This window comes from Sphingomonas sp. dw_22 (assembly GCF_018449795.1).
In the GTDB taxonomy this organism is placed as follows: Bacteria; Pseudomonadota; Alphaproteobacteria; order Sphingomonadales; family Sphingomonadaceae; genus Sphingomonas.
This window is the reverse complement of the sequence record NZ_JAAVVE010000040.1, coordinates 1-41,575: the sequence shown is the minus strand read 5'-3', so window position 1 is coordinate 41,575 and position 41,575 is coordinate 1. Positions and strand designations below refer to the sequence as shown.

Here is a 41,575-nt window from a genome sequence, read left to right as displayed (position 1 = left end):
GGTACGCGTCCCCCGTGCAACACTATTATAGCCCCACCCCCATCGCCCGCGACCTTTGGTCCCCCCCGCAGTTCAGCCGGGGGGGGGGCCACCCCTCAGAGGGCGACCGGGGTGGGGTGGCCGCGGACCACCGCCCTCTCCGTCCGCCGCCCCTCCACCAGCCTGCGGCTGGTCCCCCTCCCCGAGACAAGCTCGGGGAGGACTTAAGGGATGGCCGACCGGAAACTCTTCGCGGGGCATGCCGTGCGCCGGTTGCGGCGGCAGATGGGCTTGACCCAGGCGGCGATGGCCGAGGCGCTGGGGGTTAGCCCAAGCTATCTCAACCTGGTCGAGCGCAACCAGCGGCCGCTCTCGGCCTCGCTGATGCTGCGGCTGGCCGAGACCTATGACTTCGATCCGCGCACGCTGGCGGCGAGCGAGCCGGGCGGCGGGGCGGAGGCCATCAGGCGGCGGCTGGCCGATCCGCTCTTCGCCGATCTGGAGATCGACCGGCACCAGATGGAAGAATGGCTGGCGGGCGCGCCGGGCGGGGCGGAGGCGTTCGCGCGCGCCTATGACCGGCTGGGTGCGGGGGCGGGCGGCGAGGACGGGGCACCCGATCCGGGCAGCCGGGTGCGCCGCGAGATCGAGCGCTGGCGCAACCATTTCGCCGATCTCGACGCGGCGGCCGAGGCGCTGGCCGACGAGCTGCGCATGGCGGGCGACCCCTATGGCGCGATGGCCGAGCGGCTGCGGGTGAAGCACCAGCTGTCGGTGCGCATCCTGCCCGCCGAGGTGATGCCCGATCGCGTGCAGCGGCTCGACCTGCACGCGCGGCAATTGCAGCTTTCGGAGATGCTGCCGGCATCGGCGCGCAGCTTCGCGCTGGCCGGGCAACTGGCCTGGGAGGCGCGGGGCGAGATCGACGGACTGGTGCGCGGGAGCGGGCTCGACCGGACGGGGGAACGGCTCTTCCGGCGGCATCTGGTGGGTTATTTCGCGGCGGCGGTGACGATGCCCTATGCCCGCTTCCTGCGCGCGTGCGAGGCGAGCGGCTATGATGTCGAGCTGCTCCAGCGGCGCTTCGGGGCGAGCTTCGCGCAGGTGGCGCACCGGCTGACGACCTTGCAGCGGGTCGGCGCGCGGGGGCTGCCCTTCTTCCTGGTGCGGGCGGACCGGGCGGGGCAGGTCTCGATCCGCTATGCCGGGGCGAGCGGATCGCCGCTGGCGGAGAGCGCCTCGCTGTGTCCGTTGTGGAACATGTTCGACGCCTTTGCGCGGGCCGACGAGACGGTGACGCAGCTGATCGAGCTGGAGGATGGATCGCGCTGGTTCACGCTGGCGCGCTGCACGCATCCGCATGCCGGGGCGGTGGGCGGGGTGCGACCTCGGTTTGCGATGGCGCTGGGCCTGCCTGCGCAGGATGCGGCGGCGCTGGCGGCGGCGCGCGGCGTGGACCTTGGCGGGAGTGCCGTGCCGGTCGGGCTGGGGTGCCGGGCATGCACGCGGATGGACTGCCCGCAGCGATCGGCGGCGCCGGCGGGGCGCGGGCTGGTGATCGGGGAGCGCGAGCGCGGGGTTACGGCGTTCGGGTTTGCGGGGGATTAGGTCGTATCGGTATTCTGTTGCTTCTTCTCTCCGCCCTGGGGGGTGAGCGGCTGCGCAGCAGCCGCGCGGAGCTGCGCTCCGGCTCGCGACTGGGCCCCGGCCTTTGCCGGGGAGGGGGCTTCAGCATGCGGCGGCGGCTTCCCTCTCCAAAGGACTTTTGCCGGAAACCGATTCGGCATAGCGATCCGGCAAGGGGGAAGAATCATGTCGGATAGTGTCGAGAGCAAAGCGCCGGGCATGGCGCCGGTCGCCGATCGCATTCACGTCATCGACAGCCTGCGCGCGGCGGCGCTGTGCGGCGTGATCCTGTTCAACATCGTGGCGATGGTCGCGGGCTTTCTCAGCCAGGAGCTGCTGGCCAAGGCGAGCCCTGTCGATCTCGGCTTCGCGGCCGTCGACGTCCTGCTGATCCAGGGCAAGGCGCGGTCGTGCTTCGCGCTGCTGTTCGGCGTCGGCTTCGGCATCCTGATGGAGCGCGCCGCATCGCGGGGGCAGGATTTCACGGCCTTCTACCTCCGGCGGATGGCCGTGCTGCTGGCGATCGGCCTGTGCAACCTCAGCTTCCTGTTCTTCGGCGACATCCTGATCCTCTATGCGATCATGGGCATGGTGATGCTGCTGTTCCGCGGCTGGAGCAGCCGGGCGCTGCTGATCGGCGGGCTGGCGCTTATCGTCGCGCCGCCGGTGCTGCAGGGAATCCTGGAGGCGATTGCCGGCGGCCCCTTGCCGAACCTCGCCGGGCTCAGCCCGGCGCAGGCCAATGCGCTGATGCCGGCCAGCATCCACGCCTATCAGGGGAGCGACTATGCCGCCTATGTCGCGGCGAACTGGCGCTATTATCTCGACATGTATTGGGCCCATACGGCCGACGCGCTCGTCTATAATGCCAGCGTGCTGGGGCTGTTCCTGCTCGGGCTGTGGACCGCGCGCAATGGCGTGCTGGCGGATGTCGAGCGCTGGCGGCCCTTCCTTCGCAAGGTCGCATGGTGGTGCCTTCCGATCGGCTTGCTGCTGAGCGTCGTGCAGGGCAGCCGGCACCTGGGCATTCCCGCGCACGGCGTGATGCACGGCGTCGTCACCGCCTCCTATGCCGCGCTGGCGTTCGCCGCGTTCGGCTATATCGCGCTGCTCTGCCTGTTCCTGACCCGCGGCGGCCGCCCTTTGCAGAAAGCGCTGGCGCCGATGGGGCGGATGGCGCTGACGGGCTACCTGACCTCGAACGCGATCGGCTCGTTCGTCTTCTACGGCTGGGGCCTGGGGCGGATGTCCGGCTGGAGCGTCACCGGCATCTGCCTGTTCGGGCTCGCGATCTTCGCCGGGCTCTGCGCGTTCAGCGCGGTGTGGCTGCGGTTCTTCCGCTTCGGGCCGGCCGAGTGGGTGTGGCGGTCGCTCACTTATGGGCGGCTGCAACCGCTCCGGAAGGTGCCGGCGGCGGCCTGAGGGGCCGCCGCCGCGCCTTCATTGCTGCGCCTTGGCCGCGGGCGGCAAGGCGAGCTGCGCCAGGGCGAACAGCGCGGGCACCAGCATCGTGAAGACGGCGATGAGGGTGAGCGGCACCGCCCGGTGCGGCGAGACATAGTCCAGCGCGAAGAGCGTGTAGATCACCACGGGCAGGGCGGCGAACAGGCTGCCGAAGCGATAGGGCGCGCTCTCCCGCCTGCTCAGGGCGCGATCAGCGATGTCGAAGACGAGATAGATGACGAAGGTGTTGAGCACCCAGCCGACATAATTCTGCAGCGGCACGCCGAAATAAGGGCCGCCATCGTGCCATACCCAGGCGCCGCCCCGGATCATCGGGGGGTCCATCACCATGTCCCAGCCCGTCATCGTGAGCGCCGAGAGCAGCGCCAGCGCCACCATGCCGGCGGGCCCGCGCAGGTTGCGGCCGCGCAGCACCGCCTGCGCCACGACCCAGGACGGATAGATCATCATGAACCAGCCGAGCGGGATCAGGATCGGGACGTTGCCCAGCTTGATGCCCAGATCGTCGCTATAATGGTAGCGGCCGAACAGCAGGCCGGTCCGCACGCCGGCCTCCTCGACGAGATAGGAGATGACGACCGTCAGCCCGAAGAACAGCGCCACGCGCCGGCCGCCCAGCGCCACGCAGCCATGGAGCAGCGAGAACAGCGTGAACACGGGTACGAAGCCGGAATTGCCCGGCGAAGGCAGGTCGAGCCAGGGGCTGACGATGCCGGCGAAGAGGAAATAGGCCAGTAGAGCAAAGAACGCCCAGGCCGCCGTCTTGACGATCGATTGCATATGCTCCCCCCGAAGCCGGTCGATTCGGCAGGACAATAAGCAGGAACGGGCCGGCTTGCGAGCGGCAATGCGCCTGGTCAGGAGGGCTTGCCGTCACTGCCTCCCAGAAGCGCTTCAGCGACAGGGATCCCTGAATCCGCTGGTGGGGTCGCGCTCCGGCGCCGTTGCCCGCAGCCGGCGCAGGCGGCGGGCCAGCAGGAAGATCAGCGCCAGCACGGCCAGGCCGAGCAGCATCTGGGCGGCGTTGAGGAAGGTCTGCATCGTCGGGGTCCATCGGATCAGCGCGACAGGATCGAGTGGAGCGGCGCGGTGGCGAGCTCGATGCGGGCGGCGGGGAAGGCGTGGCGCTCGCAATGCGCGAAGTGCAGCGCGGCCTGGCGATTGACGAACAGGCCCTCGATCAGGCCGTGATTCTCCTGGACGACCCAGCGGCCGTCGCGATCGCGACCGACCAGGAGGACGTGATCGATACTGTCGGCACCTGCCGGACAGGGTTGCATCGTGCTGCTCCATTGCCGGCATGATGTCCCCCGGCGCGGGAAGCGGCGCGAGCGCGCCGCCGCCCCCGGATATGGGCGCGTGGCGCATAAAGCTTCCACGGGAAGGTCGGGCCGGGGCGTAAGCGCGGCGTAAAAATCCGCTGTTTCCGGCGCTCTACGTAGCAACCACAATATCGCCGATCCGCGTCCGGAGCGCATTCGAGCGGCGCCAGAGCCGCGCACCTTCCCCAAGCCGGCTCGCCCCTTTTCAGGAGGACGACGAGATGAGTTTCGCGACCACCAATCCCTATACCGGCGAAGTGCTGAAGACCTTTCCCACCGCGACCGACGACGCGGTGCTGGCCGCGATCGGCCGCGCCGATGCGGCGTTCCAGGGCTGGCGGAAGACCGAGTTCGCGACCCGCGCCGCGGTGATGCAGGCGGCGGCCGATATCCTGCGCCGCGACTCGGATTCCTATGCCGAGGTGCTGACGCTGGAGATGGGCAAGCTGATCGGCGAGGCGAAGGCCGAAGTGGAGCTCTCCGCCGCGATCTTCGAATATTATGCGGCCAATGCCGAGCGGCTGCTGATGCCCGAAAAGCTGCCCGTCGCCGATCCCGCCGAGGGCGACGCGGTGCTGGTCTGCGATCCGCTGGGCGTGCTGCTCGCGATCGAGCCGTGGAACTTCCCCTATTACCAGATCGCCCGGATCATCGCGCCGCAGCTTTCGGCCGGCAACACGATGCTGCTCAAGCACGCCTCCAACGTGCCGCAGAGCGCGGCGCGCTTCGAAGCGCTGATGCTGGAGGCGGGGCTGCCCGAGGGCGCGTTCATCAACCTCTATGCCAGCCATGACCAGATCCCGCTGATCCTGAACGATCCGCGCGTCCATGGTGTGGCGCTGACCGGATCGGAGGCGGCGGGCGCCGAAGTGGCGGCGATCGCGGGCAAGGCGCTCAAGAAATCGACGATGGAGTTGGGCGGCGCGGATGCGTTCGTCGTGCTCGCCGATGCCGATCTGGAGAAGACGGTCAAATGGGCGGTGTTCGGCCGGCACTGGAACGGCGGGCAGGTCTGCGTCTCCTCCAAGCGGATGATCGTGGCGGGCGAGATCTATGACTCGTTCCTCGAAAGCTATGCCAGGGGCGTGGCCGAGCTGCGCATGGGCGATCCCTTCGATCCCGAGACGACGCTGGCGCCGCTTTCCTCGCAAAAGGCGGCCGACGACCTGAAGGTGATGATCCAGAAGGCCGTCGAGCATGGCGCGACCGCGACGCCGGTGGGACCGGATGCGCCCAACCAGGGCGCGTTCGTCCAGCCGGTGATCCTGACCGATGTCGGCGAGGACAATCCGGCGCGCTACTGGGAGTTCTTCGGGCCGGTATCGATGCTGTTCCGCGCGAAGGACGAGGCCGATGCGATCCGCATCGCCAATGATTCGCCGTTCGGGCTGGGCGGATCGGTGTTCACTTCCGATCCGAAGCATGGCGCGGAAGTGGCGCGGAACATCTCCACCGGCATGGTGTTCGTCAATCACCCGACGATGGTGAAGGCGGACCTGCCCTTCGGCGGGGTGCGGCGATCCGGCTATGGGCGCGAGCTGCTCGATCTTGGGATCAAGGAATTCGTCAACCACAAGTTGATCGACGTGGTCGATATCGACGCGGCGTTCTGAGGAGGAAGCATCATGCAGAAGACCATGAAGGCCGCCGTCGTCCGCGAATTCGGCAAGCCGCTCGTCATCGAGGAAGTGCAGGTGCCCGAAGTCGGCCCCGGCACGATCCTGGTGAAGATCGCCGCGACCGGCGTGTGCCACACCGATCTCCACGCCGCCGAGGGCGACTGGCCGGTCAAGCCCAAGCCGCCCTTCATCCCGGGGCATGAGGGCGTCGGCCATGTCGTCGCGGTGGGCCAGGGGGTGACCCATGTGAAGGAGGGCGACCGCGTCGGCGTGCCGTGGCTCTACACCGCGTGCGGGCATTGCGTGCATTGCCTGGGCGGGTGGGAGACGCTGTGCGAGCTCCAGCAGAACACCGGCTATTCGGTGAACGGCAGCTTCGCCGAATATGTGCTCGCCGATCCCAATTATGTCGGGCACCTGCCGGACAATCTCGGCTTCGTCGAGGTGGCGCCGGTGCTGTGCGCGGGGGTGACGGTCTATAAGGGGCTGAAGGTCACCGACACCAAGCCGGGCGACTGGGTGGCGATCTCGGGCATCGGCGGGCTGGGGCACATGGCCGTGCAATATGCCAAGGCGATGGGGCTGAACGTGGTCGCGGTCGATATCGACGATGCCAAGCTGGAGCTGGCCCGGAAGTTGGGTGCATCGCTCACCGTCAATGCGCTGAACGCCGATCCCGCCGCCTTCATCAAGAAGGAGATCGGCGGGGCGCAGGGCGTGCTGGTCACTGCCGTCTCGCCCAAGGCGTTCCAGCAGGCGATGGGCATGGTTCGGCGCGGCGGCACCGTGTCGCTGAACGGGCTGCCGCCGGGGGATTTCCCGCTGTCGATCTTCGATACGGTGCTGAACGGCGTGACGGTGCGCGGGTCGATCGTGGGGACGCGGCTCGATCTTCAGGAAGCGCTGGACTTCGCCGCGCATGGGCAGGTCCATGCGACGGTGGCGACCGACAGCCTCGACAATATCAACGCGGTGTTCGCCAAGATGCACAAGGGCGAGATCGAAGGGCGGATCGTGCTCGATTTCGAGAACGCCTGAACGGACGACTCTCAGTTTGTTAAATCCCTTCCCCGGCGAAGGCCGGGGAAGATAAAGGGGTGGGCGCCTCTGGTCAGGCGCCCGCGTCGGTCAGCAATGCGAGCTGTTCGGGGCTCAGTTTCACGTCCCATGCGCCCACCAGTTCGTCGAGCTGCTCGACGCTGGTCGCGCTGGCGATGGGGGCGGTGACGCCGGGCTGGGCGGCGAGCCAGGCCAGCGCGATCTGCGCGAGGGTGGCGCCGGTCTCCGCCGCGACCTGGTCCATCGCCGCCAGCACGGCCTTGCCCTTGCCTTCGAGGAACGCCGCCATGCGGCCGCCGCGGACGCTCTTTCCGTAATCTGCCTCGGTTCGATACTTGCCGGTGAGGAAGCCCGAGGCGAGGCCGTAATAGGGGATCACGCCGACATTGTGGGTGATGCAGAGATCCTGCAGCTCGCCCTCGAACTTGTGGCGGCTCACCAGATTATATTCGGGCTGGAGCACGCGGATATGCGGCAGGCCGGTGTCCGCGGCGATGTCGAGCGCGGATTTCAGGCGGGCGGCGTGGAAGTTCGAGGCGCCCAGCGCGCGGATCTTGCCGGCCTTGATGAGCGTGGCGAAGGCCGCGAGATACTCCTCCTGCGGCACCGACTCGTCGTCCTGGTGCGCGAAATAGAGGTCGATCGTGTCGACGCCGAGCCGGGCCAGCGAGGCTTCGGCGGCGGCGGCGATGCGGGTGGGGGCGAGCTTCTCGCCGCCCTCGCCGGGGAGCATGCCGACCTTGGTGGCGATCAGCACCTTGTCGCGCTTGCCGGACTGCTCGAGCCATTCGCCGATGATCGTCTCCGATTCGCCGCCCTTGTTGCCCGGAACCCAGGCCGAATAGGCATCGGCGGTGTCGATCATCACGCCGCCGGCCTCGGCGAAGCGATCGAGGATGCGGAAGCTTTCGCCCTTGTCGATTGTCCAGCCGAAGACGTTGCCGCCCAGCACGAGCGGCGGCGTGGCGAGGCCGGAGGCGCCGAGTTCGCGGGATTCGGTCATTGCGGGCTCTCCGTTGTGTTGGCGGTGATGGTGTTGATGTCGGTCGCGCGCGCGGCTTCGTCCAGCCGCTGCGCCTCGGCGGGCGTCAGGCCGTGCGGATCGGCGGCGTCGTCATCGGCCCGGCCGCAGGCGGCGAGCGCGAGCGGCAGGAGGAGCGCGCTGCGCATCGGCATGGTCAGTCCGTGATCTCGTTGCCGTCGGCTTCGCTCGCATTGCCGGCATAGGCGTTCTCGGCATCGTCGAAGGCGGCGGCCTGGGCGGCGTTCACGTCGCTGACCGCTTCGCCCATCGTGTTGCTGTCGCCAGCCATCGCCTCGTTCGCCTCGGCGGCTTCGTTCTTCGCCTTCTGCCCGCAGGCGGCGAGGCCGGTGAGGGCGAGGGCGGCGACGGGGAGGAGCAGGGCCTTGCGCATGGGTTTCCTTTCGGGGATTTGGCTTGGGCCATGGGTTAGCGCGGCGGCGGGGCGTGGCGCAACCGGCGCCGAGAGCATAACCCGTCACCCCGGTCGAAGTGCCGGGGTGACGAACGAGGGAGTCGGCAACGTGCGTTGACCTGATATAAAGATATCTTTATATCTATATCTCGACCATGAAATCGGCTCTCATCATCTTCCGCGCCCTGGCGGATTCGACGCGGCTGCGCATCCTTGCGCTGCTCCGCTCGATGGAGCTGAGCGTCGGCGAGCTGGCGCAGGTGCTGGGGCAGAGCCAGCCGCGGGTGAGCCGGCATGTGAAGATATTGTGCGATGCGGGCCTTGCCGAGCGGCGCAAGGAAGGTAGCTGGGTGTTCGTCGCGCTGGGCGGGCCGGGGATCGTGGCGCCGGTATTCGCGGCGCTCGATCGCTGGACCGAGGCCGATCACTGGGCGGTGGCCGATGAGGCGCGGCTGGCGGCGGTGCGCGCCGACCGGGCGAGCGCGGCGGCCGAATGGTTCGAGGCGAATGCCGGGCAATGGGATGCGATCCGGTCGCTCCATGTCGCCGACAGCGAAGTCGAGGCGGCGATGGCCGAGGCGTTGGGGGAGGGGCCGCTCGGCTGCCTGATCGATATCGGCACGGGCACCGGGCGGATGCTCGAGCTGTTCGCGCCCCAGGCCGAGCATGCGCTGGGCATCGATCGCTCGTCGGAGATGCTGCGGCTGGCGCGCGCCAAGCTCACCGAGCGGGGGCTGGCCAATGCCGAGCTGCGCCAGGCCGATCTTTATGCGCTGCCGCTCCAGGACGGCGGAGCGGACGCCGCTATATTGCACCATGTGCTCCATTTCGCGCAGCAGCCGGGCGCGGCGATCCGCGAGGCGGGGCGGGTGCTCTCGGCCGGCGGGCGGCTGCTGATCGTCGATTTCGCGCCGCACGAGCGCGAGGAGCTGCGCGCCCGCGATGCGCACACCCGGCTGGGCTTTTCCGACGAGCAGATGCTCGGCTGGTTCGAAGGCGCGGGACTCGCGCCGGTGAAGATCGAGACGCTCGAGGGCGGCGAACTGACGGTGAAATTGTGGCTGGGTCGCAAGACCGGCGCGCTTGTGGAGAAAGTGAAGGCGGCATGAGTATCGTGGATCCCCTGGGCGCGCCTTTGTTCGCCGATGTCGCCGGCGATGTGGACGTGAGCTTCGAATTCTTCCCGCCCAAGACCGAGAAGATGGAGGAGACGCTGTGGGAGTCGATCCAGACGCTCTCGCCGCTGGGGCCGCGCTTCGTGAGCGTGACCTATGGCGCGGGCGGGACGACGCGCGAGCGCACCCATGCCACGGTGGCGCGGATCGCGCGCGAGACTTCCATACCCGCCGCCGCGCACCTGACCTGCGTGGAGGCGACGCGCGAGGAGATCGACCAGGTCGCCGAGGAATATTGGGCGGCGGGGGTGCGGCATATCGTCGCGCTGCGCGGGGATCCGCCGCGGGCGGGGGAGAAGTTCCGGTCGCATCCCGGCGGGTATGAGAATGCCGCGGCGCTGGTGGCGGGGCTGAAGAAGCTCCACCCGTTCGAGATCTCGGTCGCGGCCTATCCCGAATGCCATCCGGATTCGCCGGATGCCGTTGCCGATCTCGACAATCTCAAGCGCAAGATCGATGCCGGGGCGACGCGGGCGATCACGCAGTTCTTCTTCACGCCGGAGACCTTCTTCCGCTTCCGCGACGATGCGGCGGCGGCGGGGATCACCGCGGAAATCGTGCCGGGGATCATGCCGGTGATGAACTATGCCAGCGTCGTGCGGATGTCAGCGATGTGCGGGACCGAGGTTCCGGCGTGGATGGGGCGGCTGTTCGAGGGGCTGGACGAGCATCCGGCGGCGCGCCAGCTGGTGGCGGCGACGCTGGCGGCCGAGCTTGCCCGGAAGCTCTATGCGGGCGGGGTGCGGCAGTTCCACTTCTACACGCTGAACCGGGCCGAGCTTAGCTATGCGATCTGCCATCTGCTGGGGCTTAGGCCAAAGGTGGGGGCGGAATTGGTGGTGGCTTGAGGCCAACTAAGGGTGGGGAGTCACGGGCGTCGGTCTCGGTGAGACACGGCCCCACCCCTTCCCCCTCCCCTGAAGGGGAGGGGCTTATTTAGGAAGTTGACGATGACTGCACGCGAGAAACTGCTGGCCGAGGCCGCCAAGCGCATCCTGATTACCGACGGCGCCTTCGGCACCGAGATCCAGAACTGGAAGCTGAACGAGGCGGCCTATGCCGGCGATCTCGGGCTGGGGCATGACCAGAAGGGCAATAACGACATCCTCGCGCTGACCATGCCCGAGGTGCCGGCCTCGATCCACCGGGCCTATTTCGAGGCGGGGGCGGACATCGCCGAGACCAATACCTTCTCGGCCAACCGGATCAGCCAGGCCGATTACGGGGCCGAGCATCTGGTGCGCGAGATCAATGTCGAGAGCGCGAAGCTGGCGCGTTCGATCGCCGATGAGTTCGAGGCGAAGGACGGGCGGCCGCGCTTCGTGGCGGGGGCGCTGGGGCCGACCAACAAGACCTTGTCGCTCTCGCCCGACGTCAACGATCCCGGCTATCGCGAGATCGACTTCGATTACCTCAAGGACGTGTATCGCGAGCAGATCGACGCGCTGGTCGAGGGCGGGGTGGACTTCATCCTGATCGAGACGGTGTTCGACACGCTCAATGCCAAGGCGGGGATCATGGCGGCGATCGAGGCGGCGAACGACCTGGGCCGCGACCTGCCGATCATGCTGTCGATGACGCTGACCGATCTTTCGGGGCGGAATCTGTCGGGGCATACGGTCGAGGCGTTCTGGCATGCGGTGCGGCATGCGAAGCCGGTGACGATCGGGCTCAACTGCTCGTTCGGGGCGGAGCAGCTTCGGCCGCATGTGAAGACGCTGAGCGCGCTCGCCGATACGCTCATCATGGTCTATCCGAACGCGGGGCTGCCCAACGAGCTGGGCGCCTATGACGAAATGCCGGCGACGACCGCCGGGCTGGTCAAGGAATGGGCCGATCAGGGGCAGGTCAATGTGCTCGGCGGCTGCTGCGGCTCGACCCCGGCGCATATCGCGGCGATCGCGCAGGCAGTGACGGGGCTGGAGCCGCGCAGGATCGCGGTGCCGGAAGTGCGGACGCGGCTGGCGGGGCTGGAGCCGTTCACGATGGCGGCTTGACGCACGAATAGCCCTCTCCCCCTCGGGGAGAGGGTTGGGAGAGGGGCAGAGCGGCGCCCTCTCCTTCAGGCCCCTCTCCCCGGCCCTCTCCCCGATGGGAGAGGGAGAAGAAGAAAAGAAACATGACCACCACCCCCTCCTCCACCAATTTCGTCAATATCGGCGAGCGGACCAACGTCACCGGTTCGGCGGCGTTCAAGAAGCTCATCATGGCGGGCGACTATACCCGCGCCGTCGAGGTCGCGCGGCAGCAGGTCGAGAACGGCGCGCAGGTGGTCGACGTCAACATGGACGAAGGGCTGCTCGACGCGGTCGAGGCGATGACGACCTTCCTCAAGCTAATCGCCGCCGAGCCCGATATCGCCCGCGTGCCGGTGATGATCGATTCGTCCAAGTGGAGCGTGATCGAGGCGGGGCTGAAATGCGTCTCGGGCAAGCCGATCGTCAATTCGATCAGCATGAAGGAAGGCGTCGACCAGTTCCTGGAGCATGCGCGCAAGTGCATGGCTTACGGCGCCGCGGTGGTGGTGATGGCGTTCGACGAGACCGGCCAGGCCGACACCAAGGCCCGCAAGATCGAGATCTGCGAGCGCGCCTATAAACTGCTGACGGGGATCGGCTTTCCGCCCGAGGACATCATCTTCGATCCGAACGTGTTCGCGGTGGCGACGGGGATCGAGGAGCATAACAACTATGCCGTCGACTTCATCGAGGCGACGCGCGAGATCAAGGCGCGCTGCCCGCATGTCCATATCTCGGGCGGGCTGTCGAACCTGAGCTTCTCGTTCCGGGGCAACGAGGTCGTCCGCAAGGCGATGCACTCGGTGTTCCTGTATTATGCGATCCCCGCGGGCATGGACATGGCGATCGTCAATGCCGGCCAGCTCGACATCTATGACCAGATCGAGCCCGAGCTGCGCACCGCCTGCGAGGACGTGATCCTCAACCGCGATCCCGAGGCGGGCGACCGGCTGGTGGCGCTGGCCGAGAAGTTCCGCGGCACCGACGCGGTGGCCGAGAAGCAGGCGGCCGAATGGCGCGGCTGGCCGGTCGCCAAGCGGCTGGAGCATGCGCTGGTCAAGGGCATCGACGCGCATGTCGTCGAGGATACCGAGGAATGCCGCCTCGCCTTCCCGCGCCCGATCGAAGTGATCGAAGGGCCGCTGATGGACGGGATGAACGTGGTCGGCGACCTGTTCGGTTCGGGCAAGATGTTCCTGCCGCAGGTGGTGAAATCGGCGCGGGTGATGAAGAAGGCCGTCGCGCACCTGCTCCCCTATATCGAAGCCGCCAAGGAAGAGGGCGCCAAGGGCAAGGGCAAGATCATCATGGCGACCGTGAAGGGCGACGTGCATGACATCGGCAAGAACATCGTCGGCGTGGTGCTCCAGTGCAACGGCTTCGACGTGGTCGATCTGGGGGTGATGGTGCCCTGGTCGAAGATCCTCGAGGCCGCGAACGAGAACGATGCCGACATGATCGGGCTGTCGGGCCTCATCACCCCGAGCCTGGACGAGATGGTGACGGTGGCCGAGGAGATGCAGCGCTCGGGCATGACGATGCCGCTGCTGATCGGCGGGGCGACGACTTCGCGGGTGCATACCGCGCTGCGGATCGAGCCGGCGTACAAGGGGCCGGTGGTGCATGTGCTCGACGCCAGCCGCGCGGTGGGCGTGGCGACGACGCTGGTGAGCGAGACGATCCGCGACGATTATGTCGCGAAGATCGCCGAGGAATATGAGCAGGTCCGCGTCGCGCGCGCCGGGCGCGGGCAGAGCGAGCTGCTGCCGCTCGAAAAGGCGCGTGACAATGCGTTCGAGGCCGACATGAGCCTGAAGCCGGGCAAGCCGCGCCTGCCGGGGGTGCATGAGTTCCTCGACTGGGATCTGAAGGATCTGCGGACCTATATCGACTGGACGCCCTTCTTCCGCGCCTGGGAACTGGCGGGCAATTATCCCGCGATCCTGGAGGATGCGGTGGTGGGCGAGAGCGCGCGATCGCTGTTCGCCGATGCGCAGAAGATGCTCGACAGGCTGATCGAGGAGAAATGGCTGACCGCGCGCGGCGTGGTGGGGCTGTGGCCGTGCCGGCGCGAGGGCGACGACATCATCGTCCATGTCGAGGACGAGGAGCATGTCCGCCTGCCGATGCTCCGCCAGCAGATCGCCAAGCGGGAAGGCCGGGCGAACATGTGCTTGGCCGACTTCATCGATCATGACGGCGACTGGATCGGCGGCTTCGCGGTTTCGATCCATGGCATCGAGCCGCACCTGGCGCGCTTCAAGGCGGCGATCGACGATTATTCGGATATCCTGCTCAAGGCGCTGGCGGACCGGCTGGCGGAGGCGATGGCGGAGCGGCTGCACCAATATACCCGCACGGCGCTATGGGGCTATGCCGAGGGCGAGCAGCTCGACAATGTCGCGCTCATCAAGGAGCAATATCGCGGCATCCGCCCGGCACCGGGCTATCCGGCCTGCCCCGAGCACAGCCTGAAGCCGATCCTGTTCAAGATGCTCGACGCGCATCACCGCACGGGGATCTCGCTGACCGAGAGCTTCGCGATGCTGCCGACGGCGGCGGTGTCGGGCTTTTATTTCGGGCACCCGCAGGCGGAGTATTTCGGCGTGGCGCGGATCGGGCAGGACCAGGTCGAGGATTACGCCCAGCGACGTGGGATCAGCCTGGAACTGGCCAAGCGCTATCTGCGGCCGAATCTGGACTGAGGGCGCGGGCGCCGCGCCCTGCCGGGCATCGGACGCTCCGCCGAATGGGTGCCCCGTGCCGGCCGGGCACGTTGCTGACGGCGGTCGCGGTGCTCGCTTGATCCGCCTGACCAGACGGCTTCACAAGGCTTCAAGCTCGCGCTGAAAAGCCGCCAGCTCCTGCCGCATATTCTCTATTTGAAGCTTCGTTTCATCGTAGACGGTCGTATTGCAGGCCGCATAATTATCGATCTCCCTCAGGTAATCGGGATCGCCAACGACAAGGATGCCCGCAGCTTTGGCGTGTTCGCACATCCTGTTGAAATTCTGGCTGACGGGCTGCTTGAAGAATTGGCGCATGTCGTCGCGAAGCTGATGGAGGCGATCGATCTGATCCCTATCGCATTTCGTCTTCCCGATGCCCGTTTTGGAATTGTTGTAAGCGACCTGGATCCGCACCATGTCGTCCAGACGGCGCTCATGCTTCGCGATCTTCTGCTCGACCCTCCGATAGGCTGTTTCCGACCGAGTATGGTCGAGCTGCTCGCGTGTTAGATAGTAAAGCAGCACTGCTACGATCACCTGACCAAGCGCACCGGCACCCGCGATGGCGGCATTGCCTGGATCCGCGCTATAGCAAACAGCGATCGAGATCGCGGCCACTCCAAATATAAGGCACGCTCCGACGGCATGAATCGGCTTGATCCGCGTCACCATTCCACCTCGTTGATAAGCAATGGGAAATCCCGCTCGATCTTGTTGATGCGGGCGATGAACAGCTCCTGGCAGTCTGGCGTAAACTCGCGACAGGAGACTTCATCGTGAATCGAATCCCAGATGAATCTAGCCAGCGGGCTATGTTTCAAATGTAGCCTGCGCTCCAATGCGTGGAGCGGCTCTCCGCTCGGATTGGTGGTGATCCGCCATAGAATCCAGTCTTTGACATGGGCGTATCCATCTCGATCGACCGCCCATCTTCCACGCGAAGCTTCGCTGTCTTCACCGCAATGATTGCGATGCCGATCGTATATATCGACGGATCGTCCGATCTTTACGATGGTGTGCTCCATGCTCGTAAAGCGCTTCCGGTAGGCTTTCGCCAAAGTCGGTGACCAACAAACATAGCAGCCCTCGACATCCGCCTCGTATCCCACATGGCTCTCCCGCCTGCTTGCCGGGCAGGGGTATCCACGGCTTTGCTAAATAGAGGGTGAACTGTGGTCCGAAACTAACTGATCCCCAACGAGAAACCTTGCCCTAGTCGAAAGGGATCGCGTGCGCGACCTATCGGCTACAGCGCCTGCCCGGCCGCCCAGGCGCTGGCCCAGGCCCATTGGAAGTTGTAGCCGCCGAGCCAGCCGGTGACGTCGACCGCCTCGCCGATCGCGTGGAGGCCGGGGGCCTTGCGTGCCTCCATCGTCTGCGAGGAGAGTTCGGCGGTGCTGATGCCGCCGATCGTGACTTCGGCCTTGGCGAAGCCTTCGGTGCCGCTGGGCTCGAAGCGCCAGTCGGCGAGGCGGCGTTCAGCCTCGGTAAGCGCGGCGTCGCGGGTGTTGGCGAGTTCGGCGGGGAGGGCGAGGCGTTCGGCCAGCGCTTCGGCGAGGCGATCGGGCAGGTCGCGGGCGAGCAGGCGGCGGAGCGTCGCGCGGGGCTCGGCGCGCTTGGCGGCGGCGAGCCAGCCTGCGGGATGGCCGGGCAGGAAGTCGATGCCGATGCCCTCCCCGTGGCGCCAATAGGAGGAGATCTGGAGGATCGCCGGGCCGGACAGGCCGCGATGGGTGAACAGCGCCGCCTCGGCGAACGCGGCCTTGCCGGCGCGGGCGAGGACGGGCGCGGCGACGCCGGAAAGCTCGCGGAACAGCGCTTCGTCGGGGCCTAATGTCAGCGGCACAAGCGCGGGGCGGGGCTCGACCACCTTGAGGCCGAACTGGCGGGCGAGATCATAGGCGAAGCCGGTCGCGCCGAGCTTGGGGATCGAGGGGCCGCCGGTGGCGATGACGAGCGCCGGCGCACTGGTCTCGCCTTGGCTGGTGGTCACGCGATATCGGCCGTCGGCATGGTCGATCGCGGCGATGCTCCGGCCGAGGGCGAGCTCGACCTGGCCCTTCGCGCATTCGTCGAGCAGCATGTCGACGATCTGGCGGGCCGAGCCGTCGCAGAAGAGCTGGCCCAAGGTCTTTTCGTGCCAGGCGATGCCGTGGCGCTCGACCAGGGCCAGGAAATCCTGCGCGGTGTAGCGGCTGAGCGCGGACTTGGCGAAATGCGGATTGGCCGAGAGATAGCGATCGGGCGCGGTGCCGATATTGGTGAAGTTGCACCGGCCGCCGCCCGAGATCAGGATCTTGCGCCCCGGCACGTCGCCATGCTCGACCAGCAGCACGCGGCGGCCGCGCTGCCCGGCGACGGCGGCGCACATCATGCCTGCGGCGCCCGCGCCGAGCACGATCGCGTCGTAGCGGGACAAGATCAGTGCAGCTTGGCGATCGAGAGGCCGTCGGCCTTGGCGCGTTCCTTGACCGATTCCTCGCTGCGGGTGAGCGCCTTGGCGATCGCCTTCAGCGGCATGCCCTTCTTGGCGAGCGTATGCAGCTTCTGCACCTCGTCCGTGCGCCAGGGCTGGCGGTGGCGTTCGAAACGTTCGGCCATGATCGTTGCTCCTCGGCGGGGAGCCTTAGGCCGCGCCGAGTGCGCCGTCGAGGCGGCACAAAAAGGGGCGCGGCAAAAGGGGGTGCCGCGCCCGTGAGAGTCCGTCGATCAGGCGAGCGCGAGCTTCGAGCGGCGGCGCCGGATCGCCGCGCCGGCCAGGCCGAAGCCGCCGATCATCATCGCCCAGCTCGCCGGCTCGGGGACGGCGGTGACCTTGAAACTGTCGAGGCCCCAGCTTTCGTCGGTGCCGCCCTGCCAGCCGGAGCCGGCCGCGCGAAAGGCAATCGTCAGCGACGAGCCGGTATGCGCGAAGGTCGCCCAGGGCGAGCCGGTGAAATCGATCAGCGTGTCGCTATAGGCCAGGTTGCTGTCGGTCTGATCGTGGAACGCGATGATGTTGCCGCCGGCGGCAGCGGTGTTGGTGCCGCTGGCATTGTTCGCGGTGAAGCGGGCGGCGAGCGTGCCGTCGATCAGTATTTCGAGGAAATCGGGCGTGTAGGGGCCGCCATTGCTCGAATCCCAGCTCTGGAGGAAGCCGAGCACGCCGCCGAGCGAGATGCCGCTATGCGCGCCGAGGCCGGAGAAGCTGAATTCGGTGACGGTGATCGGCGAGATGCTGGCATTCTGCAGGAAGGTGCCGTCCCAGCCCGCGGCGTTCCAGCTTCCGCTCAGCGCGGTGCCGGTGCCCGACGCATTGGCACTGGTGACGGTGACGCCGGATCCGGTGACGACATTGCCGTCGAAATCGTTGCTGTAGATGGTCTGGGCCTGAGCGCCCCCGGCGGCAAGGGCTCCGACAAGCGCAGCCGCGACGAGATAGTTCTTCATCGTCATTTCCCCTCTACTCGATACGCGCACATGATGATGATCGGGGGCCAGCCCTGGCTGCGCCCGGGACAGTAAACGTACGATTAACCAAGTTTCTCCCGAGTTCCGCATCGGCTCGCCGCCGATTTCGGGCAGGTCATGGCCAATGTCCATTCCGAAGGGCGGGCGCGGAGCGCTGCGCTCCGCGCGATCACGGCCGTTGCCGGTATCGAGCGCGGACCCTAAGCTGCGGGCAAATCCAATGGGGAGGATCAAGATGGCGATCGCGGAAGGGGCGCCGCAGGCCGAGCCCAGCGCGAAGGAGATGCGGCTGGTGATCGCCGCATCCTCGCTGGGCACCATATTCGAATGGTACGACTTCTTCATCTGGGGCACGCTGACCGCGACCGGCATCCTCAGCCGCACCTTCTTCCCCGCCGGCGACACCGTGCTGGGCACGCTGATGGCCTGGGCGACCTTTGCCGTGGGCTTCGGCTTCCGGCCGCTGGGCGCGATCCTGTTCGGCTATCTGGGTGACAGGCTGGGGCGCAAATACACGTTCCTCGTCACGATCACGGTGATGGGGCTGGCGACCGCGGGGATCGGCCTGATCCCCGGCTATGCCGCGATCGGGGCGCTGGCGCCGATCCTCATCATCCTGCTGCGCATCGCCCAGGGGCTGGCGCTGGGCGGCGAATATGGCGGCGCGGCGATCTATGTCGCCGAGCATTCGGGCAAGGGGCGCGCGGGCTTCCACACCAGCTTCATCCAGGCGAGCGTGGTCGGCGGATTCATCCTGAGCCTGATCGTGGTGCTGGCGTTCAAGTTCGCCTTTGCCGCGAGCTGGGATGCCTGGGGCTGGCGCGCGCCGTTCCTCTTCTCGATCGTGCTGCTGGCGGTGTCGCTGTGGATGCGATTGAAGCTCTCCGAAAGCCCGGTGTTCAAGGCGATCAGGGAAGCGGGCGAGACCTCGAAGAACCCGTTCGTCGAGAGCTTCACCTATCCCGGCAACGGCAAGCGGCTGTTCGTCGCGCTGTTCGGCATCGCCGCCGGGCTGACGGTGATCTGGTACACCTCGATGTTCTCGGTCCTCTCGTTCCTGTCCGGCCCGATGCGGGTGGATGCGACCGCTGCGCAGCTCATCTGTGGGGGAGCCTCGCTGATCGGCGTGGTCTTCTACCTCTATTTCGGCAGCCTTTCCGATCGGGTGGGACGCAAGAAGCCGATCGTGATCGGCTATGCGCTGACCCTGCTGCTGCTCTTCCCGCTGTTCTGGCTGATCGGCGGCGCGGCCAATCCGGGGCTGGCGGCGGCGGCCAAGCGCGCGCCGGTGATCGTCTCCGGCCCCCATTGCGCCTATGATCCGTTCGCGGCGAAACAGGCCGACGCGTGCGGCCGGCTGCTCGACTATTTCTCGAAGAAGGGCGTGGCGTACAAGACGGCGGAGGCGTCCGACCTCGACGTGACGATCGGCGGGCAATTGGTGGGCGACACGCGCGCCGAGGCGCTCGACGCGGCGCTCAAGACGGCGGGGTACGACCTTGCCAAGGTGGTGCCGCCGGCGGGCAATATCGCAGTGATCGTGCTGGGTATCCTGGGGCTGATGGCGCTTTCGGGCGCGACCTATGGGCCGGTTGCGGCCTTGCTCAGCGAGATGTTCCCCAGCCGTATCCGCTATTCGTCGATGTCGATCCCCTATCATTTCGGCACGGGCTATTTCGGCGGATTCCTGCCGCTCATCAGCCAGTATATCGTCGCCAAGACCGGCGATCCCTATGCCGGGCTGTGGTACACGATCGCGGTGGTGGCGATGGCGCTGGTGGTGACGGCCTGGGGATTGAAGGAGACGGTGGCGCCGGGGCCGCTGCGCCGCTAACCGCTGAGGGATGATCGCTCCTTCACGCCTGCATCTCGACGGAGACGCGCTCGTCGCCAATTGGAAGCTGCTCGACCGGATGAGCGGGGCCGCCGCGTGCGGCGCCGCGGTGAAGGCCGACGGCTATGGGCTGGGCGCGCGCGAGGTGGCGAAGCGGCTGGCGGCGGCGGGATGCCGCGACTTCTTCGTGGCGAGCTGGGCCGAGGGGCTGGCGCTGGCCGATCTGGGCGTGGCAGTATCGGTGCTGCACGGGGTGCGGGCCGAGGATCCGCCGGGCGCGCCGAACGTGCGGCCGGTGCTCGTCAGCGCGGCGCAGGTGGCGCGCTGGAAGCCGACCGGGCTGGTGTGCGACGTGATGGTCGATACCGGGATGAACCGGCTGGGCGTGTCGGCGGAGGAGATCGCGGGCGGTCTGCTCGACGGGCTGGCGATCGAGACGTTGCTGAGCCATCTCGTCTGCGCCGACGAGGACTCGCCGATGAACGCGCGGCAGCAGGCCGGCTTCGCGGCGCTCAGGGGGCGGACTTCGGCGAAGCGGATGAGCCTGGCCAATTCGGCGGGGATCGCGCTGGGGACGGATTATGCCTTCGACCTGACCCGGCCGGGGATCGCGCTCTATGGCGGCGTGCAGCATCCGGGCCATGCCGGCATCCGCCAGGTGGTGACGCCCGAGGCGCAGGTGCTTCAGCGGCGGCGGGTGCGGGCCGGGGAGACGGTGGGCTATAACGCGACCTTCACCGCGCCGGCGGACATCGACGTAGCGATCCTCAACATCGGCTATGCCGATGGCTATCTGCGCTGCTTCTCCGGGCGCGGGCTCGCGCGGGCGGGGGATGTGGTGCTGCCGGTGCTGGGGCGGGTATCGATGGACCTGGTGGCGATCGGCGTCGATGCCGTGCCGGGACTGGGCGAGGGCGACTGGGTGGCGATGGAATACGCCCTGCCTGCGACTTCGGCGCTGAGCGGGTTGTCTCAGTACGAGCTGCTGACGGGGCTGGGGAAGAGGTTCGACCGGGTCTGGTTCTAGGACGGATCGGCACATACTCCTCTATCGTTACCCCCGGCCGCAATGCTGGGGTCCACCTATCCGCGAGAGAGCCCCTCCAAGTTTCTAGCGGCTCTCCCAGCCGCGCGGTGGACCCCGGCATTGCGGCCGGGGTGACGGTGGGGCTTTGGCGGCGGTCGCCCGACTCTAGATGCCGATCCGTCCTGAAGGGCGGTGGATCTCGGTCGTCAGGTGCCGCAGCTCGTGGACCGGGGACAGGCGGCGTCGGACCCCGGCGGGATCGAGCGTCTCGCTGACGATGCTCAGGATGCCGGCATGCGCCTCGGGCCCGATGCGCCAGACGTGGAGATCGGCGATCCGCGCGTCCCCCGCGCCCTCGATCAGTTCGCGGATCTCGGCGGCGACATGGTCGTCCGTCCTGTCGAGCAGCACCAGGGCGGTGTCGCGCATCAGCGACCAGGACCAGCGCCCGATCACGATCGCGCCGACGACGCCCATCACCGGATCGAGGAAGGTCCAGCCGAGGAACCGTCCCGCCACCAGCGCCGCGATCGCGAGGACCGAGGTGAGCGCGTCCGCAAGCACATGGACATAGGCGGAGCGCAGATTGTTGTCGTGTCCGTGCCCGTGATGATGCCCATGGTCGTGGTCGTGGTCGTGGTCGTGGTCGTGGTCGTGCGTGTGATGGTGGTGGCCGCCGCTCAGCAGCAGCGCGCTGACGAGGTTCACCGCCAGCCCGGCGACGGCGATCAGCGTCGCCTCGCCAAAGGCGATGTGCGCCGGCTCGACCAGCCGGCGGAGCGATTCGACGGCGATGCCGAGCGCGATCAGCCCGAGCGCGAGCGCCGAGGCGAAGCCGGCGAGATCGCCCACCTTGCCGGTGCCGAAGCTGAAGGCGGGATCGTCCGCATGGCGCTTCGCGAAGGCATAGGCCGCGGCGGCCACGCCCAGCGCGCCGGCATGCGTCGCCATGTGGAACCCGTCGGCGAGCAGCGCCATCGATCCGGTCGCATAGCCGGCGGCGATCTCGACCAGCATCATCGCGGCAGTCAGGGCGACCACCCACAGGGTGCGGCGGGCATTCGCGTCATGCGACGCGGCGAGGAAGACGTGCCGGTGGGTGAAGGCGTCGATTTCGGGGCGCGAGGCCATGGCGTTATTTCCCATAGCGGCGAATGGCCGCGATCAGTTCCTCGGCGCCTTGGGCGCGGGCGTCGTCGGAAAGGCCGGGGGCCGCGACATGCGCGCGGACGTGCGACTCGACGATCTCGTCCATCAGGCCGTTCACCGCGCCGCGCACCGCCGCCGCGAGGTGCAGCGTGACCGCGCAATCCTCGCTCTCGGACAAGGCGCGCTCCAGGGCGGCGACCTGACCGGCGATGCGCCGGACGCGCTTTACGAGGACGGTATCTCCGGAAAGGTGCGACATACCTATACCCCCTATAGCTATATTGCGAGGAGGGCAATGTGGCGCGCGCAAAAGGAAAGGCCGGGGATCGCTCCCCAGCCTTCCTGTCGTCAGCATTTCCGGCGTGCGGTCTTTCAGTCCCGCTCGACGCAGAGCGCGATACCCATGCCGCCGCCGATACAGAGCGTGGCGAGGCCCTTCTTGGCGTCGCGCTTCTGCATTTCGTAGAGCAGGGTCGTCAGGATACGCGCGCCCGAGGCGCCGATCGGGTGGCCGATCGCGATCGCGCCGCCGTTGACGTTGACCTTGTCGGCATCCCAGCCCAGCTCCTTGCCGACGCAGAGCGACTGGGCGGCGAAGGCTTCGTTGGCTTCGATCAGGTCGAGATCGTCGACGGTCCAGCCGGCCTTGGCCAGCGCCTTGCGCGATGCCGGCACCGGGCCGATGCCCATGATCGACGGATCGACGCCCACCGAGGCCCAGCTCCGAATCGTCGCGAGGATCGGGCTTCCGCGCTTCTCGGCTTCCGTGCGGCTCATCAGTACCAGCGCGGCGGCGCCGTCGTTGAGGCCCGAGGCGTTGGCGGCGGTGACGGTGCCGTCCTTCTTGAAGGCGGGCTTGAGGCCCGAGATGCCGTCGATCGTCACGCCGGCGCGGATATATTCGTCGTCGGCGACGATCGTCTCGCCCTTGCGGGTCTTGACCGTCACCGGGGCGATCTCATCCTTGAAGCGGCCTTCCGCGCGCGCCTTCTCGGCGAGGTTCTGCGAGCGGACGGCGAACCCGTCCTGCTGCTCCCGCGTCACCTGATATTGCTCGGCGAGGTTCTCGGCGGTGATGCCCATGTGATAGCCGTTGAACACATCGGTCAGGCCGTCCTTGATCATCGTGTCGACGAAGCTGACATCGCCCATCTTGGTGCCGGGGCGGAGCGATTGGGCGTGGGGGCTCAGCGACATCGATTCCTGGCCGCCGGCGACGATGATGTCGGCATCGCCCGAGGCGATCGACTGATAGCCCTGGATCACGGCGCGCAGCCCCGAGCCGCAGACCTGCTGCACGCTCCAGGACGGCACTTCCTTGGGGACGCCCGCGGCCATCGCCGCCTGGCGGGCCGGGTTCTGGCCCTGGGCGGCGGTCAGCACCTGGCCGAGGATCACTTCGCTGACCTCCTCGCCCTTGACGCCGGCCTGGGCGAGCGCGGCCTCGATCACGGTGCGGCCCAGCTCGTGCGCGGGGGTGGCGGCAAAGGCACCGAGGAAGCTGCCCACGGGGGTACGCTTGGCGGCGGTGATGACGACTTCGGTCATTTTCTGGAGACTCCTGCGGGGTGGATTCTTTTGCCGGCTATCTAGTGGGGGGAAGCGCGGTTAGCCAGTCCGCGAGTGGCTGCCAGACGAGGTTGCGGGCGCGGCCGCCGACGATCATCCCGACATGGCCGATCGAGAGTTCGCGGACATCGCCCAGGCGCGGGGCGCTGGCGGGGGGTACGATCCGGTCGGTGGTCGAGATGAAGGAGAGCGTGGGACAGGCGAGCGTCTCGGGGCGGACCGGCTTGCCGCCGACCTGCCAGCGGCCCTGGCCGGGCAGGTCGGCGGAGAGGAAGTCGTCGAAGAGCTGGCGGCCGGCGGCATAGGCGAGCGGGGCGCCGCCATTGGCCCAGTCCTCCAGCGCGACGAAGGCGCTTGCGGCGGCGCTGCGCGGGGGGAGGTGGCCGAAACGCTCGAACTTGGCGATCGTGCGCTTCGGATCGAGTTGCCAGAAGCCGGCCTGGAGCACTTCCATCGGCACCACGCCCAGCGCCTCGCAGGTCGGTTGCGCCTGGTCCCACAGCGCCGCCATCGATTCGAGCGCGGGGCCATAGCCCGAGAAATGCCAGGGCGCGGCGATGGTGACGAGCCCGGCGACCTCGCTTGCCGCGGCGGCGGCGATCGCCATCGTGCCGCCCAGGCAATAGCCGACCAGCACCGGCGGGCGCTTCAGGGTGCGCAGCATGGGCAGCAGCAGGCGCTCGACATGCGCGGTCACGTCTTCATCGCGGGCGTCGGGGCCGGGCGTGCCCCAGTCGATCAGCATCGGCCGCACGCCCTGGCGCACGAGCCAGCGCAGCAGCGAATTGCCGCGCGCGAGATCGAGCACCATCGGCGGGTTGATGAGCGAGGGGATGAACACGACCGGCCGGCCGCGCCCGCCATAATCGCGCAGCGTCGCGCGGCCGGCGGCGGCGATGGCCGGCTTGGGCGGGCGGGGCGCCGGGCGCCTGGCTTCCTGATAGGCGGCCAGCCCCTTCAATGCCGCGGCGCGTCGTTCGGAGGATGTTGCAGTTTCGCTGCGCAGCAGCTCAAGAAACAGCGGCAGGGGGCGAGGCCCTTGTTGCGATGCGGAAAAAAACCGTGTTAGGTGTGCGTCTGTCACGCGCGGGGGTTCCCATGAAGAAAGCTACGCCTGGTACTGGTCCCGTCATCATCAAGAAGTATGCGAACCGCCGGCTCTACAATACCGAGACTTCTTCCTACATCACGCTCGACCATCTGGCGGCGATGACGCGCGAAGGCCGGGACTTCAAGGTCATCGATGCGAAGTCCGAAGAGGACATCACCCATAATGTGCTGACCCAGATCATCATGGAAGAGGAAGCGCGCGGCCAGACCATGCTCCCGGTCAATTTCCTGCGCCAGCTCATCGCCCTCTATGGCGATTCGATGCAGGCGATGGTGCCGGGCTATCTGGAAGCGTCGATGGACAGCTTCCGCCGCAACCAGGAGCAGTTCAAGTCGGCGGTCGAGGGTGCGTTCGCCAACTCGCCCTTCGCCGAGATCGCCAAGCGCAACATCGCGATGTTCGAGGCGGCGGCCAATGCGTTCAAGCCGGGCACCGCGGCTCCCGCAGCGGAGCCTGCGGCCGAATCGAGCGGCGACGATGTCGCGGCGCTCAAGGCCGAGCTGGCGCGGCTGCAGGACAAGATCGAGAAACTGGGGAAGTAACGAGCTCGGGCTGGCCGAAGGCCAGTCTCGGACGTGCGGGGCACGTCCGACTCGTTGCTCATCGGGCGTGTGGGACTTTCCGGCCGCCGAGCCCCGACAGCTTCGAGCGGCTCTCCCAGCCGCACAGTGGACCCCGGCACTTCGGCCGGGGTGACGATGGGAAGCGGCTCGCTCTACGCCGCCGCGTTGTGCCGCGCGCGCAGGCCGCCCAGTTCCGCCTCGATCTCGTCGGCGCTCAGCATCTCCTGCTCGATGACGCAGCGCAGGCCCAGTCCGTCGAAACCGTGATAATCGGCCGCCGTGGCGAAGGCGACGATCGATTCGCCGCGGCTTTCGGCGCCGCGCACCGCATGGACCGGCAGCGGCACGATCTGGCCGTAGCGCGTGCCCTGGGTATCGGCGACGACGCGGGCGGCCGGATCGACGATCGCGATGCGGGTGCGCGCCCAGTCCTTGTCGCCGAACAGCGACTTATCCGAGATGATCGCGGGGATGTGGCCCTGCCAGTCGAATTCGAGATAGAAGACGCCCGCCGGCGCGCCGTCCAGGCCGCGCGGGCGGATGCCGGTGACGAAGACGAGCACCGCGCGCCCGTCCGAATAGGGGTTTTCCCACACTTCGTCGGTGAACCACTCGTCGCGGCGGCTGCTCGCCATCGCGTTCAGATATTGCGGCGCATCGGAAAGATCGACGCCGAGCACGCGCGCATGCGGATTGGAGCAGAGCAGCACCCGCCCTTGCGCATTGGCGATGAAGGCATTGACGTAATAGGGCGAGGTGCCGACGAGCTGTTCGAGCCGGCTCTGCGCGGCGGCGAGGTTCTCGGGGCTCGGATCGAGCGTGGCGGCGACGATCTCGGCATCCGATGCCATCACGCGCAGATCGAGGCTGCGGCCGTAGAGCTGGCGGGTGACGTTCTGGATCAGCGCCTGGGCAAGTTCGACCAGGCGGGTGCCCTCGATCTCGCTCACCATCTCGTCGGCGATGCCGGCGCCGAGCGCCAGCCGCTCGCGGACCTCGGAGCGGAATTCATGGGATGCGCCGCGCGCCTGCTGGGCCAGCGCCTTCACTTCCTGCGCGACGACCGAGAAGCCGCGCCCGGCCTCGCCCGAGCGGGCCGCCTCGATCGCGGCGTTGAGCGCGAGCAGGTTCGTCCGCACGGCGATTTCCTCGCTCGTGCTGGCATAGGTGTCGACCTCGTCGCGTAGGACGGACAGCAAAGATCGGATCCGGCGGGGCACGATTCACTGGGGTAAGCCAGAATGGTTAACGCGACGTGGAGAATCCGGACCGGTTCGGAAAATCCTTGCGCGCCCGTAATGACTTCCGCCGGAAAGCCCGGCGTCAGGGCTTGCGGAACTTGAGCGTCATCCGGTCGCTCTCGCCGATCGCCGCATATTTCGCGCGATCGACATCCTTCTGGCTGTAGGTCGGCGGCAGCGTCCACACGCCGTTCGGCCAGTCGGCACTGTCCCTGGGGTTCGCGTTCACCTCGGACGCGGCGACATAGCGGAAGCCGGCCTGCTCGGCGAGGCGGCGGACGGTGGAGACCTTGATATAGCCGGAATCGCGCTCGCGCTCGGCACTGGCATCCTCGGGCAGGCGATGCTCCTCGATGCCCAGCACGCCGCCGGGCCGGAGCATCGCATACATCTGCTTGAACGCCTCGGCCGAATAATCCTGGTCGCCGCGCCCCTCGCCCATCCGCCAGTTATGGACGTTGCGGAAAGTGAGGACGATATCCGCGGTGCCGTCGGGCACCTTGGGCTGATCGGCGGCGGTGACCGGGAAGGCGGCGAGCTTCACCTTGCCATAGGTGGCGGCGTCCTTCGCCTGGAGCGCCTGCACCCCCTTGGCGCCGTTCGGCCAGGGCGTGGCGGCGTAGAGCGTGCCCTGCGCCTTGGTGAGCGGGGCGAGGATCTCGGTGTACCAGCCGCCGCCCGGCCAGATCTCGACCACGGTCTGGCCGGGCTTCACGCCGAAGAAAGCCAGCGTCTCGACCGGATGGCGATATTTGTCGCGGGCGACATTGGCGGGCGTGCGCGTGGGTGCCGCGGTCGCGCGCTCCAGCGAATGGCGCTGCGTGGCGGGCTCGCCGGCGGCGACGCTGGCGACCGCGATGGCGGTTGTGAGGATCGCGGCGAGGGCGAGGGGCTGGCGCATGGCGATACCTTACCTAGATGCTTGCATGGATGTGGGAGCGAAATGCCGTGATGCAACAACAATTATGGAGCGGGGCTGTTGCAGCGCTGTTACTCGCGGTGGTTAGCGGGGTGGGCGAGAGCCGGCGGCGCAAGCGGCGCGACCCCGATCGGGTGGGGCTCATGCCCTGGGCGATGCTCCAGATGATGGCCGTGCTGGGCGCGGTGATCCTGGTGAGCGTGGCGCTGAATATGCGTTAGTTCTGTTTCAGTGAAGCTGAAACAGGCGCGGTGCCGGCCCGCTCCCCCACCCGGCCACCCATAGGATACTGGCGTTGGGTGGCCGGGTGGGGGAGCGGGCCGGCACCCGCGCGGCAACGCAAGGAAACGGTCAGGCGCGCTCGAAGGTGACGGTGCGGCGGGCCGTGTCGACGCCGGTCAGGCGGATGTCGAGCCGGGTGCCGGGCTCGGCCGTTTCGGTTATCCGCGCGACGACGGGATGGTCGCGCAACTGCACCTTCGATCCGTGCTTGTCCGAATCGGTGACCACCGCGGGGAAGACCGTCCCTTCCTGGCCGGAGAGGAGCACCGCCTCGGCCAGATCGACGACCATGCGATCGATCCGGCCGGCGATCGAATCCGCCTTGGCCATCACGGCGGGCAGCTTGTCGAAGGCGTCGCGCGCCGTGGCGGGAACCGGCCGGCCGTTGGCGATCTCCAGCGCCGTGCGCACCACATAGCGATCGGCCAGGCGGCGCAGCGGCGCGGTGGCGTGCGCATAGGTGGCGGCCATCGCGGCGTGCCAGGGCACCACGCTCGGCCGATAGGGGGCATAGGAAGCGCCGGGGCCGGCGCGGCGGATCGCGAGCATGAGCGCCGCCTGCCGGGGATCGCGCTGGTGGAGGGTGCGCTCGAATTTCTCGAGCGGCATCCCGGCGGGCCAGGCGATGCCGAAGGCGGCGGCGGTCAGGCGCAGCCGGGCGATCGCGGACGCGCTCGGCTCGTCCATCACCCGGAACAGGCCAGTCTGATGGGCATAGAGGGCATCCGCCACCGCCATGTTCGTGGCGAGCGACAGCGCCGCATTGTCGTCCTCGGAGGCGAGGCGGGGGCGGAAGACCAGGCGGTATCCGCCTTCGGGCAGCGCGGCGACTTCCTGTTCGGGCGGATCGACGCGCGCCGCTCCGCGCGCGGTCTCGGCCGCCTGGATGCGGCGCGCGAGCTCGCCGAACTGCGCCGGCAGATCCGCCGCCTGCACGTTTTCATAGGCGAGCTTGGCGCGGCTGCGGACGATCGCCCGCTCCACGCCGTCGAGCCGGACGGCGCCGTTCGGGTCCACCCGGACGATGAAGACCACCGCCGGGCGCGGGCCGCCGGGCAACAGGCTGGCCGCGCCTTCGCTCAGGATCGGCGGGTAGAGCCCGGCCTTGCCGTCGGGCAGGTACAGGCTCTCGCCGCGATGCCATGCCTCGACGTCGATCGCGCCGCCTTCGTCCACGAACCAGTCCACATCGGCGATGGCATAGCGCAGGATCAGATCGGCGCCGCTCGATTCGATACAGAAGGCCTGGTCGAGATCGGTCGAGGGGGCCGGATCGAGCGTGACGAAGGGCAGGCCGGTGCGGTCGATGTGGCTGCTGGGCACGCGCTTCGCCGCGGCTTCGGCGGCCTGGAGCACGTGCGGCGGGAAGCCGGCGGGAACCTGGAATTCGGTGCGGACGGCAGCAAGCCCCTGGGCGAGTGCGTTGCCGGGATCGAGAAGCGCCTTCATCGAGAGGTCTTATAGCCGGGTTGGCCGGTTCGGGAATGTCTGAATCGGGGTGAGTGACAACGCGAATCGCCCTATTTCATCGTCACCCCGGCCGAAGTGCCGGGGTCCACCCGTCCGCGCATGAGCCCCTATAACCTCTAGCGGCTCTCCTAGCCGCACAGTGGACCCCGGCACTTCGGCCGGGGTGACGGAGGAAGGTTTGGCACGCTCACCGACTCGCGCGAACGCCGCCCCTAATAGAAGCGCCGCAGCGTCAGAGTGCGTTCGGTGCCGTCGCACAGGGTCAGGCGGACGGCGGTGCCGGGCGGTCCGGCCGTCCAGCCCGACAGCGCCTGGGCGGACGCGGCGTCGGTGATCGGCGTGCCGTTCGCGACGCAGATCGCGTCACCCTCGCGCCAGCCGGTCTCGGCGGCGGGGGAGCCGCGCATGACGTGGAGGACGCGCAGGCTCCGCTCGGCATAGCCCATCAGCAGCCCGCTGGTGGAGCGGATATAGGGCGCGGCATCGGACGCGGCGGACTGCAGCACCATGCGGCCGGCGCGCACGTCGAACAGCACGCGGAAGCGCATCAGCAGCGCGCTGCCGATCCGCCCGGCCAGTCCGGCACGGCCGGAATAGCCATTGGCATCCTCGATCCGGACCTCGATCTCGCCCGTATCGGTGCCGGCGATCGTCGCATTGGGGATGACGGCGGCTTCGGTGATCGAGGGGCCGCCCAGGCCATAGCCGAGCGTCGTGGTGATCTGTGCGCCCCGATAGCCGGTCGAGAGCCATGCGGGGCGGGTGAGCGATACCCAGGTGCCGTCGCCGGTATCGATCAGCATCGGCCGCAGCCGCGTGCCGGCGATGGCGAGCTCGGTCACCCAGACGCTGCGGCCGCGCGCATGGGCGAGCGGCGCGGTGAAGCCGGTGAAGGGCATGCGGCCGCTGGCGAGGATGCGGAAGCGGCGGCCGGGATAATCGATGTCGAGCGCGCAGCACGAAAGCACGTCCGCGCCGATCAGCATGTCGGCGGTGACGACATTGGCCTCGGGCGGGGTCTCCATCGGCGCGATGCCGATCCGCCCGCCGCTGTGGGTGAGGCCGCCGATCACCAGCGTCGGTCCTGCCGCCCAGCCGATCGCGACCTGCCCGCCGATCGCGGTGCCGCGCTGGCGCTGGCGCGGCCGGATGCCGGCGATGGCGGCGAAGCGATCCGAGAGCATCGTGTCGGTCATGCCGGTATCGAGGATCGCGGTGGCGGGCTTGCCGTCGATCGTGAGGCTGAACCTGACGTGGTTGTTGGGCGTCAGCTCGAACGGTACCCAGCGCGCCTCCGCATCGGGGGCGAGCGTGGCTGTGGCGCCGGCAGGGGAAGCGAGCGCGAGGAGCAGGGGCAGCATCACCGGACCAGTCTATGCCGCGAATGCGGGAAAGGGGAATGCCGGGTCTTGGTTGGCGGATCGTGTCGGCATGCGGCGTCCCGCCGGGAGGCCGCCCTTCCGAGGCTTGCAATATAGGATTTCGCCTGTCAGCCGCAGGGGGCTCTTTCTCATCGTCATGGTCTCGAATTGCGCCTTTCGCGAAGGCAGAGAGGTTTTCCGCATTGCCGGTGTCAACCGTGTCAACCGACCGACTTGCGGTAGTCGGGCAGCATCCGCGGATTTCCGCCATTTGCATCCTCGTTCGGGCTTTCGGCCGAATCATCGCGCCGAAGCGGCGCGGCCGCCGATTTGCCAGCATCCCCGGGCGAGGCTAGGCGCAGGGACGATGGAAACCTCGCTGATTGTCGTCGATGACTTCCTGGATGGCGCCGAGGCATTGCGCGCCCACGCGCTGTCGCTCACCTATCCCGATCTCGCAGGGCCGTTTCCCGGCCGCAATTCCGCCGAGCGGATCAACATCTCCGGCCTTGCCGAACAGGTATCGCAACTGACCGGCGAACGGCTGCAGCCACCCTCGCCGCCGATGTCGCATGCCAAGTGCCGCATCACGCTGGCGCGCGACGATGCGCGGCCGCGCGTCCATATCGATCCCGGCTATTGGTCCGGCATCCTCTATCTCAGCGCGCCGGAGGACTGCGACGGCGGCACCGAATTCTTCCGCCATCGCCGCACCCGCACCGATCATGCGCCGACCACGCCCGAGGAACTGGCGAGGCTCGGCTATGCGAGCTGGAACGCGATGGTCGACGATATCGTGCAGAAGGACGGCGGCGATCCCGATTGCTGGGAAATGACGATGCGCGTGCCGATGCGCTTCAACCGCCTGGTCCTGCTGCGCCCCTGGCTGTGGCATACCGCCGGGCCGGGCTTCGGCGACCGGCCGGAGAATGGCCGGCTGGTCTATCTCATGTTCTTCAGCCCGGCGCGGGCCGGCGTGCAGCGCTAGGCGGAGCCTACAGGCACGCCTCCAGCATCGCCTGGTCGAAGCCGAACATCTTGGCCTTTTCCAGCGTATAGGGGCGCAGGCCCATCGAGCGGTATTCGCCGAGGATCTTGCCGTCGGCGCTCTCGTCCAGATATTCGAACTTGAACAGCTCCTGCGTCACGATCACCGGGCCTTCCATGCCGATGACCTCGGTGACGTTGGTGACGCGGCGTGAGCCGTCGCGCAGGCGCTTCACCTGGATGATGAGGTCGACCGAATCGGCGATCTGGCGCGAGATTGCTTCCTTGGGCACCTTGATGTCCGACATCATCACCATGTTCTCCATACGCGCTAGCGCCTCGCGGGGGCTGTTCGAGTGGAGCGTGCACATCGATCCGTCGTGACCCGTGTTCATGGCGGCGAGCATGTCGAAACACTCGCTGCCGCGAATCTCGCCCAGGATGATGCGATCCGGGCGCATGCGCAGCGCGTTCTTGACGAGATCGCGGATGGTGATTTCGCCCTGGCCCTCCAGGTTGGGCGGGCGGGTTTCGAGCGGGAGCCAGTGCGGCTGCTGGAGGCGGAGTTCGGCCGCGTCCTCGATCGTCAGCACGCGCTCGCCGGGGTCGATCATCTTGGAGAGCGCGTTGAGCATCGTCGTCTTGCCCGAGCCGGTGCCGCCCGAGATGACGATGTTGAAGCGGCTGGCGCCCGCGATCTTGAGCGCGGTGGCCATCTTGGGGCTCATCGAGCCGAAGCCGGCCATCATGTCGAGCGTGATCGGCTTGGCCGAGAATTTACGAATCGAGATGGCGGTGCCGCGCAGAGAAAGCGGTGGCACGATCACGTTGACGCGGCTGCCGTCCTTCAGGCGGGCGTCGGCGAGCGGCGTGGTCTGGTCGACGCGACGGCCGACCGAGTTGCAGATGCGCTGCGCGATCTGGAACAGATGCTCCTCGTCGCGGAACTGGATGTTGGCGAGCTCGAGCTTGCCCTTGCGCTCGACGAAGGTCTGCTCGGGGCCGTTGACCATGATGTCGCTGATCGCCGGATCGGCGAGCAGCTCTTCGAGGGGGCCGAGGCCGAGCAGCTCGTCGACCAGCACCTTTTCGAGCGCGAACTGCTCGCGGCGGTTGAGCGTGAGCTTCAGCTCGGCAAGCACTTCGCCGATGATCGGGCGGAATTCCTCGGCCAGCTCGTCCTTGCTCAGCGTGGCGGCGGCTTCGGGATCGACGCGCTCGAGCAGGCGCGGCAGCACCTGTTCCTTGATGCGGTGGATCGAGGCTTCGAAGCCCTCCATCCGTGAATTGCCCTGGTCGCCGGTCGCGGCCTGGCGGTCGGCGAGGCGCTGGAGCGCATCGCTGCTGGCGACGCTGGGCCCGGCGGGATCGCGCTCGGCCATGGGATCGGGTGCGCCGGTGCCGGGCAGGGGCACGCTGTTGATCGGGGGGAATTGCTCGCCGCCGAGCGGCGGCGCCTCGCCGCGGCCCGGGCCGGGGCCCTGCATCGGCTTCGCGACTCCGAAGGCAGGCCGGCCACCCGCGCCGCCACCCAGTCCGTTGCGTCGTCCAAAAGCACTCATCGCGGGCTCTTCATCCCTACCATGGCGGCAGGGTTAACCGCCAAGGCTTGAGAATTAGCTAACCGGATCTTCGGTTTGCCGGGCGAGGGGGATTGTCGAGGAAGGGAACCGAGTGCGCTCTTATGGCTAACGGTTTCTAAACGAACCCCAGCCTAAGCGGACGGTATGACGATGTTGTCTCGATCCGCTCGTGAGAAGGTCGGCCTAACCGCCCTTTCGACAAGCCCCGGCTCGGTTCTGGGAGTACTTTTCGGTGGTGTCATGCCGCTTATAGCAGCTCTTTGTTACCCGACCTTCATCCACCAGATGAGGTTGCCATGGATGGAGTGGACTCGCCTATTGGAGTTTCCATTCGTCGTCGCAGAAATTGGCGTGATCCTATGGTCTCAGCGGCGGGTCGCCAGCGGCCTGAGCAGTTTGCAGCGCCTGCCTCTGGATGTGAAGCTGGCGGGGTTTCTTCTACTTGTCGGCCTTTTTACCAGCAGCTTGCTGATATCGCGTCTGATGTCGGTTTCGATAGCCATTTCGCTGTTCACCATTGTTCATCTTCGTTTCGCGCTGGCAATTTTCGACCTGTCCTTGAACAGCCGCGCCGACGGTCTCGACGCGATGCTTTGGTGGCTGGCGGCCGGCCTCATTCCCCTGACTTTTCTTACGGCGTGGCGATTCAATTTCCCGCCTCCTGCCAGTGCCGTGCCGGGCGGCACCATCGAATGGGTATCTGCGCTGCCTGGATTCATCAGTGTGCGGCATTTTGGATCGTGGACGGGGGCTGTCGCCGCTGGATTGCTCGCGTCGCTACTCTTCTCGACGCAACCGCGATGGGTTGGCTGGCGCCAGGCGGCCTATGTGTTGGCCGCTGCTCTGACGATTTGGTCGGGAACTCGAGGCGCCATATTCGGCATGGCGGTCGCGATGGGCGCGCTCATTCTGCTCGGCAGGCGCGTTCCTGGCTCGCGCGCGATTGGAATCGCTGCCGGTCTCACGGGCATCGCGTGCATCGTAGCGTGGATTTGCGCGCCACGGGGACTACCCGAATTTCTGCTCTGGACCGCAGGCGACGACGCTAGCGCGGACATGATGACCGGTGGCAGGCTGGCGCTCTGGTCCGCGACGATTGCGCGCTGGTTGCAGTCGCCCGTCTTCGGCTGGGGTTCAGGGTCCATCTTCTGGGAGGTCTATGTGGGGTGGGCGCATACCCAGCCCCACAATGTTATCCTGCAGTTCCTGATTTCATGGGGTATTGTCGGCGCGGCTGGTGGTCTCTGGCTGCTTGGACGCGCCATTGTTGCCGTGAGCCAATTCGCGGCCGGTCAACGCCGGCTTTATCCTGCGCTCGCAGTCCTGTTCTGTCTGCTTGCCATGAGCTTGATCGAGGGCATGCTGCACTATCCCCGATTCATTGAGCCGATCTTTGCCTTGCTCGCGATGTTGCTTGCTGCCCGTCAGCGCAGCGCGACCGCACGCGATACGGAACCCCAGCATGCGATAGGAGCGAACGATCTCGGCGGCGATCCCGCTCTTGGTCGCTAAGGATCGGCGAGCGGGAGCCTGTTCAGTCCGCCTTTTCGGCGAGCACGGTCAGGCCGCGCTCGTTGACTTCGGCGAAGCCGCCTTCGATGCGGATCGTCTCCGGCGTGGTGGCGCCGGCCTTGTAGATTTCGAGATTGCCGTCGCGGATCGTCGACATCAGCGGGGCATGGCCTTCGAGCACGCCGAAATCGCCCTCGGTGCCCGGGACGACGACCATGTGCACGTCCTCGGAGCGGACCAGACGTTCGGGAGTGACGAGTTCGAAGTGCAGCATTTTCTTGCCTCTGCTCCCTCTCCCTTTCGGGGAGAGGGCTGGGGAGAGGGGGAGAGCGACGCGCCTTGTTGCAAGGCCCCTCTCCCCGGCCCTCTCCCCAAAGGGGAGAGGGAGAGTCGGTATCAGGCCTCTTCGGCCAGCTTCTTGCCCTTGGCGATGGCGTCGTCGATGCCGCCGACCATGTAGAAGGCCGCTTCGGGCAGGTGATCATACTCGCCGTTCACCACCGCCTTGAACGACTTGATGGTATCCTCGATCTGCACGAACGCGCCCGGAATGCCGGTGAAGACCTCCGCGACGTGGAACGGTTGCGAGAGGAAGCGCTGGATTTTCCGCGCGCGGCTGACGGTCAGCTTATCCTCTTCGGAAAGCTCGTCCATGCCCAGGATCGCGATGATGTCCTGCAGGCTCTTGTACTTCTGGAGGATCGACTGGACGGCGCGCGCCGTCTCGTAATGCTCCTGGCCGACGATGCGGGGCTCCAGAACGCGGCTGGTCGAATCGAGCGGGTCCACCGCCGGATAGATGCCGAGCTCTGAGATCGCGCGGTTGAGCACCGTCGTCGCGTCGAGATGGGCGAAGGAGGTGGCCGGCGCCGGATCGGTAAGGTCGTCCGCGGGAACGTACACGGCCTGGACCGAGGTGATCGAGCCCTTGTTGGTCGAGGTGATGCGCTCCTGCAGCGCGCCCATGTCGGTCGACAGCGTCGGCTGATAGCCCACGGCCGACGGGATGCGGCCGAGCAGCGCCGACACCTCGGCGCCCGCTTGGGTGAAGCGGAAGATGTTGTCGACGAAGAACAGCACGTCCTGGCCTTCGACGTCGCGGAAATATTCGGCGATCGTCAGGCCCGACAGCGCGACGCGGGCACGGGCGCCCGGCGGCTCGTTCATCTGGCCATAGACCAAAGCGACCTTCGAGCCCTCGGACGTCGCGTTGCCGTCGGCGTCCTTGGCGATGACGCCCGCGTCGAGGAACTCGTGATAGAGATCGTTGCCCTCACGGGTCCGCTCGCCGACGCCGGCGAAGACCGAGGTGCCGCCATGGCCCTTGGCGATGTTGTTGATCAGCTCCTGGATGAGCACGGTCTTGCCCACGCCGGCGCCGCCGAACAGGCCGATCTTGCCGCCCTTGGCGTAGGGCGCGAGCAGGTCGATGACCTTGATGCCGGTGACCAGGATCGAGCTTTCGGTCGACTGGTCGACGAACAGCGGCGCAGGCGCATGGATCGGCGAGGTCAGCTCGGCGTTCACCGGGCCGCGCTCGTCGATCGGCTCGCCGATGACGTTGAGGATGCGGCCGAGCGTCTTCGGGCCGACGGGGACGCGGATCTGCGAGCCGGTGTCGCGCACGGTCTGGCCGCGGGTCAGGCCCTCGGTCGCGTCCATCGCGATCGTGCGGACGGTGCTCTCGCCCAGATGCTGCGCGACTTCGAGCACGAGGCGCGTGCCGTTATTGTCGGTCTCGAGTGCCGAGAGGATCGCCGGCAGCTCGCCTTCGAACGCCACGTCGACGACGGCGCCGATCACCTGGCTGATGCGGCCGACATTGTTGGTGGCCGCGGGGGCGGCGCTGCTGCGGGTCTTTGCGGCGGTTGCCATCATCTGCTTCCTTGCGGTTGTATCTTGTTAGCTCGAAGCCTGGGCTTCGGAATTGTTGGTGAAGGTCACCGTCATGCGGCGATCGACGGGCGGCTTGCCGCTCGGCAGCGGCTCGGCGGCGACCTTGACGGTCACGCCGTGCAGCTCGACTTCGGTGGCGGTTCCCTGGTTGACGGCCTGACGGACCGCATCGCTGGGGCCGACCTCGAAGCGCTGGAGAAAGCCCCGGACGATCCGGTCGGGAATCCGGGCCGCGTCGCGCTCCTTCTTGGTGGCGACCTTGCCGTTCTGCTTCACGTCGAAGGAAAAGGCGATCGTGTCGATCCGGTCGGCCTTGTTTCCCTTGGCCGAGAAGTTCGTGGCGATCGTCAGCGGTGATTTGGCATCGGGCAGCAGCTGCTGCGTGCCGGTGACGCCGTAAGCGCCGTCCTTGGCCGCATAGGCGCCGGCGCGATAGCCGAACTCGTTGGCTACCGCGACTGCCTTGGCCGGATCGAAGACCGACTGCCAGCGCTCCGCCATCACCTTTTCGGGATCGAGCAGCGTGCCGTTGGCCTTGGCCGCCATCTCGCTGTTCAGCCCGGCATCGGCATGCGTGTCCGCGCCGTCGCCGCATCCGGCGACCGCCAGGCAGGCGGGCAGCAGGAGGAGGGCGCCGCCGCGCATCAGAGAGCCTCGGCGCCCGAAATGATTTCCACCAGCTCGGTCGTGATCGCGGCCTGGCGGGTGCGGTTATACTGGATCGTCAAGCGATTGATGAGATCGCCGGCGTTGCGCGTGGCATTGTCCATCGCGGTCATCTTCGAGCCCTGCTCGGAGGCGGCATTCTCGCGGATCGCGCGATAGATCTGGATGGCGACGTTGCGCGGCAGCAGATCGGCCAGGATCGATTCCTCGTCCGGCTCATAGGTGACCGCTGCGCCCGAGCCGCTCGTCTCCGCACCGGCCTGGGGCACGGCGACGGGGATGATCTGCTGCTCGGTCGGTTCCTGGGTGAGGACCGACTTGAAGTTCGAGAAGAACAGATGCGCGACGTCATATTCGCCGCCTTCGAAGCGGGCGATCAGGTCGTCGGCGAAGGCGCGGGCCTCGGCGAAGCCGAGCTTGCCCAGGTCGCCCGGCTCGGCCGAATGGACGATATCCTTCGGGAACAGGCGGTTGAGCACGGCGCGGCCCTTGCGGCCGATCGTGTAGAACTTCACCGTCTTGCCCTGGGCGATAAGCTCCTGCGCGCGGCGGCGCGCCAGGCGGGCGATGTTGGTGTTGAACGCGCCGGCCAGGCCCTTGTCCGAGGTCGCGACGACGAACAGATGGACCTGGTCCCGGCCGGTGCCGGCGAGCAACTTCGGCGAGGATTCGCTCACCGTCACCTTGGAGGCGAGGCTGGCGACGACGCTTTCAAGCCGCTGGGCATAGGGGCGGCCGGCCTCCGCCGCTTCCTGCGCACGGCGCAGCTTGGCGGCGGCGACCATCTTCATCGCCTTGGTGATCTTCTGCGTCGACTTGACCGAGCCGATGCGGATCTTGAGGGCTTTAAGCGAGGCCAAGTCCGGTTCTTCCTTCTTACTCCCTCTCCCCTCCGGAGAGAGGGTCGGGGAGAGGGGTAGTTCGATGAGGGAAGGGCGTGCCTACTGCCCCTCTCCCAACCCTCTCCCCGGTGGGGAGAGGGCTTTCAGTTACGCGAACGTCTTCGCGAACGCGGTGAGCGCGTCCTTGAGCTTGGCGCGGGTGTCGTCCGAGAGATCCTTCGAATCGCGGATCGCGCCCAGGATGTCGGCGTGGTTCGCGCGCATGTCGGCGAGCATTGCCTGCTCGTAGCGGACCACGTCCTGCACCGCCACGGCATCGATGAAGCCCTGGGTGCCGGCGAAGATCGACACGGTCTGCTCCTCGAACGGCAGCGGGCTGAACTGCGGCTGCTTGAGCAGCTCGGTCAGGCGCGCGCCGCGGTTGAGCAGGCGCTGGGTCGAGGCGTCGAGGTCCGAGCCGAACTGCGCGAAGGCGGCCATCTCGCGATACTGGGCCAGCTCCAGCTTGATCGAGCCGGCGACCTTCTTCATCGCCTTGGTCTGCGCGGCCGAGCCGACGCGGCTGACCGACAGGCCGACGTTGATCGCCGGGCGGATGCCCGCGAAGAACAGGTCGGTCTCGAGGAAGATCTGGCCGTCGGTGATCGAGATCACGTTGGTCGGGATATAGGCCGAAACGTCGCCCGCCTGGGTCTCGATGATCGGCAGCGCGGTCAGCGAGCCGCCGCCGTTCGCGTCGCTCATCTTGGCGGCGCGCTCCAGCAGGCGCGAGTGGAGATAGAAGACGTCGCCCGGATAGGCTTCGCGGCCCGGCGGACGGCGCAGCAGCAGCGACATCTGGCGGTAAGCCACGGCCTGCTTCGAAAGATCGTCGAACACGATCAGCGCGTGCATGCCGTTGTCGCGGAAATACTCGCCCATCGCGGTGCCGGTATAGGGCGCGAGGAACTGGAGCGGCGCCGGCTCGGAAGCCGTGGCGGCGACGACGATGGAATATTCCATCGCGCCATTCTCTTCGAGCGTCTTGACGAGCTGCGCGACGGTCGAGCGCTTCTGGCCGACCGCGACATAGACGCAGTAGAGCTTCTTCTTCTCATCGTCGCCGGCGTTGACGCCCCGCTGGTTGATGAAGGTGTCGATCGCGACGGCCGACTTTCCGGTCTGGCGATCGCCGATGATGAGCTCGCGCTGGCCGCGGCCGACCGGCACGAGCGCGTCGATCGCCTTGAGGCCGGTCTGCATCGGCTCGGAAACCGACTGGCGCGGGATGATGCCGGGCGCCTTCACTTCGACGCGGCTGCGCTCGGTCGTCTCGATCGGACCCTTGCCGTCGATCGGATTGCCGAGGCCGTCCACGACGCGGCCGAGCAGCGCCTTGCCGATCGGCACGTCGACGATGGTGCCGGTGCGCTTGACGGTGTCGCCTTCCTTGATCTCGGCGTCCGAGCCGAAGATCACCACGCCTACGTTGTCAGCTTCAAGGTTGAGCGCCATGCCCTGGATGCCGTTGGCGAACTCGACCATCTCGCCGGCCTGGACATTGTCCAGCCCGTGAATGCGCGCGATGCCGTCACCGACCGAGAGCACCTGGCCGGTTTCCGAGACCTGGGCCTCGGTGCCGAAATTGGCGATCTGGTCCTTGATGACCTTCGAGATTTCTGCGGCGCGGATATCCATTTTCAGCCTTTCATCGCGTGCGCGAGGGAATTGAGTCGAGTCTTGATCGACGAATCGATCATCTGGCTGCCGATCTTCACGACCAGCCCGCCGAGGAGCGAGGGATCGACCGAGAGGTCGACAGTGACGTCGCGGCCGATTCGCGTGCGGAGCTGCTGCTTGAGCGCGTCCACCTGGGCGGCGTCGAGGGGATGGGCGGAGACGACTTCCGCCGTGGTCTCGCCGCGATGGCCGGCGGCGAGATCGCGGAAGGCGCGGATGATCGCCGGAAGCTGGCCCAGCCGGCGATTCTCGGCGAGGACGCCCAGGAACTTGGCGGTGGTCGCGTCGAGCTTCAGCACGCCCGCGACGGCCTCGACCGCCTTCACCGCATCGGCGCGACCGATCAGCGGGCTGGTGGTCAGCGTCTTGAAGTCCGACGATTCGTCGAGCGCCTTGCGCACCGTGCCGAGGCTGGCCTCGACCTTGTCGATTGCCTTCGCGTCGCGGGCGAGCCCGAACAGGGCGGTGGCATAGCGTCCGCTTAAGCTGGCCTGGATACCGCCGGAATTCTCCACGCGATTATGTTCCTCTTGGAGGTTCGAAAGGTGGCCCCATGCAAAAAAGGGGCAGCACCGGAAGGGCGCCCCTATGGGTTGGCGGGCTGCTAGCATCGGGGGGGCGAGGATGCAACCCGAGTCGCATGCTGGACTTTGGTAGTGCCCGCGCGGCGCTTCGCAATTCTATCCGCCGACCCTGGATATTGGCGGGAAAGCCCCCGGAGACGTAGGGTCAGGCCGCGCTGGGCTTGGCGATTGCGCCGCGGCGGCGGCGGATCGCGCCGCCAACCAGCGCGAAGCCGCCGATCATCGTCAGCCAGCTCGCCGGCTCGGGCACGGCGGTCACATGGACCTGGCTCTGGTTGTCGCCCGCGAACAGCACCTGGAGCTTGTAGCCTGCGACCGCGGTCCAGCTTCCGTCGGCGATCATCGAGAGATAATGGTTGGCGAGCGTGCGGGCGTCGCCGCTGTTGCCGCCGACCGTGTAGATGTCGCCGGACGTGGTATCGTAGGACGCTCCCTGCCCTTCATGGACGATCTCCCAGACCGCGAGCTGGGTCGCGGCCGAGATGGTCTTGCGCGCCAGCGTGTTGCTTTCGGCCGAAAGCAACAGGTCCGATCGGGTGAGCAGCGTCAGGAGCTGGCCCTGGCGATCGGCGTCGGGCACCATCGCCGAGATGTCGGCCCAGGCGAATTCGCCGGTGTGGAAGGCGTGCAGCGCGTCGATGCAATAGGTGAAGATATCGAGCGGCGCGCCATTGTCGGTGCCGGTCACATGGAAGCGGCTCATGCCCGGCGAGCCGAACTCATAGCCCAGCGGCGTGTAGAACAGCGAGTCCGCGGCGAGATAGCCGGGATCGGGCGTCAGGCCGGTGATGACGATCTGGGCATTGGCGGCCTGGGGCAGGGCTGCTGCCGCAAGGAGCGCGGCCGTGAGCAAGGTCTTGCGCATCATATCCCCCAAACATCCGTCAAGATTTCGTAGGGGAATGCCCGATTTCGGGGCGAATTGCGATAGATGCGGATCGGGGTGCGGCTGTGCCGAAACAAGACGTGCCGGAATGGTACAGGATATAGGCGGTCGATCGACTTTCGAAGGAAGGGCGCGCCCTATTTCCTCCGTCACCCGGATTTCCTCCGTCACCCCGGCACAAGGCCGGGGTGACGACGGGTGGGGCGTGGGACCGGTTGGTCACCACGCCATAGGGTCAGCGCGGACGGCCCGCATTGTTGTTGCGCTGGCCGCCCTGGGCGGGGCGGGCCTGCCACTTGCTCTTGGGGCGGGCATAGCTGCGCGGCTTGTCGGCACGCGGCGCGTCGCTGCGGGGGGGGGGGGGCGGCGGGCCCCCGGGGCGGGGGGGCGGATAGCCCCCGGGGGGGCCGGGCAGGCGGCGCGCCGGGGGGTGGGGGTGGCGGGGGGGGCGGGCTGGGGGGGGAGCGGGGGGGGAGGGGGGGGGGGGGGGCGGCAGA

At 67.4% G+C, this 41,575-nt stretch carries 42 protein-coding genes; 14 read left to right on the top strand and 28 right to left on the bottom strand.

The features are described from left to right. The first annotated feature begins 210 nt into the window (after positions 1-210). Together HB724_RS15895 and HB724_RS15890 are read left to right on the top strand one after the other, a co-directional pair. A complete protein-coding gene (locus HB724_RS15895) occupies positions 211-1,587 on the top strand; it encodes a helix-turn-helix transcriptional regulator (RefSeq protein ID WP_213981921.1) in 1,377 nt (458 codons plus the stop codon). A 204-nt stretch (positions 1,588-1,791) separates the two neighbouring features. Continuing rightward, the gene (locus HB724_RS15890) at positions 1,792-3,027 is read left to right on the top strand and encodes a DUF418 domain-containing protein (RefSeq protein WP_213981920.1); all 1,236 of its coding nucleotides are present in this window, start codon (positions 1,792-1,794) and stop codon (positions 3,025-3,027) included. 18 nt (positions 3,028-3,045) lie between these two features. Here HB724_RS15890 and HB724_RS15885 read toward each other — a convergent pair whose 3' ends face one another. From HB724_RS15885 to HB724_RS15875, 3 genes are all read right to left on the bottom strand, one after another. Continuing rightward, a complete protein-coding gene (locus tag HB724_RS15885; RefSeq protein ID WP_213981919.1) occupies positions 3,046-3,849 on the bottom strand; it encodes a carotenoid biosynthesis protein in 804 nt (267 codons plus the stop codon). 114 nt (positions 3,850-3,963) lie between these two features. Further along, positions 3,964-4,110: a hypothetical protein gene (locus tag HB724_RS15880; RefSeq protein WP_213981918.1), complete on the bottom strand. Its 147-nt coding sequence runs from the start codon at positions 4,108-4,110 to the stop codon at positions 3,964-3,966. A gap of 17 nt (positions 4,111-4,127) precedes the next feature. Beyond that, on the bottom strand, positions 4,128-4,349 hold the full coding sequence (locus HB724_RS15875) for a hypothetical protein (RefSeq protein ID WP_213981917.1): 222 nt from the start codon (positions 4,347-4,349) through the stop codon (positions 4,128-4,130). Between the two features lie 263 nt (positions 4,350-4,612). Between HB724_RS15875 and HB724_RS15870 the strand changes: the two genes are divergently transcribed. Both HB724_RS15870 and adhP read left to right on the top strand, forming a co-directional pair. Continuing rightward, a complete protein-coding gene (locus HB724_RS15870) occupies positions 4,613-6,004 on the top strand; it encodes an NAD-dependent succinate-semialdehyde dehydrogenase (RefSeq protein ID WP_213981916.1) in 1,392 nt (463 codons plus the stop codon). Positions 6,005-6,016: 12 nt separating this feature from the next. Continuing rightward, entirely contained in the window at positions 6,017-7,048 is a 1,032-nt protein-coding gene (gene adhP / locus HB724_RS15865; RefSeq protein ID WP_213981915.1) for an alcohol dehydrogenase AdhP, read from the top strand. A 73-nt stretch (positions 7,049-7,121) separates the two neighbouring features. On the opposite strand, the gene HB724_RS15860 is transcribed toward adhP, so the two are convergent. The 3 genes from HB724_RS15860 to HB724_RS15850 are packed head-to-tail and all read right to left on the bottom strand — an operon-like array spanning position 7,122 to position 8,484. Next, positions 7,122-8,072 carry an aldo/keto reductase gene (locus tag HB724_RS15860; RefSeq protein ID WP_213981914.1) on the bottom strand — a complete coding sequence of 317 codons (951 nt, stop codon included), beginning with the start codon at positions 8,070-8,072 and terminating at the stop codon, positions 7,122-7,124. Further along, positions 8,069-8,245 carry a hypothetical protein gene (locus HB724_RS15855; RefSeq protein WP_213981913.1) on the bottom strand — a complete coding sequence of 59 codons (177 nt, stop codon included), beginning with the start codon at positions 8,243-8,245 and terminating at the stop codon, positions 8,069-8,071. The genes HB724_RS15860 and HB724_RS15855 overlap by 4 nt, the downstream gene beginning before the upstream one ends. Positions 8,246-8,247: 2 nt before the next feature. Beyond that, complete coding sequence (locus HB724_RS15850; RefSeq protein WP_213981912.1) at positions 8,248-8,484, bottom strand: hypothetical protein; 237 nt, start codon at positions 8,482-8,484, stop codon at positions 8,248-8,250. 176 nt (positions 8,485-8,660) lie between these two features. Between HB724_RS15850 and HB724_RS15845 the strand changes: the two genes are divergently transcribed. The 4 genes from HB724_RS15845 (at position 8,661) to metH (ending at position 14,403) form a co-directional block, all read left to right on the top strand. Continuing rightward, the gene (locus HB724_RS15845; protein WP_213981911.1) at positions 8,661-9,614 is read left to right on the top strand and encodes a metalloregulator ArsR/SmtB family transcription factor; all 954 of its coding nucleotides are present in this window, start codon (positions 8,661-8,663) and stop codon (positions 9,612-9,614) included. Next, positions 9,611-10,528 carry a methylenetetrahydrofolate reductase [NAD(P)H] gene (gene metF / locus HB724_RS15840; RefSeq protein ID WP_213981910.1) on the top strand — a complete coding sequence of 306 codons (918 nt, stop codon included), beginning with the start codon at positions 9,611-9,613 and terminating at the stop codon, positions 10,526-10,528. The genes HB724_RS15845 and metF overlap by 4 nt, the downstream gene beginning before the upstream one ends. 102 nt (positions 10,529-10,630) lie before the next feature. Further along, positions 10,631-11,677 carry a homocysteine S-methyltransferase family protein gene (locus HB724_RS15835; RefSeq protein ID WP_213981909.1) on the top strand — a complete coding sequence of 349 codons (1,047 nt, stop codon included), beginning with the start codon at positions 10,631-10,633 and terminating at the stop codon, positions 11,675-11,677. A gap of 122 nt (positions 11,678-11,799) precedes the next feature. Then, a complete protein-coding gene (gene metH, locus HB724_RS15830) occupies positions 11,800-14,403 on the top strand; it encodes a methionine synthase (RefSeq protein ID WP_213981908.1) in 2,604 nt (867 codons plus the stop codon). A 120-nt stretch (positions 14,404-14,523) separates the two neighbouring features. On the opposite strand, the gene HB724_RS15825 is transcribed toward metH, so the two are convergent. The 5 genes from HB724_RS15825 to HB724_RS15805 form a co-directional block, all read right to left on the bottom strand. Continuing rightward, the gene (locus HB724_RS15825; protein WP_213981907.1) at positions 14,524-15,099 is read right to left on the bottom strand and encodes a hypothetical protein; all 576 of its coding nucleotides are present in this window, start codon (positions 15,097-15,099) and stop codon (positions 14,524-14,526) included. Beyond that, positions 15,093-15,536: a hypothetical protein gene (locus HB724_RS15820; protein ID WP_213981906.1), complete on the bottom strand. Its 444-nt coding sequence runs from the start codon at positions 15,534-15,536 to the stop codon at positions 15,093-15,095. Before HB724_RS15820 ends, HB724_RS15825 begins: the two co-directional genes overlap by 7 nt. 137 nt (positions 15,537-15,673) lie before the next feature. After that, a complete protein-coding gene (locus HB724_RS15815) occupies positions 15,674-16,852 on the bottom strand; it encodes an aminoacetone oxidase family FAD-binding enzyme (protein WP_213981925.1) in 1,179 nt (392 codons plus the stop codon). Beyond that, the gene (locus HB724_RS15810; protein WP_213981905.1) at positions 16,849-17,028 is read right to left on the bottom strand and encodes a hypothetical protein; all 180 of its coding nucleotides are present in this window, start codon (positions 17,026-17,028) and stop codon (positions 16,849-16,851) included. Before HB724_RS15810 ends, HB724_RS15815 begins: the two co-directional genes overlap by 4 nt. A gap of 108 nt (positions 17,029-17,136) precedes the next feature. Then, the gene (locus HB724_RS15805) at positions 17,137-17,856 is read right to left on the bottom strand and encodes a PEPxxWA-CTERM sorting domain-containing protein (protein ID WP_213981904.1); all 720 of its coding nucleotides are present in this window, start codon (positions 17,854-17,856) and stop codon (positions 17,137-17,139) included. 256 nt (positions 17,857-18,112) lie between these two features. Here HB724_RS15805 and HB724_RS15800 point away from each other — a divergent pair, with 256 nt between their 5' ends. Both HB724_RS15800 and HB724_RS15795 read left to right on the top strand, forming a co-directional pair. Then, on the top strand, positions 18,113-19,711 hold the full coding sequence (locus tag HB724_RS15800) for an MFS transporter (RefSeq protein WP_256731559.1): 1,599 nt from the start codon (positions 18,113-18,115) through the stop codon (positions 19,709-19,711). A 10-nt stretch (positions 19,712-19,721) separates the two neighbouring features. Further along, positions 19,722-20,738 carry an alanine racemase gene (locus HB724_RS15795; protein ID WP_213981903.1) on the top strand — a complete coding sequence of 339 codons (1,017 nt, stop codon included), beginning with the start codon at positions 19,722-19,724 and terminating at the stop codon, positions 20,736-20,738. Between the two features lie 165 nt (positions 20,739-20,903). On the opposite strand, the gene dmeF is transcribed toward HB724_RS15795, so the two are convergent. From dmeF to HB724_RS15775, 4 genes are all read right to left on the bottom strand, one after another. After that, positions 20,904-21,869 carry a CDF family Co(II)/Ni(II) efflux transporter DmeF gene (gene dmeF / locus HB724_RS15790; RefSeq protein ID WP_213981902.1) on the bottom strand — a complete coding sequence of 322 codons (966 nt, stop codon included), beginning with the start codon at positions 21,867-21,869 and terminating at the stop codon, positions 20,904-20,906. 4 nt (positions 21,870-21,873) lie between these two features. Then, positions 21,874-22,146: a metal/formaldehyde-sensitive transcriptional repressor gene (locus HB724_RS15785; protein WP_213981901.1), complete on the bottom strand. Its 273-nt coding sequence runs from the start codon at positions 22,144-22,146 to the stop codon at positions 21,874-21,876. A gap of 113 nt (positions 22,147-22,259) precedes the next feature. After that, a complete protein-coding gene (locus HB724_RS15780; RefSeq protein WP_213981900.1) occupies positions 22,260-23,435 on the bottom strand; it encodes an acetyl-CoA C-acetyltransferase in 1,176 nt (391 codons plus the stop codon). Positions 23,436-23,472: 37 nt separating this feature from the next. Then, the gene (locus HB724_RS15775) at positions 23,473-24,483 is read right to left on the bottom strand and encodes an alpha/beta fold hydrolase (RefSeq protein WP_213981923.1); all 1,011 of its coding nucleotides are present in this window, start codon (positions 24,481-24,483) and stop codon (positions 23,473-23,475) included. Between the two features lie 71 nt (positions 24,484-24,554). Here HB724_RS15775 and phaR point away from each other — a divergent pair, with 71 nt between their 5' ends. Further along, a complete protein-coding gene (gene phaR, locus HB724_RS15770) occupies positions 24,555-25,109 on the top strand; it encodes a polyhydroxyalkanoate synthesis repressor PhaR (protein WP_213981899.1) in 555 nt (184 codons plus the stop codon). Positions 25,110-25,282: 173 nt separating this feature from the next. Here the strand turns inward: phaR and HB724_RS15765 are convergent, their stop codons facing one another. Beyond that, positions 25,283-26,329 carry a methyl-accepting chemotaxis protein gene (locus tag HB724_RS15765; protein WP_218625222.1) on the bottom strand — a complete coding sequence of 349 codons (1,047 nt, stop codon included), beginning with the start codon at positions 26,327-26,329 and terminating at the stop codon, positions 25,283-25,285. 124 nt (positions 26,330-26,453) lie between these two features. After that, positions 26,454-27,272 carry a methyltransferase domain-containing protein gene (locus HB724_RS15760; protein ID WP_213981897.1) on the bottom strand — a complete coding sequence of 273 codons (819 nt, stop codon included), beginning with the start codon at positions 27,270-27,272 and terminating at the stop codon, positions 26,454-26,456. A 98-nt stretch (positions 27,273-27,370) separates the two neighbouring features. Between HB724_RS15760 and HB724_RS15755 the strand changes: the two genes are divergently transcribed. Further along, positions 27,371-27,511 (top strand): hypothetical protein, encoded by a 141-nt coding sequence (locus tag HB724_RS15755; RefSeq protein WP_256731558.1) that lies wholly within the window; start codon positions 27,371-27,373, stop codon positions 27,509-27,511. A gap of 130 nt (positions 27,512-27,641) precedes the next feature. On the opposite strand, the gene HB724_RS15750 is transcribed toward HB724_RS15755, so the two are convergent. Together HB724_RS15750 and HB724_RS15745 are read right to left on the bottom strand one after the other, a co-directional pair. Then, entirely contained in the window at positions 27,642-29,021 is a 1,380-nt protein-coding gene (locus tag HB724_RS15750) for an RNB domain-containing ribonuclease (RefSeq protein WP_213981896.1), read from the bottom strand. Between the two features lie 233 nt (positions 29,022-29,254). Beyond that, positions 29,255-30,403 (bottom strand): aspartyl protease family protein, encoded by a 1,149-nt coding sequence (locus HB724_RS15745; RefSeq protein WP_213981895.1) that lies wholly within the window; start codon positions 30,401-30,403, stop codon positions 29,255-29,257. 367 nt (positions 30,404-30,770) lie between these two features. On the opposite strand from HB724_RS15745, the gene HB724_RS15740 reads away from it, so the two are divergent. Next, a complete protein-coding gene (locus HB724_RS15740) occupies positions 30,771-31,391 on the top strand; it encodes a DUF6445 family protein (RefSeq protein WP_213981894.1) in 621 nt (206 codons plus the stop codon). Positions 31,392-31,398: 7 nt separating this feature from the next. Here HB724_RS15740 and HB724_RS15735 read toward each other — a convergent pair whose 3' ends face one another. After that, positions 31,399-32,952 carry a CpaF family protein gene (locus HB724_RS15735; RefSeq protein WP_213981893.1) on the bottom strand — a complete coding sequence of 518 codons (1,554 nt, stop codon included), beginning with the start codon at positions 32,950-32,952 and terminating at the stop codon, positions 31,399-31,401. Positions 32,953-33,273: 321 nt separating this feature from the next. On the opposite strand from HB724_RS15735, the gene HB724_RS15730 reads away from it, so the two are divergent. Next, the gene (locus HB724_RS15730; RefSeq protein ID WP_213981892.1) at positions 33,274-34,485 is read left to right on the top strand and encodes an O-antigen ligase family protein; all 1,212 of its coding nucleotides are present in this window, start codon (positions 33,274-33,276) and stop codon (positions 34,483-34,485) included. A 22-nt stretch (positions 34,486-34,507) separates the two neighbouring features. On the opposite strand, the gene HB724_RS15725 is transcribed toward HB724_RS15730, so the two are convergent. From HB724_RS15725 to HB724_RS15690, 8 genes are all read right to left on the bottom strand, one after another. Then, on the bottom strand, positions 34,508-34,759 hold the full coding sequence (locus tag HB724_RS15725) for an ATP synthase F1 subunit epsilon (RefSeq protein ID WP_213981891.1): 252 nt from the start codon (positions 34,757-34,759) through the stop codon (positions 34,508-34,510). 122 nt (positions 34,760-34,881) lie between these two features. Then, positions 34,882-36,360: a F0F1 ATP synthase subunit beta gene (gene atpD, locus HB724_RS15720; RefSeq protein ID WP_213981890.1), complete on the bottom strand. Its 1,479-nt coding sequence runs from the start codon at positions 36,358-36,360 to the stop codon at positions 34,882-34,884. A 27-nt stretch (positions 36,361-36,387) separates the two neighbouring features. Further along, entirely contained in the window at positions 36,388-37,026 is a 639-nt protein-coding gene (locus HB724_RS15715) for a hypothetical protein (RefSeq protein WP_213981889.1), read from the bottom strand. Further along, positions 37,026-37,907 (bottom strand): F0F1 ATP synthase subunit gamma, encoded by an 882-nt coding sequence (locus HB724_RS15710; protein WP_213981888.1) that lies wholly within the window; start codon positions 37,905-37,907, stop codon positions 37,026-37,028. The genes HB724_RS15715 and HB724_RS15710 overlap by 1 nt, the downstream gene beginning before the upstream one ends. Positions 37,908-38,036: 129 nt before the next feature. Beyond that, positions 38,037-39,566 (bottom strand): F0F1 ATP synthase subunit alpha, encoded by a 1,530-nt coding sequence (gene atpA / locus HB724_RS15705; RefSeq protein WP_213981887.1) that lies wholly within the window; start codon positions 39,564-39,566, stop codon positions 38,037-38,039. 2 nt (positions 39,567-39,568) lie between these two features. After that, positions 39,569-40,123, bottom strand: coding sequence for a F0F1 ATP synthase subunit delta (locus tag HB724_RS15700; protein ID WP_213981886.1), 555 nt, complete (start codon positions 40,121-40,123; stop codon positions 39,569-39,571). Between the two features lie 214 nt (positions 40,124-40,337). Then, positions 40,338-41,057: a PEPxxWA-CTERM sorting domain-containing protein gene (locus tag HB724_RS15695; protein ID WP_213981885.1), complete on the bottom strand. Its 720-nt coding sequence runs from the start codon at positions 41,055-41,057 to the stop codon at positions 40,338-40,340. A gap of 256 nt (positions 41,058-41,313) precedes the next feature. Continuing rightward, a partial coding sequence (locus HB724_RS15690; RefSeq protein WP_213981884.1) for a hypothetical protein occupies positions 41,314-41,575 on the bottom strand: 262 nt, incomplete at its 5' end.

What these genes read in the sequence shown, in the direction of transcription:
- HB724_RS15835 (WP_213981909.1), top strand. Translation starts at nt 10,631, where the DNA reads ATGACTGCACGCGAGAAACTGCTGGCCGAGGCCGCCAAGCGCATCCTG.
- HB724_RS15725 (WP_213981891.1), bottom strand. Translation starts at nt 34,759, where the DNA reads ATGCTGCACTTCGAACTCGTCACTCCCGAACGTCTGGTCCGCTCCGAG.
- HB724_RS15825 (WP_213981907.1), bottom strand. Translation starts at nt 15,099, where the DNA reads ATGGTGACGCGGATCAAGCCGATTCATGCCGTCGGAGCGTGCCTTATA.
- HB724_RS15885 (WP_213981919.1), bottom strand. Translation starts at nt 3,849, where the DNA reads ATGCAATCGATCGTCAAGACGGCGGCCTGGGCGTTCTTTGCTCTACTG.
- HB724_RS15875 (WP_213981917.1), bottom strand. Translation starts at nt 4,349, where the DNA reads ATGCAACCCTGTCCGGCAGGTGCCGACAGTATCGATCACGTCCTCCTG.
- HB724_RS15845 (WP_213981911.1), top strand. Translation starts at nt 8,661, where the DNA reads ATGAAATCGGCTCTCATCATCTTCCGCGCCCTGGCGGATTCGACGCGG.
- HB724_RS15740 (WP_213981894.1), top strand. Translation starts at nt 30,771, where the DNA reads ATGGAAACCTCGCTGATTGTCGTCGATGACTTCCTGGATGGCGCCGAG.
- HB724_RS15870 (WP_213981916.1), top strand. Translation starts at nt 4,613, where the DNA reads ATGAGTTTCGCGACCACCAATCCCTATACCGGCGAAGTGCTGAAGACC.
- adhP (WP_213981915.1), top strand. Translation starts at nt 6,017, where the DNA reads ATGCAGAAGACCATGAAGGCCGCCGTCGTCCGCGAATTCGGCAAGCCG.
- metH (WP_213981908.1), top strand. Translation starts at nt 11,800, where the DNA reads ATGACCACCACCCCCTCCTCCACCAATTTCGTCAATATCGGCGAGCGG.
- HB724_RS15860 (WP_213981914.1), bottom strand. Translation starts at nt 8,072, where the DNA reads ATGACCGAATCCCGCGAACTCGGCGCCTCCGGCCTCGCCACGCCGCCG.
- HB724_RS15895 (WP_213981921.1), top strand. Translation starts at nt 211, where the DNA reads ATGGCCGACCGGAAACTCTTCGCGGGGCATGCCGTGCGCCGGTTGCGG.
- HB724_RS15750 (WP_213981896.1), bottom strand. Translation starts at nt 29,021, where the DNA reads ATGAAGGCGCTTCTCGATCCCGGCAACGCACTCGCCCAGGGGCTTGCT.
- atpD (WP_213981890.1), bottom strand. Translation starts at nt 36,360, where the DNA reads ATGGCAACCGCCGCAAAGACCCGCAGCAGCGCCGCCCCCGCGGCCACC.
- HB724_RS15760 (WP_213981897.1), bottom strand. Translation starts at nt 27,272, where the DNA reads ATGCGCCAGCCCCTCGCCCTCGCCGCGATCCTCACAACCGCCATCGCG.
- HB724_RS15880 (WP_213981918.1), bottom strand. Translation starts at nt 4,110, where the DNA reads ATGCAGACCTTCCTCAACGCCGCCCAGATGCTGCTCGGCCTGGCCGTG.
- HB724_RS15855 (WP_213981913.1), bottom strand. Translation starts at nt 8,245, where the DNA reads ATGCCGATGCGCAGCGCGCTCCTCCTGCCGCTCGCGCTCGCCGCCTGC.
- metF (WP_213981910.1), top strand. Translation starts at nt 9,611, where the DNA reads ATGAGTATCGTGGATCCCCTGGGCGCGCCTTTGTTCGCCGATGTCGCC.
- HB724_RS15800 (WP_256731559.1), top strand. Translation starts at nt 18,113, where the DNA reads ATGGCGATCGCGGAAGGGGCGCCGCAGGCCGAGCCCAGCGCGAAGGAG.
- HB724_RS15890 (WP_213981920.1), top strand. Translation starts at nt 1,792, where the DNA reads ATGTCGGATAGTGTCGAGAGCAAAGCGCCGGGCATGGCGCCGGTCGCC.
- HB724_RS15730 (WP_213981892.1), top strand. Translation starts at nt 33,274, where the DNA reads ATGGAGTGGACTCGCCTATTGGAGTTTCCATTCGTCGTCGCAGAAATT.
- phaR (WP_213981899.1), top strand. Translation starts at nt 24,555, where the DNA reads ATGAAGAAAGCTACGCCTGGTACTGGTCCCGTCATCATCAAGAAGTAT.
- HB724_RS15805 (WP_213981904.1), bottom strand. Translation starts at nt 17,856, where the DNA reads ATGAAGAACTATCTCGTCGCGGCTGCGCTTGTCGGAGCCCTTGCCGCC.
- HB724_RS15745 (WP_213981895.1), bottom strand. Translation starts at nt 30,403, where the DNA reads ATGCTGCCCCTGCTCCTCGCGCTCGCTTCCCCTGCCGGCGCCACAGCC.
- HB724_RS15810 (WP_213981905.1), bottom strand. Translation starts at nt 17,028, where the DNA reads ATGGCCGAACGTTTCGAACGCCACCGCCAGCCCTGGCGCACGGACGAG.
- atpA (WP_213981887.1), bottom strand. Translation starts at nt 39,566, where the DNA reads ATGGATATCCGCGCCGCAGAAATCTCGAAGGTCATCAAGGACCAGATC.
- HB724_RS15850 (WP_213981912.1), bottom strand. Translation starts at nt 8,484, where the DNA reads ATGCGCAAGGCCCTGCTCCTCCCCGTCGCCGCCCTCGCCCTCACCGGC.
- HB724_RS15695 (WP_213981885.1), bottom strand. Translation starts at nt 41,057, where the DNA reads ATGCGCAAGACCTTGCTCACGGCCGCGCTCCTTGCGGCAGCAGCCCTG.
- HB724_RS15735 (WP_213981893.1), bottom strand. Translation starts at nt 32,952, where the DNA reads ATGAGTGCTTTTGGACGACGCAACGGACTGGGTGGCGGCGCGGGTGGC.
- HB724_RS15780 (WP_213981900.1), bottom strand. Translation starts at nt 23,435, where the DNA reads ATGACCGAAGTCGTCATCACCGCCGCCAAGCGTACCCCCGTGGGCAGC.
- HB724_RS15795 (WP_213981903.1), top strand. Translation starts at nt 19,722, where the DNA reads ATGATCGCTCCTTCACGCCTGCATCTCGACGGAGACGCGCTCGTCGCC.
- HB724_RS15785 (WP_213981901.1), bottom strand. Translation starts at nt 22,146, where the DNA reads ATGTCGCACCTTTCCGGAGATACCGTCCTCGTAAAGCGCGTCCGGCGC.
- dmeF (WP_213981902.1), bottom strand. Translation starts at nt 21,869, where the DNA reads ATGGCCTCGCGCCCCGAAATCGACGCCTTCACCCACCGGCACGTCTTC.
- HB724_RS15715 (WP_213981889.1), bottom strand. Translation starts at nt 37,026, where the DNA reads ATGCGCGGCGGCGCCCTCCTCCTGCTGCCCGCCTGCCTGGCGGTCGCC.